The sequence below is a fragment of the Acidobacteriota bacterium genome (assembly GCA_020853395.1).
GTDB lineage: Bacteria > Acidobacteriota > Vicinamibacteria > Vicinamibacterales > SCN-69-37 > JADYYY01.
This window is the reverse complement of record JADYYY010000015.1, coordinates 115343-172858: the sequence shown is the minus strand read 5'-3', so window position 1 is coordinate 172858 and position 57516 is coordinate 115343. Positions and strand designations below refer to the sequence as shown.

Here is a 57516-nt window from a genome sequence, read left to right as displayed (position 1 = left end):
CATCGTCACTGGCTCCCGCAACGAGCTCTCCCCAGCGTTCGATGTCGGTCCGGTTGAAGCACTGCTCAAGGTATTCGAGCGTTCCTGGACCCGCCATACGAAGGTGGATCTCCGCTCGATCGCGTTCGGGAACCCATCTCGGCTCCCCAAGCTCGTCAGGCGAAGCGAGCCACATCTGAACGAGCGAAACGGAGTGGCCGATTCGCGTGACCTTCCGACAGAGCGTGGACAACGCGCTACACGCCGCGTCGGACGGCTGGGCTCCGGGCCACCATAGATAGACGACGTCGTCATCCAGCCAGGCGCGCGCGAACGTGCGCTCATTGCGGACACGCATTATTCCAGGTGCAGATTGAAGTGAAGGGGGTGGTTTCTGCTTCGGCTTGCTCGGATCCTTCGTCCAAATTGCCCTGTCGTTGACCGGAACGAAGTGCGTAACGAGCTCACGGGCGGAGGCTTCACCGGCGCAAATGAGTGGCGCGGACTCCAGTTTCTCGATGAACCCAAGCGCTTCTCGCTCGGAGGGATGCGCTCCGGTCTCGAAATGCGCGGCAGCGAGCGCCATGAAGACGCGACCAGGGTGCGGCGGCCACTCGGGCCGTTCGTGGGAGTCGGGCTCGGAGGCCGCAACGAACCCGTTTAGGTAACGGATACCAAAGGCGAGCATTGCACTTCCCGCCTGTGTCAAGCCTCGTCCTTGGTCGCCTCAAGCTGGCTGCGTCGGACCAGTTCGACCAAGTCGTTCGAAGGCTTCAGCTTGACCGGATCGCTTGGCCAGGGCAGCTTCACTTCAGTTGCAGCTGCGATGGCTTGCTCCAGAAGCGCGACCGCCTGATTGCCGGAGACGGCAAACGACTTCGAGGGCTGGCCGGGCCTGTCGAGCAGCTCCCAGGTCATCGGACCCTCAGGCCAAAGCAGACACCGCGAGCGCAGTCCCATTCCCGACTCGAACGCTAGGGTCGCGGCGGTCAGACCGAGCGCCGCAAGGACCGTGCGCGCAGCGACGTCAACGTCGATGCTCGGCGCGCCGTTGATGGGGAAACGGAGGTGCCGAAGCACGATCAACGAGAGCGTCGTGGTCTGCTCGGCGTACTCCAGCGTCACACCATCGTAGTGGTTGTCATCCGTCTTCTTCTCTCGCTGCTTAGGGAAAGGTACGCTGGAGTGGTTGATCTTCGACGGCTCGGTAGAGCCTGTCTCCCATTCCAGCTTTCCGTTCTTCTCCTGCTCGGCAGCCATCCTCCAAGACTTGTCCGGGTTCTTGACGACTTTCACTGCCGCCCGGATCTCCAGTGGGTCACGCCGAACTCCGCGACGAAGGTCACCAACTTCTACCCCCACGCCGACGACCTCCGACACGATTGCGCGCTCGAACTTCGGCCCGAGGCCGCCCTTGGGGCCTGTGGAGTCCCACAAGCCGAATACGAGCGCGGTGGGTGAAAGCTCGAAGAGAGGCGTGGCATTCGCCAGGCTGACACGGTTCAGCGCCTTGCCAGTTTCGGACTCGCGGAATCGCGTGCCATCGAGTTCGCTATCGCGGAGGATCGCGTCGGCGAGCCGGTGAGGGACCTGCAGACTCGTCACTTTGCCGACGACGTCGATCAACTTCTCGTCGAGGTTCTCACCGTCCTTTGGATCGTGCTCCGAGAAATCGACGACGACGTGCGGCATCGTGAACTTGTTGTCGTCGAGGGCATCCTGGAGCGCCTGCTCCATCCGATTGGCTTGACTCTGAACGCTGTCGAGGAGTACGCACTGCACGGAGCCTTCGCGCCCGGGCACACGCCGCCTGTCGATCGCGTACACGGCCCCGGCAAAGGTGGGAGGGAAGACCTTGTCGCCTTCTCCCCCTGCAGGCTGCAACCGCCGCCGGCACCGGAAGGCGGCCGCCGTCTTTACGGCGTCCGTGAGGGTTCCGAGCGTGAGTTCGGCTGGTGTGGACATGCATGCTCCTCGTCAGGTTGATCGGTGGGCTCCAGATTCCGCCGGCGCACGGAGGAGGTTCTACCACAACCGTGACAGAACGGGTCACACGCTGGACGACTCGCAAAAGCCAGACTTGCTTCGGAAGGAGCGCCGCACGCGCCGACCAAAGCTAGGTGTGAGTGCTAAACACGTTGTTCATCCGGAGCGCTCTGGAAAGAATGGAGTTATCACACTTCGTTCAATTCAGAGGGGAGCCCCGGATGAAGCTTCATCGTAATGCGAAGAGTACGCCCGCGTCGCGTCTGCTGTTGGTGACGCGCGTGGTGTTCGAGGACTGGACCCAGGCGGAGGCGGCCGAGGCGTTCGGCGTCAGTGTGCGGACCGTGGCCAAGTGGGTGCGTCGGTTTCGGCATGGCGGTGTGGCGGCGCTCGAGGACGGTTCGTCGCGGCCAGGGCCCGCGTCGCACCAGACCGCGGAGCTGGCCGTCTGGCTGATTCGCTGGTTGCGCACCCAGCACGGCTTGCCGGCGTGGGCGATCGCGCTGGCGTTGCGGATGCCGCGGTCCACGGTGAGCGCCTGGCTGCGCCGCCTCGGGCTGCAGCGTCCGGTTGTCGCGCCTGCGGTGCCCGTGCAGCGGTACGAGTGGCCCGCGGCGGGCGACCTCCTGCCTGTCGACATCAAGCCGCTCGGGAAGATTGGCTGCGTGGGACATCGCATCCATGGCGATCGCCGCCGGGCGACCCGCGGCATTGGCTGGGAGTATGTGCACGTGGCCGTAGACGATCACAGCCGCATCGCCTACGTCGAGGTGCTGGCCGATCCGCTCGGGCCGACATGTGCGGCGTTTCTCCAACGCGCGGTGGCCTGGTTTGCCGCGCGCGGCATCACGATTCGGCGCGTACTGAGTGACAACGGCAGCGGGTACGTCTCGACGGTGTTTCGGGCGGCCTGTGAGGCGCTGGCGGTGCGCCACAAGCGGACGCGGGCTTACACGCCCCGCACGAATGGCAAGGCCGAACGGTTTATCCAGACGCTGCTGCGCGAGTGGGCGTACGTCGTGCCCTACGCCACGTCGCGGGAACGCCGAGACCGCCTGCGGCGGTATGTGCGCTTCTACCACCGCGAGCGGCCACATGGGGCCTTGGACTATCAGGTCCCGTGGACACGGCTACAGAGCGCTGCGTGATGAACAACGTGCTTGACCACAACAGCTAGACCACCAGTCCCACTCTCCGTCCGGATTGGCCCTCGACATGTAGTACACGCCGTCCAAATCGATGCCCGTCTGACATTCGGTCCAACGAGCGACTCGGCGCGCGAGGAACTGTGTGTCGCCGTCCGAGGTCGCCACCGTGTCGAATGGGATTGCTTCTCGGCCCCGGAGTGCCGCCCACGTCGCCAGGTTTTTGGCGTTCTCGCTCGTGACGCGCACCTTGTAGGGGGCCACAGACTTGTTCTCGTCGTAGCGAGCGAGCTGCCCCGCGACATCATCGCCGATGACAAGAACGTGGAAATGGGCCATCACCTGACCCGCTCAGATCTCCTTCAGTCGCCCCGACGCGTACTTGTGCAATAGGCTGGAGATCAACGTCTGGTACGGAAGTCCCTCCGCCAGGGCCCGCTCCTGGATCGCTTCCAGGTCCTTGCTCGACAGTCGGATGTTCAGCCGTCGGTCCTCGCGGAACGTCGCCTTGGCGTAGCGGGCGTATTTGGTGCGCTCACGCTTGCCCCCGCCGGCCGACTTCCACTCGCCGCGCGTGACCGATTCGAGCAGTCCCTTCTCGTCGGTATCAAGCTTCATCGTCGGACTCCTCGCCGAAGCGCCGCCCCTCAACCAGCGCGCCGCTTGGTGCGTGCAACTCCACCTCTGTTTGGACTGATGCGCAGCGCACGTCCTCCCCGAGCCCAACCCTCCTCGCGCGTTGCTCGGATCAGGTCCTTCGATGTCACGCCCTTGACGGCCCGACCCGTGACATTCGCGAATGGCGACTCGGCAGGCGTCGCGACGGGCGTCACGGCGTACACACGACCATCCTGGCGTCGGATCTGGACTTCTCCTTCTCGGGACGCCTCTTCGAGCACGTCGGCCAGACGCTGTCGTGCTGTCGAGTAGGTGTAGAGCTTCATAGGTCCAACTCCACCAACGAAAGGCCCATCTTCCGCGCATTCCTCTGGATCGGGCCGTCCAGAGTGAGCAACGGGAATCCGGATGCCCGAGCCGCTTCCAGGATGTAGGCGTCGTACGCGTAGATGCGGAGCTCCAGACCGAGATCAACGGCCCTCTTGATGTCGATCGTTAGCTCGCGAATCGTCACCGACTCGAAGTCGGTCATCAGCTGGCGTGCCCGCTCCTCCGTGAGTCGCCGTCTCTTGACGCCGGCCGTGGCCGCGTTCCCAACCTCCCAGCGTAGGGACGCTGGAGCTCCCAGAATTGTGCCCAGCGTCTTCTCGACGACCGCGTCCTTCTCTGGCTCGTCGAGGAGCACAGCCAGGATGGCCGAGGTGTCGATCACGATGTTCGATGCCATGGGCTAACGGCTGGACAATTGTACAATGATCTCCGGCCAGTCAGTGTGCCCAAACCCGTTCCGAAGTGGTCCATCGGCAGCCAACGTCAGCCAGGCAAACAAAAAGGGCCTGAAATCGACGATTTCAGGCCCTTCCGTCCCAAACGACTGAAGCCAACTGGCGGCAGGCTTGATGCTGCTGACCTTACGTCGCGAGCCACTTAGCGTAGGCACGCACGTCGATCATAGGCACGGTGGCGCTGTTCTGGAGGCGGGCGATCAGCTCAAGAAGAAACGCCGTCGCGGCCTTAGCCTTCGGCGTGGCGATGTAGCAACCGGTTGCGTCGCATCCGAACGTGCCATGCGCGGCAATGCAGCCGATGTCGAGACGGCGCTCACCCGACCCGGTCTCGAGTGCCGCCTGGAGGGAATCACCCATCGGGGGCTTCCAGTCGCTCTCGAAGGTCAACAGGCCGCCGAGAATAGGAGGCAGCGGCTTGGGCGGGTACGTGCCGCCGGCATGCGGAATGGGCAGACTTGTCCGGTGCAGGCGACGGACGCTCTGCGCTTTGTGCTGGGCGCTCTCAACGTAGGCCGCGGTTGCGAGTTGCTTCGCCTCGAAGATGGCATAGACGCTCTCGGCGGCAACGATCTTCTGGCCAGCGAAGTCGAAAATGAAGGGCGAGTACTGACGATCGAAGATGACGACGTCGATCTGCTGACTGAACGCGCCGTTGCTATCGACGACGTGAGCACGTTCCGCCTGATAGCGTTTCGGCAGGTAGCGCTGAAAGAGTTCCAGCCACACCTGCTCGCTGGCGTCGCCCTTGGTCGTCGAATGCCCGAAGGAATCGCGGACGGTAGCAAGCCGGCGCTCGATGTCGTCGTGGAGATTGGACAGGATTTTGTTCAGGGACCATTCGATCATGGCGTGCGCCTCATGAGACGTTATCTTCACGAAACGGTGGAGTGGCCGCCATCGCTCTGGCAATTTCGACAGCGCGGGTAGCGCTGACGGGGCCGGTAGGATAGGCATCCAGCACGATCGCCGGCAACAGCCGTTGTGTCAGGTCCGAGAACGTGAAGCCATGTTCCGGCCCTCCGCGCCGCGGGCCTGTTGCGGCCACGAGGGCGTCTAGCTCCTGCCGCCTGAACCCGACGGCGCTGAGAGCATCCGACAGCAGCGTGCGGCGCTGTTCATCGTTCGGTCGTCCGAAGGTCAGCACGTCGGCCGCTCTCCTTCGGACGGCCGGATCTAGCGCTGTCAGCCGGTTCGTGCACATGATCACCGCCGCGGGCACCCTCGCGTTCGCTATCCGGTCGACGCCTCTGATGAACGCGTTGACGCCTGCACGATCCTCGTGGTGCATTTGGGACGATTCGCGCGACTGCGCGAGCGCGTCGGCCTCATCGACCAGCAGGATCACCGCGCCGCGCGCACGGCCTGAGGTAGATTTCAGTCTGGTAGCCTCGGCCACCGTGTAATCGAACGCCGCTGACAACAGCTGCGTCATTTCCCCCACACGGCCTTGACCTCGGGTTGAGAGACTCAATGGCAACAGAGTGATCTCGATCCGCACTTGCCGGGCGACTGAATCGCCAATGGTCTCAGCGAGTTCGGTCTTCCCAGACCCGACGTCTCCGGCTAGCACGACGAGCGGCGGCCTCCGCAACACCGAATCCAGTAGCGCACGGACCTCGTGATGATGGCGGCGAGCCCAGTCCTCCAGACTGCCCGGGTTCACCAGCAACGCCAGGCTCTTCGCAAGTCTGGTCTTCTGCTCGTCGATGCCGACAAGCCTCGCCAGTCGCGCCTGGACATCGACGTCGGGACAGGTGATGCGTCGCTCGAACAGTTCATCGATATGGGGCTTTACGGTCACGACAGACTCCGAACAGACGAACGGTCGAGGGCGCGACCACCAGACGAGTACGTGCGCTCACTGGCAAAATAGCCAACCACACCGGGCTCTGGTGCGCCGCTCCGCTGGAATGGCAACCCCTCCCGGAAGGCCGCTCGCTCGGACTCAGGCAGCCGGTCCCACGCGGCACTGTAGGTCAAATAGCTGTAGAACGTCGCGCCGCTGATGTCGGCCCCAGGGCGCACTCGCCCGGGGTCGTCGTCGGAAGCCGATGCTCCAGCCAGCTCGCGCGCGGTGTATCGCAAGGTCGGCTCGATCCAGTTGTCCTTGCGCCGAAAGCCGTACGTGACAGTGCCCAAGTAGCCGGCCTTGAGGAACTCTGTCGCCTCAGTCTCGTACGCCGCAATCTGAGCGTCCGTCGGCAGGTCATAGAAGCGCTGCATGCGCTTCAGATCAGTGGCCACCTTCGCCGCCATGTGCCGCGCGTGCGTGATGGTGAACGTCGTGCTCTCGCTGAGGGTGTAGCTATAGGACATGAGGGAAGACTCACGCTTGAAAAGAGGAACCGAAGACCTTCTGCCAGTACGCGACCGTCAACTGCTTCGTCGGCGCCGAGAGAGCAGCGTCGATTGCGTCGCCGGCGTCCAGAGCCGCGTCGACGATTGCGTCGCGCTGTGCGCGTGTGTAGAGGCGCGCGACGTTGTTCTTGGCATTCACCGGGTCTACAATTCGAACGTCACCGACCAGCGTGCCAACCGTTGAAGGCGAGTAGTAGTCTGCGAACACGATCTGCTCTCGAAGGCCACTGCGGGCAACGTACGTGAAGAAATGCTGGAGCGCCTCTGGATAGTCCGAGAAGTCGAGCCCGTCGTCGCACAGCTTCGCGAGAATCAGCTCAGTCATGAACGACTTGAACCGGAAGCCCTCCCGCTCCTGCTTCATGCGTTTCGCCCAGAACTTCACCAATCGAGCGACCTGAGCGAAATCTTGCTCTTGGGCCCGCTTTCTGCTCGCGGTGAAGTCCAGGTGAAGCGGGATGTTGGTCATCAGGAACGAGCCGTCGTCCTGGCTGACCAAGTTCCCGTACCACTGGGGGTCGCCGTCGTACAGAATCGGCACAACGTCCACGTCGAGACCGGTGCCCCGGAAGGACACGGTGACGGAGTAGGTCTGGGGCTTCACCTGGTCCGGGCTGAAGTTCGGGAAGGCTGCCCTCAGCCGTGCGGCGAGGTACTCCAGTAAGGCCTGAACGTCCTTCGGCGCATCGGCACCGCTGATGTAGCACGCCACATCGATGTCGTTGAGCGACCGAAGGGCCGTCCCCTTGGCGAGACTCCCCGAGAGCAGCATCTTCTTCAACGTGAAATCCGGATGCTGTTCAAGGTAGCCCTCTAGCTTCTCGCGAAGGCGGCGGGCCTGCGCGCGGTACTCGTTCGCCTTCTCCTTTGGGAGGTTCACCCTATCCTGAGCGAATGCCGCAATCTCACTGTGGTCGACGTGCTGTCGGCCCATTCCTGCCCTCCTCTAACGTCCGGGCTCATCACCAGCGTGGCGTGGCGGCCTGCCGGCACGAGATCCCCCTGTAGGCCATTGCGAACGAGCGAGGCGGATTTTGGGAACCGTTTGCGATAGTGGCGATTCCCTAGGGGAATTGGGTGAACGACCAATCGCGCTACCTCAGCTAGAATTCGGTCCTCCAAATTCTGCCTTGCTCATTCGCACTGAATCTTCATGGCGCCGATCGATCCGTTCGAGAACGTTGATTGGGAGGACATCTACAGGAAACTACTGGTCCAAGCGCTTCGCCTGTCAGTCCTCATGGGGCGGGACACGGTCCTATCAGGCACAGGGTTCTCGGCTGAGGACCTTGTGAGCGACACGATCGTGAAGGTTCTCGGCGGTGACGAGATCCGGTACCGCGCCGAAAAGGGAGAACTTCTCCCGCTCTTGCGCAGAGCGATGATCCGGGACTTCATCGATCTGCGGAGGAAGAGGAGCCATCAGCGGAACGTTCACGTTGATCTCACCGCGGAAGAGGCAGAGAAAGACGCCCGGTTGCGTGACCGTTCGGACGAGGAGCAACGAAAGGCAAACCAATTGCTTCAAGACGTGCGCCGTCTGGTTGAACACGACCAGAAGTTGACCGAGTACGTGGATGCCGTCGAGCTCGGATGCAGCACGCCAGCAGAGATCGCGGATCTGTGTAGAGCCGACGTCAGGGACATCTACGAAAGGCGCAGAAAGTTGAACAGGGTCGTATTGGCTCACTTCATTGGGGAGGCGCAGCGATGAAGAAGAAAGCGCCTGAGCCTGCCGACGCAATGCTCGAGATGTTGGACCGGCTCTTGGGGCCTGTCGAGGAGATGACAGCGGACGAGTTGACATCGGCGATCGCCGAGGGAGGGCTTGACCTCCAAGCAGCCCGGGAGAAACTCTACGCGCGGGTTAGCGGGATGCGCTCGAAAGCCTGGGAGAGAAACGCAGACGTGACGACGGACATCACCAGTCTTCTTTCGCAACTCCGCCCGCCTCATCTGCCGACATCTGACCCCAAGGTCGCCCAGCGGGCTGCGGCCACTTGGGTGCGAGATCTGCTCGAACGGCCGCGATCAGCGTCCGGGCCAGTGGAGTTCGCGGCGGCTCCTCGGAATCTCGATGGTGCGCTGGCAGATGCGGACCAAGAGATCCTCCGTGAACTTGAGGATGAGGTACGACGCATGTCAGAGGACTCTGACTGAAGCCACATGGTTCCAGAGTTCTATGCCCGAGCGCTGCTCGACCGGCTCTCAATCGCCGGTGTCCCGGACGTGCGCCAGATCGCGACCACGCTGAGAGTGCCTGTGCACGAGCGGCCGTTGGAACGATGCGAAGGCATGCTTGTACGTATCAAGGGGACGGCGAAAGCGGCAATCGCCGTCAAGAACTCGATTCGCGAGGACAGCCGAAAACGGTTCACCGTGGCGCACGAACTGGGACACTTGCTACTGCCTGGGCACGACAACTGTGGCGTGTGCACCTCCGGAGTGATCGAGACCTGGGCCGGAGACGTGCGTGAGAAGGAGCGCGAGGCAAATGCGTTCGCCGCGGAGTTGCTGATGCCGGCGGCGGTCCTACTGCGCCACATGGCAGACAAGACGCCGAGCCTTGGGCTCGTGGAAGGAATTGCGGAGGCATTCAAGACGTCACTGACGGCGAGCGGCTATCGCTTCGTTGGCCTCACGTCATATGCCGTGGCACTTGTTTGGAGCGAGGCGGGACGAACGCGATGGGCGAAACGATCTGAGGAATTCAGTAGCTGGTTACGGCTTCGGGAGACGCTGGACGCGCGTACACTCGCCGCGGACCTGTTCCGAGGCGTCGATGTTCCAACGGGAGCGCATGCTGTGCCGGCCGATGCGTGGCTTGAGCGCGCGGAGCCCGACGCTACGCTGGTGGAGGAGTCCCGCTTGTTGCCGAGCTATGGTGCCGTCGTCACGCTGCTCTGGGCTAAGGAGGCCAATGGTGGCCAGGAAGCCGACGAGTTGCTCAAGGAGCTCGACCCGTCGGATTTCAGCGTTCACCGCGAGCGTTGGCCCACACGACGGCGCTGACCGACTCCGTCCTGGCGCCTGCCGATCTGCGTTTTGTTCACCGAGGATGTTGATGGCGGCGGTTGACATCGAGCGAGCCGGCTTATGACTGACCGGCGTCGAGTGCAACATCGGTCGCAGGTTTGTCCTCGACGTCGACCAGCGCCTCCATCGGCCGAGAGATCCAGCGCAACGTGGGTCGTGCCGACGCCGCTCGGCGAGTGCCTCTGCCCAGTAGCGCCGACACGACGGCGCCCAACGGACGGCTTTCCTTCTGCCGGATCGCCTTCATTTGCCGCAGGATCCGAGCGTCAATATCGACCGTGACCGCATGCGCATGATCATGCTCCACCGGCCACGTGCTGAGCGGCGCTATACTGGTCAGGTTTGCCCCGTATCGGCGGCCGACAGCGCCTGAGCCACACTCGAAACGGCGAAGGATCCGGCGGTCTCGGAGCGGGTGAGACGCCCGTAAGTGATCTTCAGAGATTGAGGGACTTATCACAATTTCTATCACAATCGGGGTTTCGGGCTGAGCCACTCGCCCGTAAACCATTGATTCTACAGACACGGAGAGATGTCCGAGTGGTTGAAGGAGCACGCTTGGAAAGCGTGTGTAGGGGAAACTCTACCGTGGGTTCGAATCCCACTCTCTCCGCCAATCCCGTCAGAGCCTCGATCGTCTCCTGGTGCCTCGGGCCTGCGTCTACATGACAGGATTGTGAAGTTACGCGTCATGACTGGCGGCAGGCGCCCGACGCAATGACTCGAGAGGCTCGGCTGGGACCTCGAGACGGCCCCGCCGCGATCGTTGAGACTAGACGAACCGGCCGTCTCCCGCGTCGATCTGAAAGACGTACACCGCCGCGCCGGAGGGATCGCAGCGGTCCGCGACACGCACCGCCCCGATCTTCGCCAACGCCAGTTGAGACCGGAGGTTGCCCGGCGCGACGAGAAACACGACGTGCCGCACGAACCGGAAGGCGTGCCGGAGCATCAGCGCCTTCATCTCGCCGTTGTAGCGGCCGCCCCAGCGAGAACGGGCGAGAAACGTCCAGCCGATCTCGACCTCGTCCGCGTCCGGATCGTAACCGTGGAACCGCGACGACCCAATCACCTGCCCGGTCGCGCGATCGGCGACGAGCAGCGCGCCTCCCGAGGCGATCGCGACGTCGAAGAACCGGCGGAAACCGTCCGGCGTCGACCGCGACTTGTCCGGATGCTGTGCCCACACGAGCGGATCCGACGCGACGGCGAACAACGCGTCGAAGTCCTGTGGCACGAGCGGGCGCAACGCCACGAGCGCGCCGGCCAACGTCGGCTGCAAGTCGAATCCGGATGACGATCGCACTTCATCCTGCATGACGGTCGTCTCACCTTCCCGGCGCCGAAGCCCGACAACCCGGGCGTCGGCCCGCGCGTGTTCGTCGATCTCGCGGACCGCGAGGCGACGTCGCTCCTCGGCTTTCCGTCGATCGCGTCTCGGTGGCGCGCCTCCGACGATCGCGGCGTGCCGCCTCCCGCGCGTCACCAGCCACGAACGGAATTCTAGACGCCTGACGATGTACAGCCCAGCTTGGCCGCCGATCTCGCTTGGATCGTCGCACTTGACGAGCCGGGATATCGATGTGATATCACTCTGATGTCACGGAGGGCATATGGCGCGCGAACGGGAACGTCGTGGGTTGTCGGGTTGGACCGCGGTCGCGCTGTTGCTCGCGGCCGGCATCACTGCCGTCTATGGCCTCGTCGAGGCCGCCGGTCAGGGCTCGCTTCGCGGTGTGCTGCTCGCCACGGCCACGATCGTGATCGACGTCATCGCGTTTCAGGGCCTGACGGTCGTCAACCCCAACGAAGCGCGGGTGCTCACGCTCTTCGGCGTGTACGTCGGCACGATCCGCACGCCAGGCTTCTGGTGGGTCAATCCCTTCACGCGCCGACGCCGCCTGTCGCTTCGCATCCGCAACTTCGAGAGCGGCAAGCTCAAGGTGAACGATCACGACGGCAACCCGATCGAGATCGCCGCCGTCGTCGTCTGGCGCGTCGTCGAGACGTACGAGTCATCGTTCAACGTGGACGACTACGAGCACTTCGTGCACGTGCAGTCCGAGGCCGCCGTCCGGATCCTCGCCACGAGCTACGCGTACGATGCGCACGGCGAAGGCGAGCTGTCGCTGCGATCCTCGGTGGACGAGATCTCGGAGCGGCTGCGGCACGAGATCCAGAACCGGCTGGAGAAGGCCGGCATCGAGGTCATCGAAGCCCGGATCAGCCATCTGGCGTACGCGCCGGAGATCGCAGGCGCCATGCTGCGACGGCAGCAGGCGTCGGCGGTGATCGCCGCGCGGCAGCGCATCGTCGAGGGCGCCGTCGGCATGGTCGAGATGGCGTTGAACGAGATCAGCAGCAAGGGTGTCGTTGAGCTCGACGAGGAACGCAAGGCCACGATGGTGAGCAACCTTCTCGTCGTGCTCTGCAGCGAGCGCGGCGTCGAGCCGGTGGTCAACACGGGCACCCTCTATCAGTAGAACGAAGGCGGTCATGGCGGAGCGCAAGGCCTTTCTGCTCCGGCTGGATCCGGCCGTGTACGACGCGCTGCAGCGCTGGGCGGCCGGCGAGCTGCGCAGCCTGAACGCCCAGATCGAATTCGTGCTCCGGCGCTCGCTCGAAGCGAACGGCCGCCTGCCGGCCTCCGGCGAGGGCGCCGCCGCAGACAGCAAGCCAGGGAAACGTCGATGAAGAGCGGCGCGACGAAGGCACACGGTCATCCGGCCGGGAGCATTCCCGACGAGCTGGGCGGAAGCGTGCCGCGCGACGTCGAGCTCACGAAGCACGGCATCGCCATCGTCGCCGTCGCCGGCGCGCTGGCGGTCGCCGCCCTTGCGGCTGCGGCGCTCCTGTCCGCGCTCCATCGCCGCGGCATCGCCGAACAGGAGCTGCGGTCGCGCGACAGCGTGGTCGCGACCGCGACGGTCACGCGAGTCGTGCCTCGGTCGAACGACAGGCGCCGCGTCGCGGTCTCGTACACGTACTCCGTCGACGGACGCGAGTTCCGTGGCGACGTCGATCGCCGAATGGCGCCCGCGACGCGCCCTCGCCCCGGCGATCACCTGGCCGTCGCCTTCCTGCGATCACGTCCCGATCAGAGCTGGATGCCGGACCGTCCTCCTCGAGATGGCCCACCGCTCCTGCTCGTCCCGTTCGTCAGCCTTCTGCTGGCTGGTCTGGCGTTCGGGATCGCGTTCTCCGTCAGACGCCAGTGGCAGTTGCTCGCGGAAGGCCGTGTCGTGGCCGGAATCGTCACGCCGTCCCGAAGGCTCGGCGTCGGGAGGAAAGGCGCGAGTTGTCTCGAGTACGAGTTCCGGCCGCTCGGCGGCAGCCGCGCGGCGGCCCGGTTCGACGCGTCGAAACGGTCGTTGTCGGCGGGCGAGGCGGTCGTCGTGGTCTATCACCGCGACAACCCACGGTGGAGCTCGCTCTATCCGTTCGAGTTCGTACGTCCGCGGCGCCCTGTCCGCACGCCGCGGGCGTGACGCCACGATCACGGACGACCACGGGCGGCGCAGCTCGCGGCCGTCCGTGCTCGTGCGTCTTCCGCGAGAGCCTCGAGGAGACGGGGAGGAGCTACGCGAAGGAAGTCGAGATGATCGCGCTCGCCCGCCGGATGGATCTGCTGACGACGCCGTACGTGTTCGACGATCAAGACGCCTTCGCGATGCCGCGGGAGGCTGCGGCAGGCATCGGAATGCCACAGCCTCCCGCGGCTTCGGGCTCGTGACGAGCGCGGCGGACTCTCCTGCCGTGCTGTTGGCACTCGCCGCGCGCACGGCGGCCGTGTCGCGCTCGCGTCTTGCCCGTCGGCCTCGGGGCATGGGCTCTCACTCGGCCGGCCCTCTCGAGCCCCGTCCGGTTCCCATCCCGGCACGGCATGCCCTCACGAGGCTCGCACCTCCAGCAACAGGCTTGCGAACCGATGCTGGCGCGATCTGCGCATAGATCGGTGAGAGGTCCACGATGATGCGTTCCTTGTTCTTGGCGGTCGCGTTCGTCACCAGCCCGGCGGCACACCAAGCGGCCGCGCAGACTGCAGCACCCGCCGTCGAGCTCGGAATCGATGCGTCGGCGCTGCTCATCCGCGACCGCGGCGGCCTGGCGCGCGGGCCGCGCCTGGTCGTCAATTTCGACGGCAGAAACGCGCTTCAGGTCACCACCAGCCTGCAGGCGTTGTCCCCGTCCGAACCGCTGACGAAACGGACGACCGATCTCCACCTCGCGGCTTTCAAGCGCGTCGTGCACGCCGAGGGTCCCGTCCGCGCCTTCACCACGCTCGGCGGCGGTTTCGCGCGAACGCTCATCGTCGTCGGCGAGTCCGCGCTGCCGGGGCCACCGCCCGTGACGTTTCCCGCGTCGAGATCGAGCGAGGTGCTGCCGGCGTTCACGGTCGGCGGCGGCGTCGACGTCCGCGTGGGCGCGCACGCGGCCATCGTCCTGGAATCGTCCTTCATCCTCACCGATCGGCTCGCCGGACGGCTGTCGGCTGGCGTGGTCGTGCCGATCGGTGCATACCCGACGCGGCCGCGCGACGTTGCCGCGTCGACGCCGTGGGCTGGGCTCGCCGAGGGCGATCGGGCATGGGTGACGAACGGCCAGGGCCGCGAGATCGCGGGCGAGGTCGTCCTCCGCTCCGCATCGCGCCTCACGCTCCACACGGCGGGTGGCCTGATGTCGTTCGCGCCGGACGAGATCGATGCCATCGACACGACGGATTCCATCCGCAACGGGATCGCGCGCGGCGTGAAGATCGGAGCCCTCGGCGCGCTCGCGCCCTCGGTGCTCGTGACGTATCTCGCGTGCGCGTTCGAAGAGGAGTGCGGCGCCGGTGAGGTGCTCGCGGTCAATGCGCTCTTCGTCGGCATAGGCGCCGGGATCGGCAGTGCGATCGGCGCGCTGGCCGACAGCCTCCGCGACCATCGCGCGCCGCTCTATCGCCGCACCCTCGGCACCGGCATCACGGTGACGCCCCTGCTGCGAAAGCAAGGCGCAGGCGTTGCTGCGGTCGTCCGCTGGTAGGCGGTCTCCTCAGGTACGGCGCCGACCGATCATGGGGCGCCGCAGCAGCCATGTTCGTCCGTGTCGACGCGATCGGATCTGGTGAAGCGCGCTGTGACGGTGCGCACGGACACGCCCCACGCATCATCCGTCTGACGCCAGCGTCCGCCGGATGTCTTCCCGGTGTCCAAGACGTGTGATGACCGACCCTGACGACTCGCCGCCTTCGCCGCTTCAGGTCTTCGCCATCGTTCCGGTCGTGATGATCGTGGCGGTCGTGCTGAGGTGGTTGGATCCGTCGCCACGCGTGCCGGCTGGGACGGTCTTGATCTTCGCCGCCGGAAGCGCGGCGCTCGTGGGCGTGCCGCTGGCGTTCTGGGCGCTGGACACCGGCCGGACGAGGTTCACGGAGGTCGTCCTGGCAGGTGCCATCTCTGGCCTGCTGCCGATCGCGATGGGTCTGCTGAGCGGCGTGCTCGGCCGCTACGTCTGGGGCGGGACGACGGATTACGTCGTGGAATACCTCAGCCGGCGAGCGCCCGTCCCGTTCGCGGGCGCAGTGCCGTGGGCGACCTTCGGCCTCATCGTCTGCGAAGGCGCCCTCGCCGGCGGCCTCAGCGCCGCGATCTACTGGCGTCTCCTGCTCCGGCGCAGGCCTCGCGTCATGCCGGCCTGACGGGGTCCGGCCGGCTTCAGCGAATGATCCTCTGGCGTCTCGTCACTGGGCAGCCGGCAACCGGCTCGCCCACTGCTCGAACGTCATCGGCGTGATGCCGAATTCGCGGATCAGCGCGGGGATGTCGACGTCGTACCCGACCTCGCCGAACCACTGCAGCATGATCGCGAAGTCCTCGCTGTTCTTCTGCACCTCTTCGAGCGGCACCTGCACGAACCCAATCGGCCGTCCGAACACTCTCGTGAACACGCTCGCCACCATCGGCATCGTCACCGCATCGCCGGCGATGTCGAAGGCCCGGTTCCTGACGCGCTCCGACTGCGTGAAGGCGAGCGCGCCGTACTTGCCGATGTCGTCGACGGCGATCATCTGCAGCACGGTCGCGGGCGAGAGCGCGGCGTAGAGCGTGTCGCCGTTGAGGAACCAGGGCGACGTCAGATTCTCCATGAAGAACACCGGCCGGATGATCGTGTAGGAGGGAAACCCGAGCGATCGGATCGTGTCCTCGATCCGCGCCTTGTTGTCGAAGTGCGGGATACCGGTCTGCCGGTGCGCCGATCCGACCGACGCGTACACGTAGTGCTCGACGCCGGCGGCGTGCGCCACCCGCGCAAGCCGATGTCCCTGGGTCTCCTCGCGCTCGACGCCGGCCTCCCACGTGTTCTGCACCGCGTACACGCCCCACGCGCCGGCGATCGCGCGCGTCAGCGACGCTTCGTCGTCGAGGTCGCCCTCGACGATCTCGATGCCGAGATTCTTCAGCGCGCGCGCCTCGTCGCTGTGCGGCCGCCGCGTCATGCCGCGCAGGCGGAATCCGTGGCCCACCAGCGCTCGTGCGGTCGATCCACCCTGCTTGCCCGTCACGCCCGTAATCAGAATCGTCCGATCGCTCATCAGGTACTCCGCCTCCGGAGAGCTTGGTCTCACCGCATTGTACGTTGGCGGCGCCCGCGATCGGCGCGCGCTCGGGCCGCCGCACACGCGACGCGCCGGCTCCGGCAGAGCCTGCTAACCACGGCGTCCCACTTCCGTCCAACTGTGTGCACGGTGGATAGAGTTGCCCGCCACGACCACACCAGAATCGCTGCTGCCGCTGCCCGCCGCGGCCTTTCACATCCTCGTTGCTCTGGCCGAGGACGATCGGCATGGCTACGGCATCATCAAGGACGTCCAGGCGCGCACTGGCGGCGCGCTGAAGCTGGGTCCCGGCACGCTCTACCGCTCCATCGAGCGGATGCTCGGCCAAGGGCTGATTCGCGAGAGCCGCACGCGGCCGGCCGGCGACTTCGACGACGAGCGCCGGCGCTACTACCGGATCACGCCGTTCGGCCGGGCGGTCGCAGCGGCTGAGAGCCGCCGGCTGGCGCAGATGCTCGACCTCGCCCGCTCCAGCGGCCTCGTGCCGCGCAAGGCCTGATGCGGCTCTATCGCCTGCTGCTCCACGCCTACCCCGCGTCGTTCCGCGCCGCGCACGGCGACGAGATGGCGGCGATCGTTCGAGCGCGCCTTCGCGCGGCGCACGGCTTCGCACGCGTGCCGGTCTGGCTCGCCGTCGTCGGCGAGCTGATCGTGAACGCGCCGGCCGTCCATTGGGACCTCCTCAGGCAAGACGTCGGCTACGCAGCTCGCACGCTCTACCGATCGCCCGGGTTCGCATTGACCGTGATCGTGGTGGCGGCACTCGGCATCGGCGCGAACACCGTCGCCTTCTCCGTCGCGGACTTCGTGCTCGTGCGGCCCTTGTCGTTCCCGGAACCCGACCGCCTGGTGCGACTCTGCGAGGGACCACGGCGAGGGGGCGGCTGGGGCTGCAACAACGAGCTGTCGCCGGCCAACTATCGAGACTTCAAGGTCATGAGCTCGTCGTTCGCGGCCATGGGCGCGTTCGGCAACGGCGCCATGAATCTCGTCGGCGCCGGCGAGCCTCGTCGATTGTCGACGTCGCCGGTGACGTCCGAGGTACTGCCGCTGCTCGGCGTAACACCGCTGATGGGCCGCGTCTTCCGCCAGGGAAACGCGGAGGACCGGAATGCCGCGGTGATCAGCTTCGGCCTGTGGCACTCGCAGTTCGCAGGCGCACCGGACGTGCTCGGCCGGAAGATCACGCTCGACGGCGCGCCCTACACGATCATCGGCGTCATGCCGTCTGGCTTCTACTTCCCCAATCGCGACATCCAGCTCTGGACGCCGCTCCCGCTCGAGGGCGACGACTTCGCGGATCGAACCGACAACTACATCGAAGCCATCGGCCGCCTGAAACCGAACGTGACGTTCGATCGAGCGCGAGCGGAATTGACGACGATCGCCGATCGTCTCGCACACGACTACCCGGAGACGAACGCGGACACGGGCATCAGCTTCTTCCGCCTCGCGGACAACATGTCGCCGCGCGCCCGCTTGACGCTCGTCACGTTGAGCGGCGCGAGCGCGTGCCTTCTGCTCCTCACGTGCGCAAATCTCGCCAGCCTCCTGCTCGCGCGCGCCGCCGCGCGCCGGCGAGAGTTGGCCGTCCGTGCGGCGCTCGGCGCGGGCCGGGAACGGCTCGTGCGGCAGCTCATCACGGAAACCGTCGTCCTCACCACCATCGGCGGCGCCGCCGGCGTCCTGATGGCAGCCGCTGCGGTGCCGTGGTTCTCGACGCTCGTGCCGTCCACGCTCCCCATGTCCACACGGCCGACGTTGGACCTCCGCGTGCTGTCCATTGCGGCGGCCTTCACGGCGGCCACGGCGCTCGGATTCGGCGTGTTCCCGGCGATTCGCGCCAGCCGTACGGGATTCGCCGTGCTCCGTGGGGGCACCCGCAGCGGCGACCGCACGCAGCGCGTCCGCGCCGGGCTCGTGACCGTCGAAATCGCCATGTCGATGGTCCTCCTGATTGCCGCGGGACTGCTGATCAGGACGGTCTGGCGTGTGCAGACGATCGATCCTGGGTTCGCGGCCGACCACGTGCTGACCCTCGAGACGGCGCTGCCGCGGCCGAAGTATGCCGGCGCCATCCGGCGCACGGAGTTCTACCAACGCGTCCTGACCTCTGTGCGCGCGCTGCCTGGCGTCGAGAGCGCCGCGTTCACGAGCGGCCTGCCGATGATCGTCACCGGCTTCGTCACCGGCCTCGACGTTCCGGGACGGGATCCGCAGGCTACCCGCAACGAGGCGGTCAGCCATCGGTGGATAACGCCGCGCTACTTCGCCACGATGGGAATTCCGCTGCGGCGTGGACGCGACGTCGAAGACACCGACACGCGGGAGGGTGCGTGGGTCGCGGTGGTCAGTGAGTCGTTCGCCGAACGGTACTGGCCCGGCCAAGACGCGATCGGCAAGACGTTCCGACACCGCGGTGACATCCGCACCGTGGTCGGCGTCGTCGGCAATGTTAGAGTCCGCGGGCTGGAGCGCGCGAGTGAACCTCAGATGTACCTGCCCGCGCAGCAGATCGCGAACGGACAACCCGCCAACTTCGACCCGAAGGATCTGGTCGTGCGCCATGCCGGCGCCGAGCCATCGATCGTCTCCGCGATCCGCCAGATCGTGCACGCGGCCGACCCCGAGCAGCCGGTTTCCGAGATTCGGACGATGGACGACGTGCTCGCGAGCGAGACGGCGGGCCGGCGCGCGCAGCTTCGCGTGTTGGGCGTGCTGGCGGCGGTGGCCATTCTGCTGTCGGGCGTCGGCATCTACGGACTGCTGGCCTACACGGTCGCGCAACGCTCCCGCGAAATCGGCGTCCGTCTCGCGCTGGGCGCCCGTCCCGCACGGGTTGGTCGCATGATCTTCGCGGACGGCCTGCGCCTGGCCGTGCTCGGCATGGCGCTCGGTGTGCCGGCCGCGTACGTGCTCGCGCGCTCCATGAGCGCGCTCCTCTTCGGCATCACGCCCGGCGATCCGGCCACGTTCGCGACAGGGGCCGGCATCGTCATGCTGATCGCGACTGCGGGTTCGCTCGTGCCAGCGCTCAAAGCCACGAAGGTGACGCCGGTCACCGTCTTGAGAGTCGAATGACGAGCGACGCGCCAAGAGGCACGTCGCGTTGTGCGCAGAGTGACGGTTGTTGGCCGTCGCCACTGCAGGTGCAGGACGTGACGGCGCCGTATCGCTTCGAGACGTTGCGACCCTCGAGCATCGGTGACCTCCGAACTGGCGCACGCGCGGACGTCGTGCCGCGGACGCGATGACCGTTGCGTCGGGACGTGTCACTACTCCGTGGACGAGAGTCCAGACGCGCAGACGAGCGCGGCGCGGCTCGTGCCCGCATCCGTCTGCTCACCGAGTTGCCACGAGCGGGCGACGAGCGATCTGACGAGGGCAGTCGGCCCGGCGGCGCGTGCGAACCGCGCAGGCATGCGGGCAAGACGACGCGCGACCTGTACACTGGGATCGGCTCATGGACCTCGTGCTCAAACGCTACGATTTCTACGCAGGCCCGCAGCGTCTGGGCGACATGTTCGCGCTGACGCGCGGCGCGCTCACGCTGCGGTGCGCCGTGTCGACACATCGGCTTGGTTGGGAGCTCCGGCTCACTGCTGGCTCGAACTTCCTCCGATCGAAGGTCTGCACGTCTCACGGCGAGGTCTCGACGGTCGCCGAGGCCTGGAAGAAGGAAGCCCTCGCCCAGGGCTGGACGTAACGGCGGCCGGCCGCCGACCGGTCGGGGAAGAACCGCGAAAACGTGTGCCGTCCTTGCGGCCGGAGCGCGACCGAAGGCACCTGCGGAGCAGACTTCCGGCGCGTTTCGCGCGGCACCTACCGTTGATCCAGGCGACAACGTGGTACTGAAGTTGCGCTCTCTTTCGGCGCGCCCAGCGCTTTCAGGAGCGTATCTATGCAACTGCAGTCGTGGCGGATACTGCGGACCTTCTGGTGTCGCCATTCGGATACGGTGATGACGCCGAAGACCGCCGACATGCCCGCCCACATCGTGTGTCGATCGTGCGGCTGGCGCGAGCCGGTGATCCCTGGCGCGCCGATCGGCACGCGCACCTGGGACTCGAGCCGCGACGAGTACCGATACCTTCGCGAGAAGAAGCGGAGGGCCGCGCTCGACGAACAGAAGCAGGACGTGCTCGCGCGGTCCACCAGCCCGGCCCCAGTGGCGGTCACGCCGCGACGACGCCGGCGGAGCAACGTCATCAGACTCAAACGCCTCGGCTGAACGCCCGGACGGACGCCGGCACGTGCTCCGCCTCGCGCACCCGTCAGTCAGCCAGCCAGCCTCCGGACGCTCATCCCCAGAGACCGCACGAGGAGCCCGTCCGGCCGGCTCCCGAGCGGCACGGCGCGATGCCTGATGCCCTCGAGGAAACCACCGGCCCACGTTTGCCGTAGTTCCTTCCAGGTTCCCTCAGGAGGACACGCACGTGAAGTCACGGGGTCTGGTGGTGCTCGCTCTCTCGCTCGCGATCGGCCTGGCGGCCGGTCCCGGTATCAGCGTTCTTGGCGCGCAAGGCGCGCCGCCCGCGCCCGGCGGCGGCCGTGCTGCCGCGCCGGCTCCCGATCCCAAACGGCCCGCGAAGCTCGACATCGCCGAGGGCACCCGCGCCCGCTATCGTGTTCGAGAGCAGTTGGCCGGCATCAACTTCCCCAGCGATGCCGTCGGCTCGACCGAGTCGGTGACCGGCACGATCGTGATCAATCCCGACGGGTCGGTCGATCGCGCGAAGTCGAAGATCACCGTCGATCTGCGGACGCTCACGAGCGACCAGCAGATGCGCGACGGCTACGTCCAGCGCAACACGCTCGAAACGGAGAAGTTCCCGTTCCTCGAGCTCGTGCCGACGCGCGCCGTTGGCCTGCCGGTGCCGTTCCCTTCAGCGCCGCCGGCCCAGGCCGGGTTCCAGCTCATCGGCGACATGACGCTGCACGGCGTGACGAGCGAAGCGACCTGGAACGTGGTCGCGACGTTCGGCAACGACGCCGTGTCGGGACGCGCCACCACGACGCTGCTCTTCCCGACCTACAAGATCGCCAAGCCGTCGCTCGCGCGGCTGCTCAGCGTCGACGACAAGATCGAGCTGGAAGTCGAGTTCAAGGCGAAGCGGTCAGCGTTGTAGGACCGCTCTGATCGCGGCGATCTCGTCGCCGTTCACCGTGTGCCCCATTCCGGGATAGATCCGCTCGTCCACGGCGGCGCCAAGGCCGCGCAGGACGTCGGCGGTCTCGTGCACGCGCGCGAGCGGAATGTGGACGTCGACGTCGCTGCAACCGAGGAAGACGGGCGTGCCGTCGAGCGATCCCGTGTACGCTCGCGGCGTCCCCGGCGGCCCGATCAGCCCGCCGCTCAGCCCGAAGACGCCGGCGTAGCGCCGCGCGTGGCGTGCCGCGAACTCGAGCGACAAGCACGCGCCCTGCGAAAACCCGATCAGGCCGATCCGCCCGACGCCAACGCCGTCGGCGACCAGGCCGTCGATGGCACCGGAGACGAGACGCAACGCCGAGCCGAGCGCAGGCTCGTTCTGGTCGAGCGGCGCCAGAAACGTGTGCGGATACCACGTGCGGCCCGATGCCTGCGGCGCGAGACATGCGACGTCATCCAGCCGCAGCTCTGCCGCGAGCCGCAGGATGTCGGAGGCCGAGGCCCCGCGGCCGTGCAGGCACAAGAGCGTGACGCGCGCCTCGGCGGGACGCGGCCCGTGATGGAGCCAGACCGCGCCGGCGTGCGGATCGAGCGTCCCCTCGGTCATCGTCTCTCCTCCTGTGAGCCGGCCGGCGATGCGGCACGACCCGGCGTGCGGCGCGTGCGCCTGCGGTCGAACGCGGCGCGCACGAACGCGGTGAACGGCGACCACGACGTGATCGGCAGCGTCAGGACGCGGCCCGCTGCTCGGCCGGCTTCGCGGCGCGGGCGAGGTTGTGCGCGGTGTTCACGAGGGCGATGTGGGAGAACGCCTGCGGGAAGTTGCCCACGAGCCGGCGCATCGTCGTGTCGTACTCCTCGGAGAGCAGGCCCACGTCGTTCGCGAGGCCGACGAGGCGCGTGAACAGCCGCCGCGCGTCGTCGAGGCGCCCGATGACCGCATAGGCGTCGGCGAGCCAGAACGTGCACGCGAGAAATACGCCCTCGCCCGCCGGCAGGCCGTCGGTGCCGCTCGCCGTGTCGTAGCGGCGCAGGAAGCCGTCGGCCACCAGATCCCGTTCGACTGCAGCCACCGTACGGAGCACGCGCGGGTCGCTCGCCGGCAGAAAGCCCGTCGTCGGCAGCAGCAACAGGCTGGCGTCGAGCTCGCGCGATCCGTACGACTGCACGAAGCAGCCGCGCGCCGAGTCGTAGCCTCGCGTGCACACCTCGTCGTGGAGGGCTTGCCGGCGCGCGCGCCAGCGATCGACCGGACCGTCCACGCGCAGCGTCTCGACCGCGCGGACGGCGCGGTCGAACGCGACCCAGGCCATGACCTTGGAGTAGGTGAAGTGCCGTGGCGCTCCGCGCACTTCCCACATCCCGTGATCCGGCTGATCGCAGACCGATTCGAGATGGCAGACGAGCGCGCGCTGGAACGCCCAGTCGTCGCCGCGATGATCGAGCCCGCCGCGGCGGGCCTGGTGGAGCGTGTCCATGACCTCGCCGAACACGTCGAGCTGCAATTGCTCGTGCGCCGCGTTGCCGATCCGGACGGGCTGCGAGCTGCCGTAGCCGGGCAGCCAGGGCAGCTCGAACTCGGCGAGCCGCCGTTCTCCGGCGAGGCCGTACATGATCTGGAGCTGGGACGGCGCGCCGGCGGCGGCGCGGAGGAGCCAATCGGTCCAGGCGCGCGCTTCGTCGTAGTAGCCGGCGTTCATCAGCGCGAGCAGCGTCAGCGTCGCATCGCGCACCCAGCAGAACCGGTAGTCCCAGTTGCGCGTGCCCCCGATGAGCTCCGGAAGCGACGTCGTGGGCGCGGCGACGACGGCGCCGGTCGGCGCGTGCGTCAGCGCTTTGAGCGTGATCAGCGACCGCATCACGATCTCGCGCCACTCGCCCGTCGACTGATTGCGCGCGGCCCACTCGGTCCAGAACGCCTCGGTCGCCTGCAATGCTCCTTCGGGATCGATGTGGCGCGGCGGCGGCCGATGAGACGACCCGTGCGTGAGGACGAACGGCACGGTGCGGCCGGCCAGCACGTCGAACTCGCCGACCGTCGTGAGATCGACGCCGGTGAGCGGCACCGGCGTCCGCAGCAGCACCATGTCGGGCCCGGCAATGGCCCGGAGCGTGCCGTCCGGCAGCCGGTTCACCCACGGCACCTCGCGCCCGTAGCCGAACCGCAGGATCAGCTCGGTCCGGAAGCGGAGGCAGCCGCGATCGCCGCGCACGAGCCGCACGACGTCGGAGCTCGCGCTGCGCGGCGGCATGAAGTCGATGAGCGTCGCGCGCCCGGAAGACGTCTCGAACGTCGTCTCGAGGATTAGGGTGTCGGGTCGATAGCGGCGCGTGATGGTCGCGCCCTCGAGCGGCGCGACGAGCCATCGTCCGTTGGCGGGGGTGCCGAGCAGCGCGGCCAGGCACGCGTCCGAATCGAATCGCGGCCAGCAGAGCCAGTCGATGGAGCCGCCGCGCGACACGAGCGCCGCCGTTTCGCAGTCGCCGATGAGCGCGTAGTCTTCGATCGGAGTCATCGGAGTCGCACGATCGGCTGGGGAGCGCTGGCGGACAACGACCGGACCGGATCAGTATACGCAGCGCCAGCGCAGAGGACGTTTGGAACGACGAGGGCGCTCACCCAGCGGCCAGCGCGCAGAGCGACTCGACGCTGATGTTCCCGCCGCTCACGACCGCGACAACGGGCCCGGCGACCGGCAGGGCCGCGTCGAGCGCACCGCTCAGGACCGCGGCCACCGCCGCGGCGCCGCTCGGTTCGACGACGAGCTTCGCCTGCTCGGCGAGCCAGATCACCGCGCGCACGATCGCCGGATCATCAACCGTGATCACGGCGTCGGCGAACGCGCGCACGTGCTGGAACGTCAAATCGCCGGGACGCACGGGCATCAAGCCGTCCGCGATCGTCTCGACGCGATCGAGCGTCACGGGCGAGCCGGCAGCGAGCGACCGCTTCATGGCGTCCGCGCCCGTCGGCTCGACGCCGACGACCTTCACGTGCGGCGCCGACAGCTTGACGGCCGCCGAGATGCCGGCAGCCAGACCGCCTCCGCCAATCGGCACGAGCACGGCGGCGACGTCCGGCTGCTGCTCCAGGATCTCGATGCCCGCTGTCCCCTGACCGGCGATGATCCATTCGTGATCGAAGGGCGGCACCATCGTCAGCCCCCGCGCCACGGCTTCCGACTCCGCGCGCGTACGGCGCTCCGACGAGGTCGTGCCCGCGAAGATCACCTCGCCACCCAGCCCGCGCACGCCGTTCACCTTGACCGCCGGAGCGGTCGTCGGCATCACGACGACTGCCGGCACGCCGAGGACACGCGCCGCGAATGCGAGCGCCGCTCCATGATTGCCGGACGAGTAGGTGATGACTCCGTGCGCGCGCACGTCGGGCGCAATCTGCGCGAGCATGTTGAATGCGCCGCGGATCTTGAACGCTCCCGACGGCTGCAGGTTCTCGCACTTGAGCGCCAGCGGCCGGCCCGCGTGGACCGACACGTCGAGCAGCGGCGTGACGCGCGCAACGGGCGCGATGCGTTCGCGCGCCGCGCGGATGGCGCCCAGCGTGACGAGAGACACGGGGACATTGTAGAGGACGGCCCTTGACCTCCATTCGCCAGGTCCCTATCCTGTCCAGCACACGACAACTGGGAGGAGGACCGTGGGGGTCCCGAGGGGACGGCGAGCGCGCTGACGATCGCTCGAATGGCGGTCAGGAGCCGGCCGCGAGCGCGGCGCTCGCGTGCGACACGGCCGCCCGGACGCGCCAGCTCGCACACGCCGGGCGGCCCGACGCTCTCGGGGCGTTGCACGATCGGTCGCCGGCCGGGACCCGACATCCGTGCGAGACGGCCAGGCTCGAACATCGGTACCGGGACGACAAGGAGGCTCATGAAACCCGCAACGCGCGCGCTGCTCGATGACAGCCACCCGGGTGTGGATCGCCGATCGTTCTTCCGAACGCTCGGGCTCGGCGCCTCCGCCGCGATGGCGCTGACCGGCGAGGCCGCCGCGGCGGCGCGCGCCGACTTCGTGCAGGCGAACGTGAACCGCGCATCCGAGCCGTCGGCGCTGAAGATCACCGACCTGCGCGTCGCCGTCGTCACCGGCGCGCCCTTCACGGTGCCGATCATCAGGATCGACACCAATCAAGGGCTGGTCGGCTGGGGTGAGGTGCGCGATGGCGGCAACGAGCGCTACGCGCTCATGCTCAAGAGCCGGATCGTCGGCGAGAACCCCTGCAACGTCGACAAGGTGTTCCGGAAGATCAAGCAGTTCGGCGCGCCGGCGCGGCAGGCCGGCGGCGTGTGCGGGATCGAGATGGCGCTGATGGACCTCGCAGGCAAGGCCTGGGGTGTGCCGTGCTGGCAGATGCTCGGCGGCCGCTTCCGCGATCGCGTGCGGCTCTACGCCGACACGACGAGTGAGGCCGATCCGAAGCAACAGGCGGCCCGGCTCAAGGAGCGGATGGACCGCGGCATCACCTTCCTGAAACAGGACTTCGGCATCGGGCTGATGCAGAAGGTGCCCGGCACGCTGTCCTATCCGGCCGGCACGAGCCTCGGCCAGGGTGCCCAGGTGATGCACCCGTTCACCGGCATCGAGATCACCGACAAGGGGCTGGCCTGGCTGTCGGACTGGGTGGGCACGCTCCGCGAGATCATCGGCTGGGAGATCCCGCTGTCCACCGACCACTACGGCCACATCGGCGTCAACAGTTGCATCAAGCTGGCGCGCACGATGGAGAAGTGGAACCTCGCCTGGATGGAGGACATGGTGCCCTGGCAGTTCGGCGATCTCGTCAAGCAGATCAAGGAGTCGACGACGACGCCGATCCTGACGGGCGAGGACATCTACCTGAAAGAGGACTTCGCCAAGCTCATCGACATGGGCGCCGTCGACATGATCCACCCGGATCTCGCGAGCTCCGGCGGCCTCATCGAGACGAAGAAGATCGGCGACTACGCGATGGAGCACGGCGTCGCGATGGCCATGCACTCGGCCGGCACGCCGATCAGCCTGATGGCGAGCGTGCACACAGCCGCTGCCACCGAGAACTTCGTCGCGCTCGAGCACCACTCGCTCGACGTGCCGTGGTGGAATTCGATGGTCACCGTGCTCGGCGGCGGCTCGCTGTTCGATCGGGGCTTCGCGGTGCCGCCGAACGCGCCGGGGCTCGGCCTCGACGTCAACCTCGACGTCGTGCAGCAGCACCTGCGGCCTGACTCCGGCCTGTTCCGCCCGACGCCGGAGTGGGACACCGTGCCGTCCAACGATCGGCTCTGGAGCTGAACGAACGCCGACGCTGGCGGCTCGAAATACCAGACGCCCATCCGTGGTCCTGGAGGCATTGATGATCGGTCGAACGCGCTTCGTGCTCGCGCTCTCCCTCGTCGCCTTCGCGCTGGGCGCGATGCCGAAGGCACAACTCTTCTCGTTGAACCGCGAGCAGATGATCGAATGGAGCGCGCAGAATCCCTACGAGCGCTTCCCGGATGGCCGGCCGAAGGTGCCGGACTGGCTGGTCGAGCGCGCGCGCGGCCTCTCTGCCGAAGAGGTGCTGGCCGTGCTGCCGGGCAAGAACTTCCGCAACCAGTTCGCGAACGGCTTCCAGGTGCTCCACCCGGGCCGCAAGCTGGTCGGCCGGGCCTTCACGGTGCAGTTCATGCCGGTGCGGCCCGACCTCGACGCGATCGTCAACGCCAACGCGAAGGCCCTCGGCGTCGGGCGGATGAACAACCAGGTCGCCATCGACATGCTCCAGCCCGGCGACGTCCTCGTCGTCGATCTCTTCGGCATGGACGAGAACGGCACGATCGTCGGCGACAACCTGTTCTACTACGTCATGAAGGCGACGGGCGGCGCCGGCCTCGTCGTCGACGGTGCGATCCGGGATCTCGAAGGCATCCGCACCATGGACATGCCGGCCTATTTCCGGACGGCGCACCCGACACCCATCGGCAACGTGATGCTCACCGGCATCAACGTGCCGGTGCGCATCGGGAAGACCACGGTGATGCCGGGCGATCTCGTCTTCGGCGACGCCGAGGGCGTCTACTTCATCCCGCCGGCACTCGTCGAGCCGGTGCTCGACGGCGCCGACGTGATCCACGTGCACGACGAGTGGACGCGCAAGAAGTTCGATGAAGGCCGCTACAGATCGCGCGAGATCTACGGGACGCCCAGCGACCCGGCGCTCAAAGCCGAGTACGACGCCTACCTGAAGAAGCGGCTCGAGGAGATTCGGGCGACGTACCCGAAGAAATAGCTCGACGGATTCTGCCGATCGCCGCGGCCGCTCAGCGGACGAGCCGCTCGTCGAGTAGCTCGTAGAGGCTCACGACGTCAACGTCGCCGGCGTGCCGCGCGAGCTGGGCGGCGCAGGCCGGGTCTTCGGTCACGATTCGGCCAACCCCAGCGGCCCTCGCGTCGCCGAGGCGGGCTTCGGCGAGCGCACGGCTGACCTCCGGGTGCGTGTACTCGAGCCCTCCGATCGCGCCGCACGGATGCGCGCGGCGCTCTCGCCAGAAGAGCTCGCGCGCGTTTCGAGCGCCCAGCGCGGCGCCGGCGAGCGCACGTGGCGACTCCGGGTCGTGCCGTACCCGCGGCGCGTGGCAGGGATCGTGATAGCCGAACGGCACGTCGTCGTCGATCGGCGTGAACGTGAGACGTCCCTCGGCGTGCGCGCGCGCGAGCACCGTCGCGACCTCGAGCGCGTGCACGCCGTCCGGCCACGTCACGCCGAGGCGGCGCGGGTAGACGTAGTCGAACGTCCAGCGGTCCGCGGCTGAAAGGACGAGCAGATCGTGTGCGCCGGCCGTTTGCACGTCGTCCACGACCTCGCGCGCGAGCGACCGCGCCAGGCTCGTGAGCCCGACGCTGCTCGCGAGCAACCCCGACGAGCGGCCGCGCGCGACCACGACCACGTCATCGATGCCGGCGGCGGCCAGCAGGCGAACGGCGGCGTCGATCGCGGCGGGCCGCAGCGCGGATGCGACGTCGCCGGCGAAGAGCGCGGTGCGCCCGACGCTGCCGCCCCGCTTGGGCGCCGCCTCCACGTAGGCGTTGCCATAGCGCTGCAGGCGGCCGGCCAGTTCCTGGATGCCGGCCGGCGCGTCGCCGGCGGCAACGACCTCGGCGCGCGCCTGGACGATGGCGTCGGGCAGCGGCTGGCCGGTGACGCAATGCGTCTGGCACAGGCCGCAGTCCGCGCAGGCGAACAGCACGTCGACGCTGTCGGCCGTCCACGCAATCTGACCGCGGCGGACCGATTCGATCGTGAGCGCCCACGCGTGCGGCGTGTGTGTCTCTTGCGCCGTCACGCGGCCGACTGGACACACGTGACGGCACATCCAGCAGTAGCGGCAGAGCTCGGTGGTCCGCTGCGTTCCGGCCGCCGACGTGTGGCTCACGACGGGCGCTCCTCGAACCCGACCTTGCCGGGGTTCATGATGCCGTGCGGATCGATGGTCTGTTTGATCGCCTCGAGCAGAGGCCAAGCCGCCCCGTACTGCGCGCGCATGAAGCGGCTCAGCTTCAACCCGACGCCGTGGTGTTCGTTGATCATGCCACCGTGGCGCAGCGAGGTCTCCACCGCCGCGTCCCACAGCCGGTCGTGCAGCGCCCGCGCCTCGCGCGGGTCGGCGGGCGCGGCCCGCAGCACGAAGCGATCGTACAGACTGGCGCCCCACGGAAACCAGTGCGAGAAGTGCGCGATGTACTCGACGCCGAGATGGCCGAAGCCCTCCTCGATGGCAGCCTTCTTCGCGTGATAGATGGCCTCGATTCGATCGAACGTCGCCACGGTCTCGACCGTGCCGTACATCGCCGGCAGATGCAGCGACAGCGGCGGGTAGTAGAAGTCGTACCGGTGGTTCCACCAGCGCTCGCCCGGCTCCCGCCCGAGGTCGCGGCCGCCCAGCTCGTCGCAGATCGCCATGGCGCGGGCTTCCTGCGCGGCGGCGATCTCGCGCCAGCCGTCGAAGCCGACGATCATGTAGGCGCCGCTCAGCTCGTACCCGAGCACGCGCTTCACGAGCGACGCCGTGGAATGAGGGTCGTACATCCGGATGACCAGCGGGTCGAGCCGGTCGACCATCATCCGGCGCCCAGCTTCGAGCCCGGTCGCGACGTCCTTGAACAGGATCGCGCGGAACAGCCGCACCTCTGGCAGCTTCGTCACGCGCATCGTGGCTTCGGTGATGATCCCGAAGGTGCCTTCAGATCCCAGGAACAGGCGCATGAAGTCCGGCCCCGACGCATGGTTCGGCACCGGCGGCGTCCGGATGACCCGCCCATCGGGCAGCACGGCCTCGAGGCTCATGACCAGATCCTCGGCCTTGCCGTACTTGGTGCTGATCGTTCCCGATCCGCGCGGTGCGAGATACCCGCCGAGGGTCGCGCAGTTGGCGGACGCCGGGTAGTGCGGCAGCGTGAGCCCGCGCTCGTTCAGCGCCCATTCGAGCTCCGTCCCGTTCACGCCCGCCTGCGCCGTGACGTAGAGCGACCGCTCGTTGATCTCGAGAATCCGATTCAGGCGCTTCACGTCCACGACGATCCCGTGGTGGATGGGCAGCGCGCCCCCCTGCGTGCCGGAGCCGCCGCCCCACGGAACGACCGGAATGCGGTGGGCGTGCGCGAGCGCCAGGACGCCGCTGATCTCCGCGACCGATGCGGGAAAGACCACGGCGTCCGGCTGGGGCATGCGCTCGCCGCGGTCGAGCCACATCTGCGGCAGCCAGTACGAGTCCACCGAGTAGATCAGCCGGTGCGTCTCGCGCGTGGACACGCGATCGGCGCCGACGACCCGCTCGAGCGACCGGAGAACGTCAGGAGACAGGCTCATCGGATCGGCGCGGCGTCGATCTTCAGACCCGGTCCCTGAACTCCCGCGTGTGCACGCGCGTCTCGACGTCGAGCAGCGCGGCCACCGCGCGCGCGATGTGCTCCGAGTAGCGGCGGAACGCTTCCTCGCCCTTCTCCTTCGTCGCGCGCTCAGGGTTGCCGATGACGCCCGTGTGCGTGAACTCGTGATGGTCCATGGGGAACGTGAAGTAGCTGTAGCCCTCGAACTGGATGTCGGGCGCGCCGTCCTTCTTGCCGAACTTCTTCGGCAGCCAGGCCGGGATCTGCGTGAGCGTCTTGACCGCGCGATCCATCCGCACCAGCCGCGCGTCGTTGGCGAGCATCTGCGAGGTCTCCAGCTCGCTCGAGTGCCATCCCGGGGTCTCGTCGGCGGGATTCTCCATGAGCCCTTCGAGCAGACCCACGTACCGCTCCATGTACGGGTTGCACCAGCCGATCAGCGCCCCCGTGTCGTACCGCAGCTTCCGCAGCACCTGGTCGATCACCTTCACGTTCGAGCCGTGACCGTTGATGAAGATGATCTTGTTGAAGCCATGGTGGATCAGGCTGCGGGCGACGTCGTGGATGATCGCCTGCAGCGTGGAGGCGCGCACCGTGATGGTGCCGCGCCCCTCGCCGGGCCCGGCCATGTGCTGGGGCGAGTAGCCCGTCCAGATGACCGGGGTGTGCAGCATGTTGTTGATCTTCGCCACGCGCGATGCGACCTGCACCGCCGTGACGGTGTCGGTCGACAGCGGCAGGTGCGGCCCGTGCTGCTCGGTGCTCGCGATCGGCACGAGCACGAGGTCGCACACCTTCAGGTACTCCTGGACGTCGGGGTAGGCGAGATCCGCCATGTTGTTCGACGTCAGCGTGATCGGAATCGGGACGGTCATGAGCGCGTGTCCTTTGCGGCTGATCGGTGCAGAAGGGTGAGGAACTCGTCGGCGACGAGATCGGCGAACTCCGAGGTGTTGACGTGGAGCGCGTGCGTGCGGATCGGGATGTCGGTCCGCAGCGCGCCGCGCAGCGCCGCGAGGAACCGGGCATCGGCGTCGGGGTCCCAGAACACGCCGCCCGGAACCGACGGAATCGACAGGCCGGCCGTCGGCACGACGACGCACAGCGGGCCGATCGCCTCGTTGAGCCGCTCGGCGAACACGCGGCCGAGCTGCGCCATCTCGTCGGGCTGCGTGCGCACGAGCGTGAACTCGGGATTGTGCGTGTAGATCGGACGGCCGGCGAGCGCGGCGGGCACCGCCTCGGGCCTGCCGTGCACCGAGAAATCGATGCAGCCGGGCACGACGACCTGTGGCAGCCCCAGGCGGCCGACCGTTCGCAGGCGGTCCGGTCCGGCCGCGTGAAATCCGCCGACCAGCTCGTCGGCCAGCTCGTCGGTCGTGAAATCGATCACGCCGGCGAAGAGCCCGTCGGCGGCCAGCTCTTCCATCGCGGGCCCGCCGACGCCGTTCGAGTGAAAGATGACGGACTCGATCCCGTGCGCGAGCAGCCGATCCCGGATCCGCATCACGGCCGTCGTCGTGTTCCCCAGCATCGTGATCGCCACGCGCCGGCGGCCGTCCCGCATCTCGAGCGCGTGACCGTGCTGCGCCATGCCGGCGAGCGCCGCCGCCACGTTGTCGAACACCGCGCGGCTGATCGGGTTCAGGCCGAGGATGTCGATCACCGAGTGGACGACGATCACGTCCTTCGTGCCGACGAGCGGCCCGAACCGCCGATGCCCCGAGGCAATCGGGGTGACGATGATCTTCGGCACGCCGATGGGAAGCCCCATCATCGCGCTCGCGCCGAGGACGGCGCCTTCCGCGCCGCCCAGTGCGGCCGCGCCGTGCAGCCGCCCCTCTTTGTAGAGATCGAGCGCCAGCTTCCGCAGGCCGGGCAGCATGCCGTGGACGGCCTTGCCGCGCGTACCGGCCTGGCGCAAGGCGTCGATCGTGGTGCCGGCCAGCGTCGCGACCTCGGCGCGCGTGACGTCCGGAACGATGTCGAGCGGCTCGCCGAGAATCCCCGAGTCCGCCACGATGGGCTCGACGCCGAGCGCCCGCACACGATCGCGCACGTACGCGACCTCGGGCCCTTTCGTGTCGAGCGTGCCGATCAAGAGCACGTGCTTCATACGGGTACGACTGGCTCGTCGGAGACGCCGGGTCCGCGGAGCGCTCGGACGCTCGCCTGGCGTTTCCTCAATCCAACGTCAGCGTCCGGCACCGACCGCCTGCACCGATTGACCGGACGTGCGGCAGGCGAACCGGACCGAGAGCTGCCTGATGGCAGGTTCGAGGCACGCGCTGACGCCGGGTCAGAACGACCGAGGATCCGGCACGACGGACCGTCACATGCTCTGCCTGAGATGATCGATCGTCTCCTGCACGAGCCACGTGTAGAACTCGTCGGAGAGCGCGCCGGTGCCATGGTCGACCATGAACTTCCACTCCTCGGGCGTCATGTCGGGTCGCGGGCCGGCCTCGAGCATGTTCTTGTACGGATTCGCCGGCGTCCGGTCGATTGGCGCGACGAACTCGACGGTCAGCGCGCCGTCGTACCCGATCTCGCGCAGCGTCGCGATGATCCTCTTCCAGTCGAGCGCGCCCATCCCGCACGCCATGCGGTTGTTGTCGGCCACGTGAAAGTCGACGAGCCGGCCCTTCGCGTTCCTGATCGCCTGGAAGAAGTCTTTCTCCTCGATGTTCATGTGGAATGCATCGAGGCAGATGCCGCAGTCGGGCGCCACGGCATCGGCCAGGCACAGCGCCTGATCGTGCCGGCTGACGAAGTACGTCTCGAAGCGGTTCAGCGGCTCGATCGCGATCCGGACGCCTTCGCGCTTGCCGTGCTCGTAGCACTGCTTGAGGCTGTCGACGGCCCACCGCCATTCCTCGTCCGGCCCGGCGTCCGCCACGACCTTCCCGACGGTGCCGGGCACGATCGTGATCTCCTCGCCGCCGAGCTCCTTGACCATCGTGATCGTGTCCTTCACGTACTTCACCGACATGGCGCGCTGCCGTTCATCCGCTGCGAGCAGGTTGCGGTCGCCGAGCATCAGCGTGACCGAGCCCCAGCACGTGAGGCCGTGCCGCTCGAGCAGCCCTCGGACTTCCCTGGTGTCGTACTTCTCGGGCTCGCCGCTGATCTCGATCGCGTCGTACCCGCACTTCGCCAGCCGCTCGATCGTCGCTTCGATCGGCTCGGCCCGCATCCAGTTGTGCATCGCCACGCGCATGGGCACTCCCTCCGTCGCTTACAGCGTCTTCAGCCAGATGTTCCTGAACTCCACCTTCATCGGGTCACCGACGTGGAGCTGCAGGCCGATCAGGCCCTTCATCGCGCGCCCCACCGGATCGTCGTCGACGAAGAGCGCCGTGACGTGGCCGTTCAGCACGTGAACCAGCACGTTGCCTCGCGCAACCACGTGGAACTGGTTCCAGTCGTTCTGCCTGATGTAGGCCTTGAGCGCGTCGCCGTTCTCGAGGGCGCCGATCGGACCGCGTACGCCTGCGGGCGTCGCGCTCCCGCGCGCTTGCGCCGTGCCAGGCGCCGGCTGGCCGGGGCCGACGTAGCCGAACGTGCCACGCGGCGCCAGGAACGCGCGCCCGCGCTCCTCGTACAGCATGCCGGTGTACTGGTTGTTGAAGTCGATGTCGGCCTGATACCCCTTCAGCACCCATCGGCCGACGTCGGTCAGCGCGACACTGCGGTACTGCACGCCACTGTTCGTGGCGTTGATCCTGAACTCGAGCTTCAGTTCGAAATCGGCTGGCTCGCCGCCGCGCCAGACGATGAAGGTATTCACCTCGAGCGGATGCTCCTTCGTGGTCTCGCCGACGATGGCGCCGTTTTCGACACGCCAGAACTCCGGGTTGCCATCCCACTGGCCCATCGTCCGCCCGTCGAAGATCTCGCGGAAGCCGGTCCGATCCTCGAACGGGACGGGAGCGCCGCCCGGAGGGCCGCCACGGCCCTGAGCCGACACCGCACTGCCGACCTGCGCGATCGCGATCGAAGCACCGAGCGCCGCCGCGATCGTGACGGCTGCCGTCCAGCCCCCTCCACGCGCTACAGATCTCATGCTGTCCTCCCGATCGAAGTTCATCCCAAGGCCCGATCGAGGCTCGTCCCCGGCCCGGTCGAAGTCCGTCCCAAGGAAGGATCGACCCGCCATCGTCACGCATCTTCACCGGCGTCGCAAGCGTCTGATGGAGCGTCGCGGAGCATAGCACGCGGGTTCCGGGATTAAGATGGCGGCCGATGACCCGCGCGCTCGCCGCCGCTCGGCCGTGCCGCGCCTGAAGCTTGCCGACCTGGGGCCCGGGCTGCTCTTGGCCGCCACGGGCGTCGGCGTCGGCGACATGGTGTCGTCCACCATCGCCGGGGCGGAGTACGGCCTCGCCCTGCTCTGGGCACTCGCCGCGGGCGTCGCGATCAAGTTCGCGATCACCGAAGGGCTCGCCCGATGGCAGCTCGCCACCGGGCTGACGCTGCTGGAAGGCTGGCGAGAGGTCCTGCCGCGCGGGCTGCCCTTCGCGTTCCTCGTGTACTTCGTCGTCTGGAGCTACGCCGTGTCGAGCGCGCTCGTGGCCGCCAGCACGCTCGTGCCGGCCGCGCTCGTGCCGGGCGTGCCCGTGCCGATCTGGGGCGTCTTGCACGCGGTCGTGGCGTTCACGCTCGTGTACTTCGGCCGCTACGATCGTTTCCTCGGGATCATCAAGACGTTCGTGCTGCTCAAGTTCGCCGCGGTCGTCGCGGCTGCACTGCTCATCGCGTTCCGATCCGGCGCCGAGTGGTCGCCGCTGGGAACGCGTGCCCTGGTGTCGCCGGCCTACGTGCTGTCGCTCATCGGCGGCGTGGGCGGCACCGTCACGTTGCTGTCCTACGGCTACTGGATGCGCGAAGCGCGGTGGACGGGCACGCAGCGGCTGGGGTCGGCGCGTGCGGATCTCGCCGTCTCGTTCGGCCTGGTCTTCGTGTTCTGCGTCTCGATCCTGTTCATCGCGGCGCACGTGACCTGGGACGCGGCCGTGCTCGACGAAGGGCCTCGTCTCTGCCTGCTTCTCGCCGACAGGATCGGACGGGAAACCGGTCCGGTCGGCCGCGGGATCTTCCTTGCCGGCTTCTGGGGCGTCGCCTACGCCTCGGTGCTCGGCGTCTGGCATGGCGTGCCATTCCTGTTCGACGACTGGCTGCACCGGTGGCGAGGCCAGGCGCCCGCCGGACAGCAGGGCCGTGCGTATCGTCTCTGGGCCGCCTACCTGACGCTCGCGTCGATCTCGGCGCTCGTCATCGGGCGGCCCGTCTGGATCATCTTCGTCTACACGCTCATCGGATCGCTGTTCTTCCCGTTCGTGATCGCCACGCTCCTCTGGCTGAACAACTCGACGCGCATGCCGGCGCGCGCGCGGAACGGCTGGATCGGCAATCTCCTGCTCGGCGCGTCGCTCGTCCTCTTCGGATGGCTTGCCGTTGACGCGCTCCTCCTGCCGTAGGGCTCGCCCGCGTCGCAGCGTTTCGGCCGGCCTCAGCGACGCGGGGCGGCCGGCTGACGTGCCGGCTCGGCCGGTCGCCGGCTTCGAACGTTCTGGTCCTACACCACCAGCAACGCCCGAAGCCGGTCGGCCTGGCGCGAGCTACTGACGCCCGCGGGCGGGCGGAGCTGCTGGCGGTGCCGCACCACGCCGTCCCGTGCCCGGCCGGCCCCAGAAGATGTAGTTGCCTCGATTCGTGGCGGCCATCACGTCCGCGGCGCCGTCCCGGTTCAGGTCAGCCGTGGAGATCATCGATCCGACGCCGGACCGGTTGTGGATCAGCTCGGGAACGAACTCCGCCCCGCCGGGCGCCTTGGGATTGCGCACCGTGCGATACCAGTACAGCACCGCGGGCGAGTAGGCGTCCGGGTCGTACGTGCTCTCGAGGTGTGCCCAGTGCCGCTTGCCGGTGACGATGTCCTTGATGCCGTCGCCGTCGATGTCGGCGGCCGTGAGCGCGTGCAGCTCGCTGAACGTCACGCCCCCGGCGTTCTTCGACGCGAAGTCGTTCATGATGACGTGCTCGACCCACGTGATCTTCCCGGCCGCGTCGCGCTTCTGCTCGTACCACGCGAGGCCGAAGCCGTGAGCCGCCAGCGCGGTCACGATGTCGGGAAGCTTGTCGCCGTTCACGTCCCAGACCTCGAACTCGCCGCCCGCGTTGCCCGCGCGGCCGAACGCCGCCTGGTGGAACGTCCAGGGCGTCTGGGTCGCGCCGCCCGCCGGCTGCTCCCACCAGCCGTGGGGCGCGATGAGATCGACGCGGCCGTCGCCGTTCACGTCGCCGGCGCCGACGCCGTGGATGCTGGAACCCGGAGGTCCGGGCGTCGATACGGCATAGGCCTTCCAAGGGCCGGTCGGGTTCGCCTTGTCCGACGTCGCCCACTGCACCGTGCCGCTGCCCGAGTAGATGGCGTCCGGCACCTTGTCGCCGTCGACGTCCTTGAAGCTCATCACCTCGGAGATGACCTGCGGGAACACCGCATAGCGCGTCCACCGGCGTGCTTCGCCCTTCGGATTCACGTAGAGCGCGGGCGCCCGCGACTCGGCGACGAGGATGTCGTCCCATCCGTCGCCGGTGTAGTCGAACGCGAAGTTCACCATCGCGGGCGTGTACTCCTTCGCCGGGTTGAACGGCTGCGCCAGGTAGAGCTCGCGCGACTCGGAGAAGGACGGCCCGAGGTAGTAGCGATTGCCGGCCGTGACGTCCAGCACGCCGTCGTGATTGAAATCGCCGGCGGCCATCGACCAGCCGTAGTAGAAGTCCTCGATCTTCTGCGCGCGGAAGCGCGGCGAGACGGTCTCGGGCGGCGTGATCCGGCGGTTCAGATCCTTGAGCTCGAGGTCCTTGAACCGCACCTCGCCGGTGCCGGCGACGTGCAGCGCGATCGGACCGAACCCGCTCGAGCCGCTGGTCGCCACGCCGTTGACCGAGCCCGGCGCGTTCACCGCCAGGCGCAGAACGTCAGCCTCGAGGATGATCTCGACCTTGTTCCAGTCGTTCGGACGGAAGTCGGACGAGGGCGTCGGCGGAAACATCGACACGAACGGCGGTGGCGCCGCACCGCCCGGCGCACCGGCACGCCCGCCGCCTCCAGCACGTGCGGCCGGCGCCGGCGCGGGCGGCGGCGCAATCCTAATCGTGTTGATGGAGCCGGTCAGCGGCGTCCGGCTCGTAATCCGCCCCTGCGCATCCACCGCGACCGCCATCGCTCCGCGCTCGCCGCCGGCGAGCACCGAGTACAGCCCCTGCAGTCCCGATGCGCCCTTCTCGCTGCGCACCATGACGCCCGCCGTGCAGTCGCCGGCGCAGCGGAACGACGCCGCGAACTGGACGTCCTGGTAGCCCCGGTCGAGCACCAGCCATCCGCCATCAGGGCTCGTCGGCGTGCCGACGATCTCCCCCTTTTCGATGCGCCACGTCGCGGCCCCGATCTGCTGCAGGCCGTTCACCGTCGTCGCCGTGAAGCGCGCGTCCGGCGAGAAGCGGCCGTTGACCTGTCCCTGCAATGCGATCGGTGCCGCGGCCGCGAGCGCGGCCACCGCGATCAGTCCCCAATGCTGTCGTGCCATGCGAGCCTCCTCCGGCTTCAGCATCCGCTGTCGAGCTACTGGCCCGGCACGGCCGGCAATCCGGCCAGCGCGAGCGCAAGATCGGCCTCGTCGTACGACTGGTCCACGAGCTTGCCCGCGAAGTAGTCGGCGTAGGCCTGCATGTCGAAATGGCCGTGGCCGCAGAGATTGAACAGGATGGCGCGCGACACGCCTTCCTCGCGGCAGCGGATCGCCTCGTCGGTCGCGCCGCGCACCGCGTGGTTCGCTTCCGGCGCGGGCACGATGCCTTCGGCGCGCGCGAACTGGACGCCGGCCTCGAAGCACTCGAGCTGGCGCGGCGCGCGCGCTTCGATCAGATCCAGTGCCTTCAGGTGCGACACGAGCGGAGCCATGCCGTGGTAGCGCAGGCCGCCCGCGTGGAAGCCGGGCGGCACGAACGCCGATCCGAGCGTGTGCATCTTCGCGAGCGGCGTCATCCCGGCGGTGTCGCCGAAGTCGTAGGCGTACTTGCCGCGCGTCAGGCTCGGGCAGGCGGCCGGCTCCACGGCGACGACCCGAGGCCGCGGCCCGCCGCGCAGGCCGGCGCCGATGAACGGAAAGGCCACGCCGGCGAAGTTCGAACCGCCGCCGGTGCAGCCGACGACGACGTCCGGGTAGTCGTCGGCCAGGCCGAACTGCGCGATCGCCTCGACGCCGATGATCGTCTGGTGCAGCAGCACGTGATTCAACACCGAGCCGAGGGCGTAGTTCGTGTCGCCGCGGCTGGCGGCCACCTCGACCGCCTCCGAGATCGCGATCCCGAGGCTGCCGGGACTCTGCGGCGTCTTCTGGAGCACCGCGCGCCCGAACGTCGTCTCGTTCGACGGGCTCGCGACGCAACGCGCGCCGAACGTCTCCATGAACGTCCGCCGGTACGGCTTCTGATCGAACGACACGCGCACCATGAAGACCTGCACGTCGATGCCGAACAGCGCTCCCGCAAACGCCAGCGACGATCCCCACTGCCCCGCGCCGGTCTCGGTGACGATGCGCGAGATGCCGGCCTGCTTGTTGTAGAACGCCTGTGGAACGGCCGTGTTCGGCTTGTGGCTGCCGGCGGGGCTGACGCCTTCGTACTTGTAGTAGATGCGCGCCGGCGTTTGGAGCGCGCGCTCCAGACGGCGCGCGCGGAACAGCGGCGACGGCCGCCACTGGCGGTAGACCTCGCGGACCGGCTCCGGAATCTCGATCTCACGCTCGGTCGCGACCTCCTGCATGATGAGCGACATCGGAAACAGCGGTGCGAGGTCGTCCGGCCCGAGCGGCTGGAGCGTGCCGGGGTGCAGCACCGGCGGCAGAGGCGCCGGAAGATCGGCGGCGATGTTGTACCAGTGGGTGGGAATCTGCGACTCGTCGAGCACGTACTTGATGCTGTCGGGCATGAGACCTCTGGACCGTGAATGCGTCCGTGCCGGGATCGATCGACGACGACCGGCGCGAGCGTGCACGCCTCGCGCGGCGTGCAACCGGAACGTTACCGCTGCGTCGCGATCAACGCAGCGTAGTGATGAGTGGTGAGCGATGAGGTCCGAGCGAGGGCTCGACGCCGTCTCGCGCAAGACAAGGCTCCGACCTCACCGCGCGCTGAAGCACCCGCCCGGCCGCCACGCAGCTCCCAAGGCAGCACTCCCGCTCGCGTCATGTTGCGCCTCCGGGAAAGAATACACGCTGCACGAACCAGAACGCACCGGCCGCGATGACGACGGCCGAGCCCGCCACCGCCACGAGCCTCGCCGCCGGCGCACTCCTGGCCCGCAGGGCGCCGAGCGCGGCGGCGACCGGCACGACGATGATCAGTTGGCCGATCTCGACGCCCACGTTGAACGAGCCCAGCGACCACCCCAGCGCCCGCGCCGGCAAATCCATCTCGCGAAGCACGTTCGCGAATCCGAATCCGTGGATGAATCCGAACCCGAACGCGATCCAGGCCCGGACGTCCCGGCCTCCCCGCACGAGCAGGTTGTCGATGCCGACGTACACGATGCTCAGCGCGATCGCCGGCTCGATCACCGTCGCGGGCGGATTCACGACGTTCAGCGCGGCCAGCGACAGCGTGATGCTGTGCGCCAGGGTGAAACCGGTGACGACCACGGCCAGCCGCCGGACGGTGCCGCCGAGGAGCAGCAACCCGACGAGGAAAAGGATGTGATCGGGCCCGATCAGGATGTGATGCACGCCAGACGGCACGAACTTCCTCACCACGGCCCACGCACCCTGGCGCGATCCGGTGAAGTAGTCGAGATCGTGCCTCCCGTTGCCGAGAATGGCCTGCGTGCGGAGCTCGCCCGTTTCGTACACGTTGACGAACGTCTGGTGCTGCGAATCGTACGGGAAGAAGTCCGCGGTGATCGTGAGGACGCCTGGCGCGGATGTCGCGCTGTAGGTCGCCCGCACGCGGACCGAGGCGCGGTCGGCAATCGCCTCCGGCATGGACCACGCGCCTGGCCGGAGCGTCACGCCGTCGGCGCGGAGCGTCAGCCGCCCCCCGACGAGCGCCGCAATCGCAGTGGCCTGCCGCCGCAGGATGACGGGATCGAGCAGGAGCGTGTCGGCCATCCCGACGTCGAGGCCGAGGTCGTGCGCGAGGTCGTAGGCATGCGCGACGACCGCGACCTCAATCGCCGTGCCCCTGACCTGCACGTCTACGTAGCTGAATGGCACGGGGTGCGCCGCGGCCGGCATGGCCGCAGCCAGCCCGATCAGGCCCACGAGGCCGAAGGCGACGGCACGCGCCAGGCGCCTGACGGTCCGGCGACCACCCTGAGCCGGCGGCTCCGTCGCGCGACGAGCGGCATAGTCCGCAGTGGCTTGCGGAAATCTCCAGGGGGCACCTCGTGCCGCCACACGCAGGCGCAGCCAGGCGCCGGTTCCGGCCCTGCGGGACGTTGGCACCGAACCTGCGATACCGCCCCGCATCACTTCGACCTCACATGACTCCTGTCTTTGTTCGGGCGAATCGGGCCGGCGACGCCGAGCGGCGCTCTGCCGCACTGGGCCGGCCTGCAACCGCACTGTTCCCCATCGGCGTGACGATTCAGGTCGGTGACCCTTCCGTGCTCCCCACGCACTGACCTGCGCAGTTGCGGGATGCCTCCGACGAGGCGCCCGCAGCTGCGTCGGGCGGCAGAGTGAGGCTGCCGCCCCAACGACCACGGGTCCTCCAAGCTCTCGTCAGTGTCCCGTCGTCACCGCGACGCCGGTGCGAAGCGACGCGTCCTTCTCGTTGAAGCCGGCCACGAACAGCGTGGTGACGACGATCGCGAAGGCGAGCGCGATGAACCAGAACGTCTGCCATTCGGCCAGCGCGGCGCTGCCGGTCACGCCGGCCAGCGTCGAGTTGTAGATCAGGCCCGCCGCGACGGTTCCGAGCCCCTGGCCCACGCCGTAGGTCGCCAGCACGAAGAGCCCCTGCGCCTGCGCGCGGATCGCGGGCGTCGCCTTGCGATCGATGTAGACCTGGCCGGCCACGTACACGAAGTCGTAGCACGGTCCGTGGAGCGCGATGCCGAACATCAGCATCCAGACGATCGCCTCAGGCGCGCCAAAGGCGAAGAGCGTGTAGCGCACCATCCAGGCCGTCATCCCGGCCAGCAGCACACCTTTGACGCCGAGCCGCAGGAAGAACCAGGGCAGCAGGACGAGGAACAGCACCTCCGACATCTGCCCGAACGTCATACGGAAGGCCGGGTTCGGCACGCCGGCGTCGCGCAGAAACACCGGCACGTAGGCGAAGTAGGTCGCGAGCGGAATGCTCGTGAGCATCACGCTCATGATGAACACGACGAAGGCGCGCGACTTGAGCTGCGCGAGCGCGTCGATGCCGACGATATCGCGGGCCGTGACGCGCTTGCCGGCGCCCGGCGGCGGCACGTTCGGCAGCGTCAGGCTGTAGAGGCCCATGAGCAGTCCGCCCGCGCCGGCGATGTACATGGGCAGCGCGGTCGTGTCGCCCTGGAGCAGCCGGCTCACGATGATCCCGGCGGCGATCCAGCCGATCGTTCCGAACAGCCGCACGTGCGGGAACTCCTGCTCCTTGTTCGGCAGCAGATGGAACGCCGTCGCCATCGCGAGCCCGACGGTCGGCATGTAGCAGAGCATGTGGACGAACAGCGCGACGACGAACAGCAGCGGCGAGCCCGTGCGTTCGGCGAGCACCGGCGCCGCCAGCACGAAGAGGCCGCTCACCACGTGCATCACGCCCAGCACTTTCTGCACGGGAAACAGGCGGTCGGCGATCATCCCCGTGAAGAACGGCGCGACGATCGAGCCGACCGGGCTGGCGAGGTAGGCCCAGTAGATCCAGGACTCCCACTCGACGCCCTGGCTCTTCATGTAGTTGCCGCCGGTCGCGTACCACCCGCCCCAGATGAAGAACTGCAGGAACATCATCCCCATCAGGCGAGGTTTGATGTACGGGTGCATCTGGGGAGCCTCCGACCCGAGCCGTTGCGGCGCGCGCTAGGCGACGACGCCCGACAGCGCCGGCCGGCCGTGCGCGCGCACGGCACGCTCGGCGACGGCCTTCATGTACCGCAGCGCGAGCTCCGTGCCGCGATCGACTTCTTCGACGCCGGCGATGCGGTGATGGCGCACGACCGCGACGCAGTACTCGGACGAGAGATACCCGTCGTAGCCGATGGCGGCCAACGCGTCCACGAAGGCTTCGTAGTTGATGCGGCCGCCGAACGACGGCGCCGGCCCCTGAAGCGGCTCGCCGCCGGCGCCTTCACGGAAGTTCCAGGCCCCGTAGTGCGTGTAGGCGACGACCTGCCGGCACTCCCGCACCGCCTCCCGCACGTACGCGTCGTCCTGCCGGTCGTAGAAGAGCGGGACGTCCAGGCACATCCTCACGTTCGGCCGATCGATCTCCTGGATCATCGCGAGCGTGTCCTCGTAGCCCGGTGCGGTGACGGGCGCGTGGTTCTGGAGCACGAGCGTGATGCCCATGTCGGCGGCCCAGGCGGCCACTTCCTGGATGCCGCCGACGGCGCGCTGCCAGCGGCGCAGATCGGGAGGATAGGGGCGCTTGTAGTGGCTGCCGCGCTCGTACGGCGCGTACATCGCGACCGCCTCTTCGTCGTTGATCATGCCAGGCCAGGCCGCGAACACCTTGACCATGTCGACGCCGAGGTCGCTCGCCAAGTCGAGGATCGCGCGCATCATCACGAGGTTGTTCTCGCGCTCCTCCATGTGGCGGCTGGTGAAGTTGGACATGCTCTCGACGGCACAGAGGGCGATGCCTTCGTCGGCGGCGAGCGCGCGGATCCGCGCGCGATCGGCCCGGCTGAGGTCGAGCGGGAACGCGACGGGCCGCTTCGTCTCGATGGCGAGCGCGTCGAAGCCCATCGCCCTGGCCTTGCGAATCTGCTGTTCGATCGACAGCGCGGCACCGTCGTAGAACAGGCCGGAGTACGACACCGAGAGCAGCGCGAACTTCATGGGAACGCTCCTGAAAGACCGATATTACATCGGGACATCGGCGCGCCGGGACATCCGGCACTCGTTCGGTTACGCTCATGCCGTGACGTATCGACTGGCGGCAGGCGTGCTGGTGGCGTGGCTGGCGGTCGGCTGTTCGACCGGCCCGAAGGCAGGGCCGCTCGTGATCACGGGTGCCGGCGACTCGCCAACGAACAACGTCGTCCGAGTCACCGGACTGTCGGGCGCCGAGCTGCGGGCGGTCGCCGCGGCCAACCTCGACGAGGCGGCGACGCGCGCGCTCCTGACCGTGAGCCCGAGCGAAGCCGAGGCCGCGCCGGTCGCCGGGCGAATCGTCGCGACCGAGACCGCGCTCGACTTCCAGCCCCGATCGCCGTTCGATCTCAATCGACACTACGTGGTGCGGTTCGATCCGTCGCACCTGCCTACGCCACGCCAGAGTCCCGCGATACGAACGATCGTGCGGTTTTCGTCGGCCACGGCGGAGGAACCGACGTTCGTGACGGCCGTGTACCCGTCAGCGGAGACATGGCCGGAAAACGTGCGCCGCTTCCACGTGCACTTCTCCGGCCCGATGTCCCGAACGTCTGGGTTGACGTTCGTTCACCTGCAGGACGAGCAGGGGCGCGAGATCCGCGACATGCTGATGGCGGCGGCGTGGAACGACGCCGGCACGCAGTTGACCATTGAGCTCGCTCCGGAGCGCTCGGCGGGCACGACGAACGAGCAAGTGGAGCCGCGGCGCCTCGTTCGCGGGCGCCGGTATCGAATCGCGATCGACCAGGCGTGGCCCGACACGCGCGAGCGCCCGCTCGCCGCGTCGTTCACGAGAGCATTCACGGCGGGACCGCCTGCCACGGCACCGATCGATCTTCGCTCGTGGCGTATCACGGCACCGAAGGCGGGCACCCGCACGCCGGTCGCGCTCGTGTTTCCGTCGCCACTGGATCACGCGCTTCTGCTCGAGGCGATCGTCGTCCGCACGGCCGACGGACGAACGCCCGCCGGCTCGACCGCGACCGGCGCCGCCGAACGGGCGTGGACGTTCACGCCCACATCGCCTTGGAACGCAGGCGCGTATCAGCTCGCCGTGCGAACGACGCTGGAAGATCCTGCCGGCAACGGCATCGGCCGCCGCGCCACGGACTCGGGTGTGCGGCCGCAGCCACCGACGAGCGCGACGACGGAGGCGCTCTCGTTCGACGTCCGTTGACCTCGCCGCGTGACGGTCGGCTCAGCGCTGGAGCTTCAACTCGCGTTCGGCCTGCAGCCAGTCGGCCATGGCGTCGCCGCCCAGCTCGTCGCGCGACTCGAAGATCTCATACGCGCGGCGCGCGATCTCGTCGTCGGTCGGATCGCTCCACGTCGTGGCCTCCTGCTCGACCATCTCGTCGGCGGCGATGACCGGCGCCGTCTTCTGGCGCGGCGCCCGCGTGCGCTTCGGCACGGCCGCATCGGGCGATGTCGTGGTCTTCGTCTTTGGCGCGTCAGGTGACTTCTTCTTCATGGTGTTTCTCACGTAGCAACTCCTGTGCCCGCTGTGGCAAGACCGTCCACTGTCGGCTTGGTTGCATCGGGCAGCGGCAAACTGCGGATCCCGGCGCGTCGCTGCCGAAAAAGCCTGAGGCGTCACGGCCAACCGGGCCAGGCAATGTCCGCAACCTTGGGGGCGCGACCGATGTTCGGATCGGATGGAACACGCGCGCAGTAGATAGGACGTCTGTCGGCGAAGAACGGATCACTCGATGGCGCTCTTGGCGCGAGGCTACCGGGCGCCTGACGGTGAACCGGCTCGAACGGGCGCTGCGGAACGACGCCTCGCGGGCGCGAACCGTGGCGGTCCGTCGAGCGAGGCCAGGGGAGACGCTGACGGCCGGCGAACTGCCGGCCGTCAGCCTGGAGGACGTGTCAGTTGCCGCGCCGCTGGCGCCGCCGCCGGAGCCGCGCCGCCGCCGCCGCGAGACCGCTGCCGACGAGCAGCATCGATGCGGGCTCGGGGACCGGTGTCGCGAGCAGCGTGTTGATCTCGTTGATGTAGAGCTGCTTGCCCTGCGTCTCGCTCACGAAGGTGTCGTTCAGGAACCCGTTCACGATCGTACGGCCGTCGTTCCCGAAGACGATGGCGCAGTCGTTGTTCGAGAACCTCGCGCCGCAGGTGCTTCCTTGCGGCACCGTCAATCCGTAGATCGGAACGGTCCAGCCCGGATCGAAGAGATCCACCGAGGCATTCAGATTGAACAGGAGCGACGGCGCGAACACGGTGAAGCTCTCCGTCTCGGCCGTGTAGCCCGTGTAGTCGGTGCCGAGGCCGTTCTCGAGATGCGTGTTGGAGAACAGCGCTGGCGGCGCCACGCCGTTGTCGCCACCCCAGTCGTCGACGATCGCCCGCTTGCCGTTGGCGACAGCGGTCGCAAGCGCCGCGAACGCCGCGTCGTACTCGGCGGCCGCGGTCGGCGAATCGAACTTGCCGGTCTGCTGGAGGAACAGGATGCCGAGGTCGTAGTTGCCGACCGTGTTGGTGAACTCCTCGAGCGTCTCGGCGAACTTGACGGTGTGCAGGCTCGTGACCTGCGAGTCGCCCAACGCTTCGGTCATCCGTTCGTGCTGCTGTTCGTAGGGCAGACTGTTGTCGTAGGCGATGTGAAAGTCCCAGAAGTACAGAATTGAGCTCGCTGCGGCCGGCGTGCTGCTTCCAACGACGAGCAGCCCGACGAGCGCCATCAGCGACAAGCCGCGTTTCATGTCCATGTCCTCACGTCCTCGCACGCCGCCTCGTGAGTGCAAGGCAGGTGCCGAGCCGGACGGGCGCCGCAAGGTGTCTGGCGCGGCCGAAGTCACCTCTGGCGCCGACTGATCTCAAGGAGTGCCGCGGGCGGCCCGGCCGTGGCCGGACGGGTCGCCCGGCGCGGCCGACGCGCGTCGTCATCGATCGAGCGGCGTCCCTCGCATCTGGAACTTGAGGACCTTGCTCGTCGTGCCTTTGCCCGTTTCAGTATGAAACGGCGCCCGCGTGCTCACCGTTGCCCAGAGTCCTCGGCCCTTCCATCCGATTTCAGGGTTGTCGATCCGGCCGTCCACCCACTTCGCGAAGAATCCGTTTGGATACGGCACGCGCAGGACGATCCACTGACCGTCCTTCAGCACCAGCAGGCCTTCCGAGGCATTGCCGGTGCTCATCGGAACGTTCTCGCCGAGGCCGAGCGCGTTGAACCAATCCACCCAGGTGTAGTAGCTCCCTTCGGTGCTGCCCGAATCGGTGACGTTCTTGAAGTTGGGCAGCGGCTCGGCGTGGAGCGTCCAGCCCTCCGGGCAGTGCTCGCCGGTCGCCGCGGCCGGACCGTTGAGCGGCCCCTTGCACTTGCGCCGATCGAAGCTCGCCAGATGGCCGCTCGCGAGCGGCACCCAGGCCACACCGCTCCGATCGATGTCCATTCCGCGCGGGGAGTAGCCCGCGACTTTCTCCTTGTACGGAGGAACGTAGACCTCGGCCAGCGCGGTCTCGGGCGGGCTCGCGCCCGGGCTCAGGCGCACGATCGCGCCGGGGTAGCCGAGCTGCGATCCCCAGACGGATCCGTCGGGCGCCGGTTGCACGGCGTAGAACGCGCCGGCCCAACGCTTGTCCTTCGCGGGATCCAAGGGCTGGTTCGGCTCGACGTACTCGTCGCGCCGGCCGTTGCCGTTCGCGTCCAGAATCAGCGCGGTCCACCCCTGCGCCTTCGCCTCGTCGTGCGTCTCGTCCCAGATCTTGCGATTGATCCAGCCAACCACCTGGCCGCCGCCGCTCGTCCACAGCGTGTGATTCGCATCCTCGGCGAACGCGAGATGATGCGTGCCGAAGCACGTGCTGATGTGCGTGAGCTGCTGCGTCTTCGAATCCCACACGGCGAGATGACGGCCGGCGTTGTTGATCGGGAACAGCTTCGCCGACGGATGGCTCGATCCCTCGCGGCAGTAGTCGGGGTTCGCCGACGGCCGGATGGCCGCGGTAATCCAGACGCGGCCCTGCTCGTCCATCATCGGGTTGTGGACGTTCGACTGGCTCGTCCACAACACCTCCTGCCCCCAATACGGCGACGGCTGCATCATCGCCGCGGAAGGCGCCGGCGTCTTCGGATCCCGCACGGTGAGCGGCACCTTCGTCACCGTGTGCTTCACCGGATCGAGCACCGGCAGGTAATCGGCCGAGAGCTCGAGCGACCCGTAGATGAGGCCGTTGCCGTTGACGCGGGGATTGCGCCGGTCGGACGTGATCAGATCGTGGAGGTACACGTGCGGCTCGGCCCAGTCCCACTGCGTGATGACGACGTTGCGTTCGAGCCCCTTCGGACGCGGCGGCGCCTGCGGCACCTCGCCCGCCTTGATGCGATCCGTCCAGTCGGCGAACAGCTCGATCGCTTTCGGCTTGCCGAGCTGGTTGATGGTCCCGAACATCTGCGCGCCCGCCTGCCCTGACTGGATGCGCCGCTCCCAGGCCATCTTCGAATCGGGAAACGTGCCGAGCGCCGGCAGCAGCTCGCGCGTGCCGCGCGTGCCGAGCTGATGGCATGCGGTGCAGCCGCCTGACTTGATGATGCGCATCCAATCGGCCTGGTTCTTCACCGCCGGGTTCACGCCGGTGCCCGGCTGCCCGAACTCGCTCTTCTCCGGCACCTTCAGCAGCGAGAGCCAGTACCCGGCCGGATAGATCGCCGCCGCTGCGCGCGGCGTCGGGGCCGGCACGGCCGTGAGGTTCAACGTCCGGCCAGGCGTGGCGCTGACTTTCTTCGAGTCCACCAGGCCGTAGCCCCGCACCCACACTTGATAGGTCGCCTTCGGCAGATCCGGCACGAGGTAGCGGCCCTGATCGTCGGTCACGACCGTACGCGAGAATCGCGTCCCGAGATCGGGCGTCTCGGCGATGACCCACACGCCCGCCTCCGGCCCGGACCGTCCGCGGACGACGCCGCCGATGTCATCGGGATCGACGGCGACCGCGGCAGCCGTATTCCCCTGCCGCGCGCCGAGCGTCGCATACGCCAGCACGATCGACATCACGCACACGACGGGCAGCACACCGGAAGAGACACTTCTTCTCATGGCGACCATCCTGAGTTGGGTTGCGTACCGGCAAGATACGCTGCCGGCGTTCGTCCGGTCAACGGCCGACGTCAGGCCTGGCGTTCGAATGCGGCCGCGAACGCCTCACGCTGCTGCAGGCTGCCCAGCATGATCAACTGCCCGTCGTACGGCATCCGCGTCTCGGCGGTCAGCGGCCCCTGCAACTGCTCATCGCGCTCGAGCGCGACGACGCTCAGGCCGGTGCGCGCGCCGATCTGGGATTCGCCGAGCGTCCGTCCCGCCAGCGCCTGCGGCACGGCCACCTCGAACAGCCGGACGCCTTCGCCGAGGATGACCGGTTCGTGGCCCTCGAGCAGCGACATCACGGCATCGACACCGAGCGAGGTGTAGCTCAGCACGAAGTCCGCGCCGGCCCGGTGCATCGCCTCGACGTTCCGCTGATGCGTCACCCGGCTCACGATCCGCAGCGTGGGGTTCAGGCGCCGGCAGAACACCGCCAGATAGATGTTCATCGCATCGTCGTTCGTCGTGAGCAGCACGGAGGCCGCGTGATGGACGCCGGCCGCCGTCAGGAGCTCGCGATCGGCTGCGTCGCCGGCAAACGTCGCATCGGCCGCGCCTTGGACGCTGTCGAGGACTTCCGGCGTCCGATCGATGACGTGCACCCGCGCACCCGTGTCCGTGAGAGCGTGCGCGGCGGCGGCGCCGACCTTGCCGGCGCCGATCACGAGCGTCAGCCCTGGCGCCGGCGCGTCGGCGGCATGGCCCCGATCTTCGACCGACGCGATCTGCTCCGGCGTGCCGACCAATACGAGCACGCTGTCGGCCGTGATCACGGCGTCGGGGAACGCCGGTTGAAGCTGGCCGCGCTGCCAGAGGCCGATCACGCTCACGCCTCGCTGCTCGCGCAACCGGGAGTCCCGCAGCGTCGTGCCCACGAGCTGTGTGTGGCGCGCCGGCAGCTCCGCAATCTCGAGATCCTTGAAGCGCCCCATCGTGTGCGCGCTGGCCCGCCCCATGTCCACGCGCGTCGCGAGCCACGCCCCCAGCCGGCGCTTGAGCGGCAGCACCCAGGTGGCGCCGCTGAGCTGCAGGACGTCCACGGCGTCGTCTCCTTCGACGATCGCGGCGATCGGCACGTCGGGCGCGACCTCACGCACGGTCAGCGTGATGTTCGTGTTGACGGTGTCCTCGCAGTTGGCGACGACCAAGCGCGCCGCGGCGGCGCGGGCGCCCTCGTACGTGCGGCGGTTGTCGTTCTCGCCCGTCACGACCACGAGACCGTCCCGCACGTAGCCCGCCGCCTTCGCCGGATCCGGCTCGATCAGCACGTACGGCGTCCCCTCGGCGCGCAGCCGCGCGATCAGCGCCACGGCCAGCGCGTCGTGCTCGACGATGACGACGTGGCCCGCGAACTCGTCCGGCAGCTCGCGCGGCGCCTGCAGCTTCAGCCGCGCCTCGAGCCAGGGCGCGTAGAACAGCCGGATGAACAGGAACGGCAGCAGGATGAGCAGGAACAGCACGCCGGACAGCAGGACGACGATGCTGAACACGCGCCCGAGGTCGCTCGTGAACGTGATGTCGCCGAACCCCAGCGTCGTCATCACGACGAGCGTCCAGTAGAGGCCGGTGAGCCACGAGTAGCGCTCGCCCTCGATCTGGTCCTTGATGACGTGGAACAGGACGGCGTAGACGGCGATCATCGCGGCGAGCGCCGCCAGGTACTTCAGCAACGCGCGAACGTTCGCGCGCATCTCGCGGTCGCCGACGAGCACCGCGAAGAGCGTGCCGAGGAACTTCATGAGGGTGCCGCGATGATATCGCGGCACGCCCGGAGGCCCGGGCCGGGCCGGCGGCGCCGATCAGTCCGCGTACGCGCCGGCCGGGTCGTGCTCCGCGCAGTCGAGCCGGTGCGGCACCTGCTCGTCGGGCTCGGGACAGAGCGGATAGTCGAGCGATCGGATGGCCGCTCTGAACTTCGAGACCTTCTGCACGTCCAGCCCGAAGGTCGCCGCCATCTCCTTGACGAGGACCGGCAGCTCGACCTGGTACTTCACCTCGACGATGCAGGCGCTCTGGAGGAACGGCATGCCGATGGGCGCCACGAACGCGAAGTCGGCGAGCGGCAGCGCACGCAGGTTCCGATCGATCGTCAGCCGGATCGGGCCGTACCGGCCCTGACTCACGCGCGCCACGCGATTGTAGGAGAGCTGCAGCAACGGCTGCAGGCGCCGCAGTTGGATGCGCTCGTGGAACCAGTAGCCGGCCCAAGTCCTGTCGGTGCCGTTGCTCAACCGGGCGAGCGCGTCGATCGGCACGAGCGTCCGCCGCTTCGCCAGCAGCCGCTCCGTGCGGAACTTGCGCTCGAGGAAGACGGCGTCCGCCGCCCCGTAGCGTCGAATTCGATACTTGCTGCGGCCGTACGATCCGCGGCGGTGGTAGACGTCGAACGACCGCGTCTCGAAGTAGAGCGTCGTCGTCGAATACTGGTCGCCGTGCGGACCGGCGCCGTGGCCGTCGGGGCCGAAGCGCTGGCGCGCCCATGAGACGACCTGGTCGTAGAGCGCGACGTCGGTGACGAACTTCGTTTCGCGGGCACGGTGGCGCGTCTCGCGCGTGGATGCTTCCGGAAGGGCGCTCATCGGCTCGGCGTCTCCCCGAGCAGCACGGCGCGACGCCGCTCCACGAAGGCCCGGAGATCCTGTACGCCCGACTCGAACGCTTCGACGCTGTAGAGCTTGCGGGTGTCGGCCTTCACGTCGGCCGCGATGAGCGCCTGGTACTTCGCGGCCAGCGGGCCGAGCCGGTTCCAGTCGAGCCATTTCGTCGCGATCGCCCGCACGTAGCCCAGGTAGCGGCTGCGGAGCGCCGGAACAGCCAGGAGCTTCGACCGCAGCGGCTTCGACGCGTCGTCGAGCCCGACGAGCGGGTCGAGCGTGGCGTCGCCCTCCATCATCCGCCCGCCGCGCCCGCCACGTCCGAATCCTCCGCCCGGCGGCGGGCCGAATCCTCCGCCCGGCGGCGGGCCGAAGCCTTCGCCCGGCGGCGGGCCGAAGCCCCGTCCTTCGCCGCCAGGAAACGCCTCGTTCACGTCGTGCGGCAGCGTGTGGAAGCGCCCCGCTGGATCGAGATAGATGTCGTAGTCGCTCGCGCGCGTCCAGTAGCCGTCGCTGTTGACGAACACGACCTCCAGCGCGAGGAACTCGAGCGTCTCGTCGACGTCGAGGATGGGCTTCAGAGCCGCCTCGAGCCGATCGGGCGGCGTCTGGTTCAACACCTTCGTGAGCGCGATCAGAGCGGCCCAGGCCTTCGGGTCGTCCTTCGTCCGGATGTCGTAGATTCGCCGGTATGCCGCCACGTCGTCGCCGAGGTACTCCAGGCCGCCGCGGCCGTTCGGGCTCCCGGGCACCTTCCAGCGCGAACCGCCCTCGACTTTGTACCAGCGCTCGAGGAACGACTTGTTCACCTGCTCGACGTTGATGTAGATGCCGCGGTTCTCGCCGTTGGCCACGACACGGACGTAGTTGGCGCTGGGCGAAGGGATGTACTCGCGCGCCGCCTCCAGATAGAACACCGGACGCAGATAGGTGGGATCGCCGTTGGCGTTCAGCAGATTGAGCGTTTGATAGCCCTGGACGTCCTGCTTGCCGTGCACCCAGTCCACCGTGACGTTCAGCGAGAGCTTGCGGTCCTTCGGCACCATCATGAAGGACGACATCCCGCGCGTGCGCACACCGACGTCTCGATAGGTCTGACCGTCGACGCGCAGCGTGGCCGGCACCTCGATGTCGGTGTCGTTGAACGCGACGACCTCCTCGTCCCAATCGTCGTTCTCGAACTCGAAGATCAGCGTGCGCAGCGTGCCGGGGTCGTAGAACGACACGGACGCCGGAAACGTCTGCGCCCGCGTCGCGTCGAACTTCGGGCTGGGTTGCGCGGGACCGGCCGTCGTCCCGCCGCGGCCACCACGGCCGAAGCCCCGCGCCGGCTGCGTCTCGAGAAACGCGCGAGCGTCTCGGCGCTCTTCGGCACTCAGCCGGCCGTTGCCGTCCTTGTCGAACTGCCGCAGGACCTCGCGGGTTTGCGGCACGCCCCCGCCCGGAAACTGCTCCGCGCGGGACGTCACCATGGCGCCTGGCGACAACGCGGCAGCGGACGACAAGAGGGCAACGAGCATCAATGTGCGGCGACGTGAAGCCATGACGCGCTCCATTCGGAGTTAACGCACTCCGCGTGCTGTGTTACGACGGTGTAACACGTCCCGTTCCTCGAGATATCGGCCGATCGCCCCGACATCTGGGGTTTCACGGAAATGTCACAAGGCGGGTGGTGGTTCCCCGCCCCACCGAGGCCGGGGATGCGATGGAACCTACAGAACCGGCGTGACGGCGGCGGCGGCGCGCCGGGCTTTGTCGAGCGCCTCTTGGATGCTCGCGCCTCGGGCGAGCGCGACGCCCATCCGACGGTGACCGTGGACGTCCGGTTTCCCGAACAGCCGCACCTGGGTGTCGGGCTCGACGAGCGCGCGATCGACGTGATCGAACCGCACCGTGTTCGACGTCCCTTCCACGAGGATGACGCTCGAGGCGGACGGCCCATGGGTGCGGATGTTGGGAATCGGCAGGCCGAGCATCGCGCGCGCGTGCAGCGCGAACTGCGACAGATCCTGCGAGATCATCGTCACCATGCCGGTGTCGTGCGGCCGGGGCGAGACCTCGCTGAAGATCACCTCGTCGCCGCGCACGAAGAGCTCGACGCCGAAGATCCCGCGCCCGCCCAGCGCGGCAGTGACCCGTGCCGCCATGTCGCGAGCGCGTGCCAGCGCGGCGTCGCTCATCGGCTGCGGCTGCCACGACTGGTGATAGTCGCCGTGCACCTGGATGTGGCCCACCGGGTCGAGGAACGACACGCCGCCGGCGTGCCGCACGGTGAGCTGCGTGATCTCGTAGTCGAATTCGACGAAGCCCTCGACGATGACCTTGCCGGCGCCCGCCCGGCCGCCTTCCTGCGCGTAGCGCCAGGCGTGGTCCAGATCGCCGGCGGATCGCACGGTGCTCTGCCCCTTGCCGGACGAGCTCATGATCGGCTTGATCACGCACGGGTACCCGATCGCCGCGACGGCGCGATCGAAGTCCTCGCGCGTCGCGGCGAACCGGTACGGCGAGGTCGCCAGCCCGAGCTCCTCCGCGGCGAGACGCCGGATGCCTTCGCGGTTCATCGTGAGGTGCACGGCCCGCGCGCTCGGAATGACCGTGAAGCCTTCCTGCTCCAGCGCGACGAGCTCCGCCGTCGCGATCGCCTCGATTTCCGGCACGATCAGATGCGGCCGCTCGCGCTCGATGATCCGCCGGAGCGCCGCGCCGTCCAGCATGTCGATCACGTGGCAGCGATCCGCCACCTGCATCGCCGGCGCGCGATCGTAGCGGTCGACGACGATGACCTCGACGCCGAACCGTTGCAGCTCGATGGTGACTTCCTTGCCGAGCTCGCCGCCGCCGCAGAACAGCACGCGCGTGGCCGTGGAGGTGAACGGCGTACCGATCGAACCGGAGGAAGGCGTCATGCGAGCGGGATTATAGCGGCGGCGGCCCGTGAACACTGCGGCCTACCAGATCACCCGGACGTGGCCGGACTCCCTGATCGCGGCATCTCGCGTGACGAGCGGGAGGTTCAGGTCGCGAGCGGCGGCGACGATGAGCGCGTCGAAGGGGTCGCGCGTGAAGCGCAGCTCGTCGGCGTCGAACACCTGCGCCGCCGAGAGCTCCAGCGGTTGGTACGCCGGGTTGCTGAAGAGGTCGCCGAAGAACGCGCGAACCGACCTGTGCAGGTTGATGCGCACGGCGCGCGCGAGCAGGCCGACCTCCCAGATCACGGCGGCGGGCACGTAGACGAGGCTGCGGCCCGCCTCGGCGGCCGCGAAGTGCGCCCGCGCCTTCGGTCCGAGCACGCCGCCGCCCGACGCGTGAAAGATCAGCGCGTGCGTGTCGGTGACGACGGCACTGTGCTCAACCACGGCCGCGTCTCCGATCCTGCGAGGTCCGCGATGGCGCCAGCGGCTCGGCCCGCTCGCGCGCGACGATCGGACGATGCGTCGACTGCGTGAACAGATCGCGCACCACGTCCTTGGCCCGATCGAGCGTCGAATCGTCGGCGGCAATGTCCACGGTCCCGACGACCGACCGAGGTTGGTCGCCGCCACGCCCGCCGCTCCTCGCCGCCGTCACGATCTCGTCGAGGGCGTCGCTGAGGCTCCGCTTCTTCCGGCTGGCGACCCGCCCCTTGAGCCACAACACGTTGGCATCGTCGAGTGTGATAGATAGAGGCTTCTTTGGCATGAACATACGATAGCATGGGGAGCCGGACCTCTCCTCGCGCCCGAGGCGGCGTCCCGCCTGAGAAGGCGCCATGCGCGACGCCTCGTGAAAGGTTCGCAGGCAGGAGTTGATTCCGGCCGGTACGGCCGGTAAGGTGTCGGCAGTCCATCCGCCGACCATGATGCGCCTTGCTGCCGCGGCTGCCCTGCTGCTACTGCAGGTGACGTCCGCGCCGACGCCGCCCCCTCCGCCGTTTCCCAGCACCGCGACCCTGGCCGAGCGGCGCCAGCAAGCGGAGGCGCGCCCGCTCTTCGCGCGCAGCGATCCGCTCGCGTTCACGCTCGAGGCCGACTTCAAGGCCATCGATCGCGACCGTCGTCCAGAGAGCACGACGACGTATCCGGCGACGCTCACGTTTGCGGGACCGGACGGCACGACCGTCGCGCGCGCGATTCGCGTGCGCGGGCGCGGCCACACGCGCCGCAACGTCGCCACCTGCGACTTCGTCCCGCTGAGGCTGGAGTTCACGAAGGGCCAGATGGCGGGCACGCCGTTCGCCGGCCAGGACGCGCTCAAGCTCGGCACGCATTGCCGGCCCGCGGCGGTGTTCGACCAGTACGTGCTCCGCGAGTACAGCGCCTACCGGATCCTGAACCTGCTCACGCCGTATTCGTTTCGTGCCCGGCTCGCGCGCGCGACCTACGTCGACACCGCCACGGGAAAGACCGTCGCCGGACGAGCCGCCATGTTCCTCGAAGACGATGACGACGTGGCGAAGCGGATGGCGGGCCGGGTGAACGAACGCCGCGTGTTCGGCTTCGACCGGCTCGATCCCGAGCATCTTCTGCTCGTCGGCCTCTTCGAATACATGATCGGCAACACGGACGTCGCGTTCAAAGCCCAACACAACGTCCGCGTGGTCGAAACGCCGGCGGATCGCCGCTATGCGGTGCCGTACGACTTCGATTACTCGGGGCTGGTCAACACGCGCTACGCCGTCGTCGATCGGACGCGCATCCGAGGGATCACGACGGTCAGGGAACGCCTGTATCTCGGGCCGTGCCGGCCGATGCCCGCGCTCCTCGCCGCACTCGATACGTTTCGCGCGAAGCAGGCGGACGTCGTCCGCATCTACGACGCCATTCCAGGGATGACGGACGGGTCGCGCCGGGAGGCGCTCGACTACCTTGCCGGCTTCTATCGCGACATCGGCCGCGCCGCCGTCGTCGAGCGCGCGTTCGTCGACGGCTGCCGGTCGGATGGCTGAGGACCGGCCCACCGATCGACGGGCCGCCGCTGCCTCGCTACCGCGCCGCCGGCGACTCCACCTCGAATAGCCGGACGTTCGTCATCGTCCAGTCGGGCGCGTCCGGCCGTTCGTCGGTCTGCGTGATGCGCACGAGCTTCGCGCGCACGGGGGCGAAGACCACGACGTTGCGGCCCGGCGCACCTCGGCCTTCGGCGACGGCCTTCCCCCATTTCTTGCCGTCGACCGACGTCTCGACCTTGAACGTCCTGGGGAACGGCACGGGAGGCGCTGCGGCCCCGGCGGCCGCGCCCCGGCCGCCTGCGCCGCCGGCGCGCCCCGCCGGCACGTCGAACTGGATCTCGGTCACGAGCGCCGGCTGGGGAAGCTCGACCTGGTACCACATCCCTGCCGCCTGCGGTGCACCGGCCGACCACGTTCGCATCGACAGGGCGTTGGCCGCCATCGCGCTGTTGTGGCTGGCGGTCACGTTCCACGTCGGCTGCGGATCGAGCAGCCGCGGGAGCGTCGCCTCGACCTCCGGCTGCGTCCAGGGCGTGCGGCGCGCCGTCGTGAGCGCGCGCACGCGCGCCACGTCGGCTGCCGTCACGATGCCGCCCGCATTGCCGAAACTGGTGCGGACGTACGAGGCGATCGACGCGATCCATTCGTCGTTGTTCATCCCCATCGGCACCATCACCTCCGAGTACGACATCCCGTCGATCGGACCGCCGATCCCTTTGAGCAGCGTCTTGACCACGTAGTCGCGGTGACCGTTCACTCGCGGCGACCCGGCCAGCGACGGCGCCATCATCTGGCCGGCCGCGGCGCCGGCCAGAGCCCGTCCGCGGCCATCGTCTCCATGGCAACTGAAGCACAGCTCGCCGTAGATCGTCGCGCCGCGATCGATCAACTGCTGCTGCTCGGCGGTCATCACGGCACCACGTCCGCCACGGCCCGCCGGCGGACGCAGGATCAGATCGCCCAGGTCCTTCAGCCCCTTGGATCGGTTGGCGTCCTGCGCCGTCCTCACCACGTCCGCGACATCGGAGACCTTGAAGAGATTGAGCGTCATCACGGCCTGGATCGCGACGTCGGGATCGGCGTCCCTGGCCATGGCGCGGTAGTCCGCCTCGAAGGTCCGATTGCCGGCCTTGTAGAGCGTCTCGCTCGCGCGGATGGCCTGCACGCGCATCCGGGCACTCGGGTCCTTCATCGCGTCGCGCACGAGCGCCGCATCGAGCGAGCCCAACCCTTCGAGCGTCCAGAGCGCGTGGAAGCGTCCGACGAGGCTGGCCGACGTGCGCGCGAGCTGCTGGAGCGC

The 57516-nt window shown here is 68.0% G+C and carries 54 protein-coding genes and 1 tRNA gene (2 of these 55 only partly in view); 20 read left to right on the top strand and 35 right to left on the bottom strand.

The features are described from left to right. Together cas5u6u and cas7u are read right to left on the bottom strand one after the other, a co-directional pair. Positions 1–688, bottom strand: partial view of a type I-U CRISPR-associated protein Cas5/Cas6 gene (gene cas5u6u / locus IT184_14755; protein MCC7010064.1) — the 5' end (the start) only. It extends 935 nt beyond the left edge of the window; 688 of the gene's 1623 nt are visible here — the first part of the coding sequence; it begins with the start codon at positions 686–688; its stop codon lies off the left edge, out of view. Beyond that, positions 685–1944, bottom strand: coding sequence for a type I-U CRISPR-associated protein Cas7 (gene cas7u, locus IT184_14750; protein MCC7010063.1), 1260 nt, complete (start codon positions 1942–1944; stop codon positions 685–687). Before cas7u ends, cas5u6u begins: the two co-directional genes overlap by 4 nt. A gap of 293 nt (positions 1945–2237) precedes the next feature. Between cas7u and IT184_14745 the strand changes: the two genes are divergently transcribed. Beyond that, complete coding sequence (locus tag IT184_14745) at positions 2238–3113, top strand: IS481 family transposase (protein MCC7010062.1); 876 nt, start codon at positions 2238–2240, stop codon at positions 3111–3113. 348 nt (positions 3114–3461) lie between these two features. Here the strand turns inward: IT184_14745 and IT184_14740 are convergent, their stop codons facing one another. The 7 genes from IT184_14740 to IT184_14710 form a co-directional block, all read right to left on the bottom strand. Further along, a complete protein-coding gene (locus IT184_14740; GenBank protein ID MCC7010061.1) occupies positions 3462–3728 on the bottom strand; it encodes an antitoxin in 267 nt (88 codons plus the stop codon). Positions 3729–3757: 29 nt separating this feature from the next. Beyond that, the gene (locus IT184_14735) at positions 3758–4054 is read right to left on the bottom strand and encodes a type II toxin-antitoxin system Phd/YefM family antitoxin (protein MCC7010060.1); all 297 of its coding nucleotides are present in this window, start codon (positions 4052–4054) and stop codon (positions 3758–3760) included. Next, entirely contained in the window at positions 4051–4455 is a 405-nt protein-coding gene (locus IT184_14730; GenBank protein MCC7010059.1) for a type II toxin-antitoxin system VapC family toxin, read from the bottom strand. The genes IT184_14735 and IT184_14730 overlap by 4 nt, the downstream gene beginning before the upstream one ends. A 184-nt stretch (positions 4456–4639) precedes the next feature. After that, positions 4640–5362 (bottom strand): hypothetical protein, encoded by a 723-nt coding sequence (locus tag IT184_14725; GenBank protein MCC7010058.1) that lies wholly within the window; start codon positions 5360–5362, stop codon positions 4640–4642. 10 nt (positions 5363–5372) lie between these two features. Continuing rightward, on the bottom strand, positions 5373–6317 hold the full coding sequence (locus IT184_14720; GenBank protein MCC7010057.1) for an AAA family ATPase: 945 nt from the start codon (positions 6315–6317) through the stop codon (positions 5373–5375). After that, complete coding sequence (locus IT184_14715) at positions 6314–6832, bottom strand: hypothetical protein (GenBank protein MCC7010056.1); 519 nt, start codon at positions 6830–6832, stop codon at positions 6314–6316. Before IT184_14715 ends, IT184_14720 begins: the two co-directional genes overlap by 4 nt. A gap of 10 nt (positions 6833–6842) precedes the next feature. Continuing rightward, positions 6843–7808 (bottom strand): nucleotidyltransferase, encoded by a 966-nt coding sequence (locus IT184_14710; protein MCC7010055.1) that lies wholly within the window; start codon positions 7806–7808, stop codon positions 6843–6845. Between the two features lie 219 nt (positions 7809–8027). Between IT184_14710 and IT184_14705 the strand changes: the two genes are divergently transcribed. The 4 genes from IT184_14705 (at position 8028) to IT184_14690 (ending at position 10526) form a co-directional block, all read left to right on the top strand. Then, positions 8028–8588: a hypothetical protein gene (locus IT184_14705; GenBank protein ID MCC7010054.1), complete on the top strand. Its 561-nt coding sequence runs from the start codon at positions 8028–8030 to the stop codon at positions 8586–8588. Then, positions 8585–9034, top strand: a complete 450-nt coding sequence (locus IT184_14700; protein MCC7010053.1) for a hypothetical protein — start codon at positions 8585–8587, stop codon at positions 9032–9034. Before IT184_14705 ends, IT184_14700 begins: the two co-directional genes overlap by 4 nt. A gap of 6 nt (positions 9035–9040) precedes the next feature. Then, on the top strand, positions 9041–9886 hold the full coding sequence (locus IT184_14695) for an ImmA/IrrE family metallo-endopeptidase (GenBank protein MCC7010052.1): 846 nt from the start codon (positions 9041–9043) through the stop codon (positions 9884–9886). Positions 9887–10436: 550 nt separating this feature from the next. Continuing rightward, a tRNA-Ser gene (locus tag IT184_14690) sits at positions 10437–10526 on the top strand. 156 nt (positions 10527–10682) lie between these two features. Here IT184_14690 and IT184_14685 read toward each other — a convergent pair. Then, positions 10683–11228, bottom strand: a complete 546-nt coding sequence (locus tag IT184_14685; GenBank protein MCC7010051.1) for a GNAT family N-acetyltransferase — start codon at positions 11226–11228, stop codon at positions 10683–10685. A gap of 295 nt (positions 11229–11523) precedes the next feature. Here IT184_14685 and IT184_14680 point away from each other — a divergent pair, with 295 nt between their 5' ends. From IT184_14680 to IT184_14660, 5 genes are all read left to right on the top strand, one after another. Then, positions 11524–12393 (top strand): SPFH domain-containing protein, encoded by an 870-nt coding sequence (locus tag IT184_14680; protein ID MCC7010050.1) that lies wholly within the window; start codon positions 11524–11526, stop codon positions 12391–12393. A gap of 13 nt (positions 12394–12406) precedes the next feature. Then, entirely contained in the window at positions 12407–12604 is a 198-nt protein-coding gene (locus IT184_14675) for a hypothetical protein (protein MCC7010049.1), read from the top strand. Between the two features lie 520 nt (positions 12605–13124). Further along, the gene (locus IT184_14670; protein MCC7010048.1) at positions 13125–13643 is read left to right on the top strand and encodes a phosphoenolpyruvate hydrolase family protein; all 519 of its coding nucleotides are present in this window, start codon (positions 13125–13127) and stop codon (positions 13641–13643) included. Between the two features lie 236 nt (positions 13644–13879). Beyond that, positions 13880–14935, top strand: coding sequence for a hypothetical protein (locus tag IT184_14665; protein ID MCC7010047.1), 1056 nt, complete (start codon positions 13880–13882; stop codon positions 14933–14935). A gap of 178 nt (positions 14936–15113) precedes the next feature. Further along, on the top strand, positions 15114–15590 hold the full coding sequence (locus IT184_14660) for a hypothetical protein (protein MCC7010046.1): 477 nt from the start codon (positions 15114–15116) through the stop codon (positions 15588–15590). Between the two features lie 42 nt (positions 15591–15632). On the opposite strand, the gene IT184_14655 is transcribed toward IT184_14660, so the two are convergent. Then, positions 15633–16487 carry an NmrA/HSCARG family protein gene (locus IT184_14655; GenBank protein ID MCC7010045.1) on the bottom strand — a complete coding sequence of 285 codons (855 nt, stop codon included), beginning with the start codon at positions 16485–16487 and terminating at the stop codon, positions 15633–15635. Between the two features lie 154 nt (positions 16488–16641). Between IT184_14655 and IT184_14650 the strand changes: the two genes are divergently transcribed. The 5 genes from IT184_14650 (at position 16642) to IT184_14630 (ending at position 21637) form a co-directional block, all read left to right on the top strand. Next, positions 16642–17007 carry a helix-turn-helix transcriptional regulator gene (locus IT184_14650; GenBank protein MCC7010044.1) on the top strand — a complete coding sequence of 122 codons (366 nt, stop codon included), beginning with the start codon at positions 16642–16644 and terminating at the stop codon, positions 17005–17007. Beyond that, the gene (locus tag IT184_14645) at positions 17007–19589 is read left to right on the top strand and encodes an ABC transporter permease (protein MCC7010043.1); all 2583 of its coding nucleotides are present in this window, start codon (positions 17007–17009) and stop codon (positions 19587–19589) included. Before IT184_14650 ends, IT184_14645 begins: the two co-directional genes overlap by 1 nt. 382 nt (positions 19590–19971) lie before the next feature. Further along, positions 19972–20214, top strand: a complete 243-nt coding sequence (locus tag IT184_14640) for a hypothetical protein (GenBank protein MCC7010042.1) — start codon at positions 19972–19974, stop codon at positions 20212–20214. 255 nt (positions 20215–20469) lie between these two features. After that, on the top strand, positions 20470–20739 hold the full coding sequence (locus tag IT184_14635; GenBank protein MCC7010041.1) for a hypothetical protein: 270 nt from the start codon (positions 20470–20472) through the stop codon (positions 20737–20739). Between the two features lie 205 nt (positions 20740–20944). After that, on the top strand, positions 20945–21637 hold the full coding sequence (locus IT184_14630) for a YceI family protein (protein ID MCC7010040.1): 693 nt from the start codon (positions 20945–20947) through the stop codon (positions 21635–21637). Here IT184_14630 and IT184_14625 read toward each other — a convergent pair. The 3 genes from IT184_14625 to IT184_14615 form a co-directional block, all read right to left on the bottom strand. Beyond that, positions 21626–22267 (bottom strand): dienelactone hydrolase family protein, encoded by a 642-nt coding sequence (locus IT184_14625; protein ID MCC7010039.1) that lies wholly within the window; start codon positions 22265–22267, stop codon positions 21626–21628. The two genes, IT184_14630 and IT184_14625, sit on opposite strands and share 12 nt — an antisense overlap. A gap of 121 nt (positions 22268–22388) precedes the next feature. Beyond that, entirely contained in the window at positions 22389–24176 is a 1788-nt protein-coding gene (locus IT184_14620) for a glycoside hydrolase family 15 protein (protein ID MCC7010038.1), read from the bottom strand. A gap of 100 nt (positions 24177–24276) precedes the next feature. Then, positions 24277–25236, bottom strand: coding sequence for a threonine/serine dehydratase (locus IT184_14615; protein MCC7010037.1), 960 nt, complete (start codon positions 25234–25236; stop codon positions 24277–24279). A gap of 312 nt (positions 25237–25548) precedes the next feature. On the opposite strand from IT184_14615, the gene IT184_14610 reads away from it, so the two are divergent. Then, complete coding sequence (locus tag IT184_14610; GenBank protein MCC7010036.1) at positions 25549–26949, top strand: mandelate racemase/muconate lactonizing enzyme family protein; 1401 nt, start codon at positions 25549–25551, stop codon at positions 26947–26949. A 61-nt stretch (positions 26950–27010) separates the two neighbouring features. After that, on the top strand, positions 27011–27925 hold the full coding sequence (locus IT184_14605) for a dimethylmenaquinone methyltransferase (GenBank protein MCC7010035.1): 915 nt from the start codon (positions 27011–27013) through the stop codon (positions 27923–27925). A gap of 31 nt (positions 27926–27956) precedes the next feature. On the opposite strand, the gene IT184_14600 is transcribed toward IT184_14605, so the two are convergent. The 6 genes from IT184_14600 to IT184_14575 form a co-directional block, all read right to left on the bottom strand. Then, the gene (locus IT184_14600) at positions 27957–29069 is read right to left on the bottom strand and encodes a (Fe-S)-binding protein (protein MCC7010034.1); all 1113 of its coding nucleotides are present in this window, start codon (positions 29067–29069) and stop codon (positions 27957–27959) included. After that, positions 29066–30502 carry an FAD-binding oxidoreductase gene (locus IT184_14595; protein ID MCC7010033.1) on the bottom strand — a complete coding sequence of 479 codons (1437 nt, stop codon included), beginning with the start codon at positions 30500–30502 and terminating at the stop codon, positions 29066–29068. Before IT184_14595 ends, IT184_14600 begins: the two co-directional genes overlap by 4 nt. A 22-nt stretch (positions 30503–30524) precedes the next feature. Then, entirely contained in the window at positions 30525–31397 is an 873-nt protein-coding gene (locus IT184_14590; GenBank protein MCC7010032.1) for a creatininase family protein, read from the bottom strand. Then, positions 31394–32638 (bottom strand): Tm-1-like ATP-binding domain-containing protein, encoded by a 1245-nt coding sequence (locus IT184_14585; protein ID MCC7010031.1) that lies wholly within the window; start codon positions 32636–32638, stop codon positions 31394–31396. Before IT184_14585 ends, IT184_14590 begins: the two co-directional genes overlap by 4 nt. A gap of 216 nt (positions 32639–32854) precedes the next feature. Beyond that, positions 32855–33742 (bottom strand): sugar phosphate isomerase/epimerase, encoded by an 888-nt coding sequence (locus tag IT184_14580; protein ID MCC7010030.1) that lies wholly within the window; start codon positions 33740–33742, stop codon positions 32855–32857. A gap of 18 nt (positions 33743–33760) precedes the next feature. Further along, entirely contained in the window at positions 33761–34588 is an 828-nt protein-coding gene (locus IT184_14575) for a DUF1080 domain-containing protein (protein MCC7010029.1), read from the bottom strand. A gap of 208 nt (positions 34589–34796) precedes the next feature. On the opposite strand from IT184_14575, the gene IT184_14570 reads away from it, so the two are divergent. Further along, positions 34797–36002, top strand: coding sequence for an Nramp family divalent metal transporter (locus tag IT184_14570; GenBank protein MCC7010028.1), 1206 nt, complete (start codon positions 34797–34799; stop codon positions 36000–36002). Between the two features lie 141 nt (positions 36003–36143). On the opposite strand, the gene IT184_14565 is transcribed toward IT184_14570, so the two are convergent. The 5 genes from IT184_14565 to IT184_14545 form a co-directional block, all read right to left on the bottom strand. Next, a complete protein-coding gene (locus tag IT184_14565) occupies positions 36144–38114 on the bottom strand; it encodes a VCBS repeat-containing protein (protein MCC7010027.1) in 1971 nt (656 codons plus the stop codon). Positions 38115–38149: 35 nt separating this feature from the next. Further along, positions 38150–39517 (bottom strand): TrpB-like pyridoxal phosphate-dependent enzyme, encoded by a 1368-nt coding sequence (locus IT184_14560; protein MCC7010026.1) that lies wholly within the window; start codon positions 39515–39517, stop codon positions 38150–38152. 256 nt (positions 39518–39773) lie between these two features. Next, positions 39774–40844 carry a HupE/UreJ family protein gene (locus tag IT184_14555; GenBank protein ID MCC7010025.1) on the bottom strand — a complete coding sequence of 357 codons (1071 nt, stop codon included), beginning with the start codon at positions 40842–40844 and terminating at the stop codon, positions 39774–39776. Between the two features lie 462 nt (positions 40845–41306). Then, the gene (locus IT184_14550; GenBank protein MCC7010024.1) at positions 41307–42557 is read right to left on the bottom strand and encodes an MFS transporter; all 1251 of its coding nucleotides are present in this window, start codon (positions 42555–42557) and stop codon (positions 41307–41309) included. Positions 42558–42593: 36 nt separating this feature from the next. Next, on the bottom strand, positions 42594–43574 hold the full coding sequence (locus IT184_14545; GenBank protein MCC7010023.1) for a sugar phosphate isomerase/epimerase: 981 nt from the start codon (positions 43572–43574) through the stop codon (positions 42594–42596). 82 nt (positions 43575–43656) lie between these two features. On the opposite strand from IT184_14545, the gene IT184_14540 reads away from it, so the two are divergent. Then, positions 43657–44787 (top strand): hypothetical protein, encoded by a 1131-nt coding sequence (locus IT184_14540; GenBank protein MCC7010022.1) that lies wholly within the window; start codon positions 43657–43659, stop codon positions 44785–44787. A 21-nt stretch (positions 44788–44808) separates the two neighbouring features. On the opposite strand, the gene IT184_14535 is transcribed toward IT184_14540, so the two are convergent. The 9 genes from IT184_14535 to IT184_14495 form a co-directional block, all read right to left on the bottom strand. Continuing rightward, complete coding sequence (locus tag IT184_14535; GenBank protein MCC7010021.1) at positions 44809–45081, bottom strand: DUF2934 domain-containing protein; 273 nt, start codon at positions 45079–45081, stop codon at positions 44809–44811. A 401-nt stretch (positions 45082–45482) separates the two neighbouring features. After that, positions 45483–46322 carry a PEP-CTERM sorting domain-containing protein gene (locus IT184_14530; GenBank protein MCC7010020.1) on the bottom strand — a complete coding sequence of 280 codons (840 nt, stop codon included), beginning with the start codon at positions 46320–46322 and terminating at the stop codon, positions 45483–45485. A gap of 174 nt (positions 46323–46496) precedes the next feature. Continuing rightward, complete coding sequence (locus tag IT184_14525) at positions 46497–48650, bottom strand: carboxypeptidase regulatory-like domain-containing protein (protein MCC7010019.1); 2154 nt, start codon at positions 48648–48650, stop codon at positions 46497–46499. Positions 48651–48721: 71 nt separating this feature from the next. Beyond that, a complete protein-coding gene (locus IT184_14520; protein MCC7010018.1) occupies positions 48722–50461 on the bottom strand; it encodes an NAD-binding protein in 1740 nt (579 codons plus the stop codon). A 33-nt stretch (positions 50462–50494) separates the two neighbouring features. Next, positions 50495–51274, bottom strand: a complete 780-nt coding sequence (locus IT184_14515; protein MCC7010017.1) for a VTC domain-containing protein — start codon at positions 51272–51274, stop codon at positions 50495–50497. Further along, positions 51271–52833 carry a CotH kinase family protein gene (locus IT184_14510; protein MCC7010016.1) on the bottom strand — a complete coding sequence of 521 codons (1563 nt, stop codon included), beginning with the start codon at positions 52831–52833 and terminating at the stop codon, positions 51271–51273. The genes IT184_14515 and IT184_14510 overlap by 4 nt, the downstream gene beginning before the upstream one ends. A gap of 168 nt (positions 52834–53001) precedes the next feature. Beyond that, positions 53002–54195, bottom strand: coding sequence for a formate-dependent phosphoribosylglycinamide formyltransferase (gene purT, locus IT184_14505; protein ID MCC7010015.1), 1194 nt, complete (start codon positions 54193–54195; stop codon positions 53002–53004). Between the two features lie 42 nt (positions 54196–54237). After that, on the bottom strand, positions 54238–54645 hold the full coding sequence (locus tag IT184_14500; protein ID MCC7010014.1) for a type II toxin-antitoxin system VapC family toxin: 408 nt from the start codon (positions 54643–54645) through the stop codon (positions 54238–54240). After that, positions 54638–54925: a hypothetical protein gene (locus tag IT184_14495; GenBank protein ID MCC7010013.1), complete on the bottom strand. Its 288-nt coding sequence runs from the start codon at positions 54923–54925 to the stop codon at positions 54638–54640. The genes IT184_14500 and IT184_14495 overlap by 8 nt, the downstream gene beginning before the upstream one ends. Positions 54926–55124: 199 nt before the next feature. On the opposite strand from IT184_14495, the gene IT184_14490 reads away from it, so the two are divergent. Further along, the gene (locus tag IT184_14490) at positions 55125–56213 is read left to right on the top strand and encodes a hypothetical protein (protein ID MCC7010012.1); all 1089 of its coding nucleotides are present in this window, start codon (positions 55125–55127) and stop codon (positions 56211–56213) included. Between the two features lie 37 nt (positions 56214–56250). Here IT184_14490 and IT184_14485 read toward each other — a convergent pair whose 3' ends face one another. After that, positions 56251–57516, bottom strand: partial view of a hypothetical protein gene (locus IT184_14485; GenBank protein MCC7010011.1) — the 3' end only. Its footprint extends 1482 nt past the window's final position; 1266 of the gene's 2748 nt are visible here — the last part of the coding sequence; the start codon falls outside the window, past its right edge; it ends in the stop codon at positions 56251–56253.

Bases quoted from the DNA above. Each gene is read 5' to 3' on its own strand.
- cas7u (MCC7010063.1), bottom strand. From the start codon at position 1,944: ATGTCCACACCAGCCGAACTCACGCTCGGAACCCTCACGGACGCCGTA.
- IT184_14740 (MCC7010061.1), bottom strand. From the start codon at position 3,728: ATGAAGCTTGATACCGACGAGAAGGGACTGCTCGAATCGGTCACGCGC.
- IT184_14735 (MCC7010060.1), bottom strand. From the start codon at position 4,054: ATGAAGCTCTACACCTACTCGACAGCACGACAGCGTCTGGCCGACGTG.
- IT184_14730 (MCC7010059.1), bottom strand. From the start codon at position 4,455: ATGGCATCGAACATCGTGATCGACACCTCGGCCATCCTGGCTGTGCTC.
- IT184_14725 (MCC7010058.1), bottom strand. From the start codon at position 5,362: ATGATCGAATGGTCCCTGAACAAAATCCTGTCCAATCTCCACGACGAC.
- IT184_14715 (MCC7010056.1), bottom strand. From the start codon at position 6,832: ATGTCCTATAGCTACACCCTCAGCGAGAGCACGACGTTCACCATCACG.
- IT184_14710 (MCC7010055.1), bottom strand. From the start codon at position 7,808: ATGGGCCGACAGCACGTCGACCACAGTGAGATTGCGGCATTCGCTCAG.
- IT184_14705 (MCC7010054.1), top strand. From the start codon at position 8,028: ATGGCGCCGATCGATCCGTTCGAGAACGTTGATTGGGAGGACATCTAC.
- IT184_14700 (MCC7010053.1), top strand. From the start codon at position 8,585: ATGAAGAAGAAAGCGCCTGAGCCTGCCGACGCAATGCTCGAGATGTTG.
- IT184_14695 (MCC7010052.1), top strand. From the start codon at position 9,041: ATGGTTCCAGAGTTCTATGCCCGAGCGCTGCTCGACCGGCTCTCAATC.
- IT184_14685 (MCC7010051.1), bottom strand. From the start codon at position 11,228: ATGCAGGATGAAGTGCGATCGTCATCCGGATTCGACTTGCAGCCGACG.
- IT184_14680 (MCC7010050.1), top strand. From the start codon at position 11,524: ATGGCGCGCGAACGGGAACGTCGTGGGTTGTCGGGTTGGACCGCGGTC.
- IT184_14675 (MCC7010049.1), top strand. From the start codon at position 12,407: ATGGCGGAGCGCAAGGCCTTTCTGCTCCGGCTGGATCCGGCCGTGTAC.
- IT184_14665 (MCC7010047.1), top strand. From the start codon at position 13,880: ATGATGCGTTCCTTGTTCTTGGCGGTCGCGTTCGTCACCAGCCCGGCG.
- IT184_14660 (MCC7010046.1), top strand. From the start codon at position 15,114: ATGACCGACCCTGACGACTCGCCGCCTTCGCCGCTTCAGGTCTTCGCC.
- IT184_14645 (MCC7010043.1), top strand. From the start codon at position 17,007: ATGCGGCTCTATCGCCTGCTGCTCCACGCCTACCCCGCGTCGTTCCGC.
- IT184_14640 (MCC7010042.1), top strand. From the start codon at position 19,972: ATGGACCTCGTGCTCAAACGCTACGATTTCTACGCAGGCCCGCAGCGT.
- IT184_14635 (MCC7010041.1), top strand. From the start codon at position 20,470: ATGACGCCGAAGACCGCCGACATGCCCGCCCACATCGTGTGTCGATCG.
- IT184_14625 (MCC7010039.1), bottom strand. From the start codon at position 22,267: ATGACCGAGGGGACGCTCGATCCGCACGCCGGCGCGGTCTGGCTCCAT.
- IT184_14620 (MCC7010038.1), bottom strand. From the start codon at position 24,176: ATGACTCCGATCGAAGACTACGCGCTCATCGGCGACTGCGAAACGGCG.
- IT184_14610 (MCC7010036.1), top strand. From the start codon at position 25,549: ATGAAACCCGCAACGCGCGCGCTGCTCGATGACAGCCACCCGGGTGTG.
- IT184_14605 (MCC7010035.1), top strand. From the start codon at position 27,011: ATGATCGGTCGAACGCGCTTCGTGCTCGCGCTCTCCCTCGTCGCCTTC.
- IT184_14595 (MCC7010033.1), bottom strand. From the start codon at position 30,502: ATGAGCCTGTCTCCTGACGTTCTCCGGTCGCTCGAGCGGGTCGTCGGC.
- IT184_14590 (MCC7010032.1), bottom strand. From the start codon at position 31,397: ATGACCGTCCCGATTCCGATCACGCTGACGTCGAACAACATGGCGGAT.
- IT184_14585 (MCC7010031.1), bottom strand. From the start codon at position 32,638: ATGAAGCACGTGCTCTTGATCGGCACGCTCGACACGAAAGGGCCCGAG.
- IT184_14580 (MCC7010030.1), bottom strand. From the start codon at position 33,742: ATGCGCGTGGCGATGCACAACTGGATGCGGGCCGAGCCGATCGAAGCG.
- IT184_14575 (MCC7010029.1), bottom strand. From the start codon at position 34,588: ATGAGATCTGTAGCGCGTGGAGGGGGCTGGACGGCAGCCGTCACGATC.
- IT184_14565 (MCC7010027.1), bottom strand. From the start codon at position 38,114: ATGGCACGACAGCATTGGGGACTGATCGCGGTGGCCGCGCTCGCGGCC.
- IT184_14560 (MCC7010026.1), bottom strand. From the start codon at position 39,517: ATGCCCGACAGCATCAAGTACGTGCTCGACGAGTCGCAGATTCCCACC.
- IT184_14550 (MCC7010024.1), bottom strand. From the start codon at position 42,557: ATGCACCCGTACATCAAACCTCGCCTGATGGGGATGATGTTCCTGCAG.
- IT184_14545 (MCC7010023.1), bottom strand. From the start codon at position 43,574: ATGAAGTTCGCGCTGCTCTCGGTGTCGTACTCCGGCCTGTTCTACGAC.
- IT184_14535 (MCC7010021.1), bottom strand. From the start codon at position 45,081: ATGAAGAAGAAGTCACCTGACGCGCCAAAGACGAAGACCACGACATCG.
- IT184_14530 (MCC7010020.1), bottom strand. From the start codon at position 46,322: ATGGACATGAAACGCGGCTTGTCGCTGATGGCGCTCGTCGGGCTGCTC.
- IT184_14525 (MCC7010019.1), bottom strand. From the start codon at position 48,650: ATGAGAAGAAGTGTCTCTTCCGGTGTGCTGCCCGTCGTGTGCGTGATG.
- IT184_14515 (MCC7010017.1), bottom strand. From the start codon at position 51,274: ATGAGCGCCCTTCCGGAAGCATCCACGCGCGAGACGCGCCACCGTGCC.
- IT184_14510 (MCC7010016.1), bottom strand. From the start codon at position 52,833: ATGGCTTCACGTCGCCGCACATTGATGCTCGTTGCCCTCTTGTCGTCC.
- purT (MCC7010015.1), bottom strand. From the start codon at position 54,195: ATGACGCCTTCCTCCGGTTCGATCGGTACGCCGTTCACCTCCACGGCC.
- IT184_14490 (MCC7010012.1), top strand. From the start codon at position 55,125: ATGATGCGCCTTGCTGCCGCGGCTGCCCTGCTGCTACTGCAGGTGACG.